At 60.4% G+C, this 55,334-nt stretch carries 44 protein-coding genes (1 of these 44 running past the window's edge); 20 read left to right on the top strand and 24 right to left on the bottom strand.

The window, feature by feature from the left end; translation table 11 throughout:
* Positions 1–118: 118 nt before the first annotated feature.
* Together LB535_RS10210 and LB535_RS10205 are read right to left on the bottom strand one after the other, a co-directional pair.
* Positions 119–433 carry a hypothetical protein gene (locus tag LB535_RS10210; RefSeq protein ID WP_224629180.1) on the bottom strand — a complete coding sequence of 105 codons (315 nt, stop codon included), beginning with the start codon at positions 431–433 and terminating at the stop codon, positions 119–121.
* 705 nt (positions 434–1,138) lie between these two features.
* The gene (locus LB535_RS10205; RefSeq protein ID WP_224632072.1) at positions 1,139–3,574 is read right to left on the bottom strand and encodes a putative bifunctional diguanylate cyclase/phosphodiesterase; all 2,436 of its coding nucleotides are present in this window, start codon (positions 3,572–3,574) and stop codon (positions 1,139–1,141) included.
* A gap of 492 nt (positions 3,575–4,066) precedes the next feature.
* Between LB535_RS10205 and LB535_RS10200 the strand changes: the two genes are divergently transcribed.
* Complete coding sequence (locus LB535_RS10200) at positions 4,067–4,369, top strand: hypothetical protein (protein WP_224632071.1); 303 nt, start codon at positions 4,067–4,069, stop codon at positions 4,367–4,369.
* A gap of 37 nt (positions 4,370–4,406) precedes the next feature.
* Entirely contained in the window at positions 4,407–4,661 is a 255-nt protein-coding gene (locus LB535_RS10195) for a hypothetical protein (RefSeq protein WP_224632070.1), read from the top strand.
* 346 nt (positions 4,662–5,007) lie between these two features.
* Here LB535_RS10195 and LB535_RS10190 read toward each other — a convergent pair whose 3' ends face one another.
* From LB535_RS10190 to LB535_RS10160, 7 genes are all read right to left on the bottom strand, one after another.
* Positions 5,008–5,979, bottom strand: a complete 972-nt coding sequence (locus LB535_RS10190) for an ABC transporter ATP-binding protein (protein ID WP_224632069.1) — start codon at positions 5,977–5,979, stop codon at positions 5,008–5,010.
* Complete coding sequence (locus LB535_RS10185; protein ID WP_224632090.1) at positions 5,976–6,986, bottom strand: ABC transporter ATP-binding protein; 1,011 nt, start codon at positions 6,984–6,986, stop codon at positions 5,976–5,978. Before LB535_RS10185 ends, LB535_RS10190 begins: the two co-directional genes overlap by 4 nt.
* The gene (locus tag LB535_RS10180) at positions 6,986–7,903 is read right to left on the bottom strand and encodes a dihydrodipicolinate synthase family protein (protein ID WP_224632068.1); all 918 of its coding nucleotides are present in this window, start codon (positions 7,901–7,903) and stop codon (positions 6,986–6,988) included. Before LB535_RS10180 ends, LB535_RS10185 begins: the two co-directional genes overlap by 1 nt.
* A gap of 10 nt (positions 7,904–7,913) precedes the next feature.
* Complete coding sequence (locus tag LB535_RS10175) at positions 7,914–8,774, bottom strand: ABC transporter permease (RefSeq protein ID WP_411969555.1); 861 nt, start codon at positions 8,772–8,774, stop codon at positions 7,914–7,916.
* 26 nt (positions 8,775–8,800) lie between these two features.
* Positions 8,801–9,760 (bottom strand): ABC transporter permease, encoded by a 960-nt coding sequence (locus LB535_RS10170; RefSeq protein WP_224632066.1) that lies wholly within the window; start codon positions 9,758–9,760, stop codon positions 8,801–8,803.
* A gap of 78 nt (positions 9,761–9,838) precedes the next feature.
* Positions 9,839–11,413 carry an ABC transporter substrate-binding protein gene (locus tag LB535_RS10165; protein ID WP_224632065.1) on the bottom strand — a complete coding sequence of 525 codons (1,575 nt, stop codon included), beginning with the start codon at positions 11,411–11,413 and terminating at the stop codon, positions 9,839–9,841.
* A 21-nt stretch (positions 11,414–11,434) separates the two neighbouring features.
* Positions 11,435–12,148: a FadR/GntR family transcriptional regulator gene (locus tag LB535_RS10160; protein WP_140542389.1), complete on the bottom strand. Its 714-nt coding sequence runs from the start codon at positions 12,146–12,148 to the stop codon at positions 11,435–11,437.
* Here LB535_RS10160 and LB535_RS10155 point away from each other — a divergent pair.
* From LB535_RS10155 to LB535_RS10140, 4 genes are read left to right on the top strand one after another with little or no spacing between them, the layout of a single operon-like run.
* Entirely contained in the window at positions 12,098–13,237 is a 1,140-nt protein-coding gene (locus tag LB535_RS10155; RefSeq protein ID WP_224632064.1) for a Gfo/Idh/MocA family protein, read from the top strand. The two genes, LB535_RS10160 and LB535_RS10155, sit on opposite strands and share 51 nt — an antisense overlap.
* Positions 13,234–14,229, top strand: coding sequence for a Gfo/Idh/MocA family protein (locus LB535_RS10150; RefSeq protein ID WP_224632063.1), 996 nt, complete (start codon positions 13,234–13,236; stop codon positions 14,227–14,229). Before LB535_RS10155 ends, LB535_RS10150 begins: the two co-directional genes overlap by 4 nt.
* On the top strand, positions 14,219–14,968 hold the full coding sequence (locus LB535_RS10145) for a hypothetical protein (RefSeq protein WP_224632062.1): 750 nt from the start codon (positions 14,219–14,221) through the stop codon (positions 14,966–14,968). Before LB535_RS10150 ends, LB535_RS10145 begins: the two co-directional genes overlap by 11 nt.
* A gap of 7 nt (positions 14,969–14,975) precedes the next feature.
* On the top strand, positions 14,976–15,914 hold the full coding sequence (locus tag LB535_RS10140; protein WP_224632061.1) for a dihydrodipicolinate synthase family protein: 939 nt from the start codon (positions 14,976–14,978) through the stop codon (positions 15,912–15,914).
* Positions 15,915–15,951: 37 nt separating this feature from the next.
* Here the strand turns inward: LB535_RS10140 and LB535_RS28815 are convergent, their stop codons facing one another.
* A complete protein-coding gene (locus tag LB535_RS28815; RefSeq protein WP_263490638.1) occupies positions 15,952–16,080 on the bottom strand; it encodes a hypothetical protein in 129 nt (42 codons plus the stop codon).
* A gap of 247 nt (positions 16,081–16,327) precedes the next feature.
* Between LB535_RS28815 and LB535_RS10135 the strand changes: the two genes are divergently transcribed.
* Positions 16,328–17,023: a hypothetical protein gene (locus tag LB535_RS10135; protein ID WP_224632060.1), complete on the top strand. Its 696-nt coding sequence runs from the start codon at positions 16,328–16,330 to the stop codon at positions 17,021–17,023.
* Positions 17,024–17,367: 344 nt separating this feature from the next.
* Complete coding sequence (locus LB535_RS10130) at positions 17,368–17,598, top strand: hypothetical protein (protein WP_140691936.1); 231 nt, start codon at positions 17,368–17,370, stop codon at positions 17,596–17,598.
* Positions 17,599–17,655: 57 nt separating this feature from the next.
* Here the strand turns inward: LB535_RS10130 and LB535_RS10125 are convergent, their stop codons facing one another.
* Positions 17,656–17,988 carry a hypothetical protein gene (locus LB535_RS10125; RefSeq protein WP_224632059.1) on the bottom strand — a complete coding sequence of 111 codons (333 nt, stop codon included), beginning with the start codon at positions 17,986–17,988 and terminating at the stop codon, positions 17,656–17,658.
* Positions 17,989–18,435: 447 nt separating this feature from the next.
* Positions 18,436–18,723 carry a DUF6894 family protein gene (locus LB535_RS10120; protein WP_224632058.1) on the bottom strand — a complete coding sequence of 96 codons (288 nt, stop codon included), beginning with the start codon at positions 18,721–18,723 and terminating at the stop codon, positions 18,436–18,438.
* Positions 18,724–19,381: 658 nt separating this feature from the next.
* On the opposite strand from LB535_RS10120, the gene LB535_RS10115 reads away from it, so the two are divergent.
* Positions 19,382–19,528 carry a hypothetical protein gene (locus tag LB535_RS10115; protein ID WP_224632057.1) on the top strand — a complete coding sequence of 49 codons (147 nt, stop codon included), beginning with the start codon at positions 19,382–19,384 and terminating at the stop codon, positions 19,526–19,528.
* A gap of 840 nt (positions 19,529–20,368) precedes the next feature.
* Here LB535_RS10115 and LB535_RS10110 read toward each other — a convergent pair.
* The 6 genes from LB535_RS10110 to LB535_RS10085 form a co-directional block, all read right to left on the bottom strand.
* A complete protein-coding gene (locus LB535_RS10110) occupies positions 20,369–21,574 on the bottom strand; it encodes a TadE/TadG family type IV pilus assembly protein (protein ID WP_224632056.1) in 1,206 nt (401 codons plus the stop codon).
* A 96-nt stretch (positions 21,575–21,670) separates the two neighbouring features.
* Complete coding sequence (locus tag LB535_RS10105; protein WP_224632055.1) at positions 21,671–22,543, bottom strand: hypothetical protein; 873 nt, start codon at positions 22,541–22,543, stop codon at positions 21,671–21,673.
* A gap of 480 nt (positions 22,544–23,023) precedes the next feature.
* Entirely contained in the window at positions 23,024–23,992 is a 969-nt protein-coding gene (locus LB535_RS29055) for a cyanophycinase (RefSeq protein ID WP_224632054.1), read from the bottom strand.
* 133 nt (positions 23,993–24,125) lie between these two features.
* Positions 24,126–26,990, bottom strand: a complete 2,865-nt coding sequence (locus LB535_RS10095) for a CapA family protein (protein ID WP_224632053.1) — start codon at positions 26,988–26,990, stop codon at positions 24,126–24,128.
* Positions 26,991–27,365: 375 nt separating this feature from the next.
* Complete coding sequence (locus LB535_RS10090; protein WP_224632052.1) at positions 27,366–27,818, bottom strand: hypothetical protein; 453 nt, start codon at positions 27,816–27,818, stop codon at positions 27,366–27,368.
* Positions 27,819–27,859: 41 nt separating this feature from the next.
* A complete protein-coding gene (locus tag LB535_RS10085) occupies positions 27,860–30,034 on the bottom strand; it encodes an acetate--CoA ligase family protein (RefSeq protein ID WP_224632051.1) in 2,175 nt (724 codons plus the stop codon).
* Between the two features lie 229 nt (positions 30,035–30,263).
* On the opposite strand from LB535_RS10085, the gene LB535_RS10080 reads away from it, so the two are divergent.
* The 6 genes from LB535_RS10080 to LB535_RS10055 all read left to right on the top strand — a co-directional run bounded on the left by LB535_RS10080 (position 30,264) and on the right by LB535_RS10055 (position 43,722).
* The gene (locus LB535_RS10080; RefSeq protein WP_224632050.1) at positions 30,264–31,985 is read left to right on the top strand and encodes a hypothetical protein; all 1,722 of its coding nucleotides are present in this window, start codon (positions 30,264–30,266) and stop codon (positions 31,983–31,985) included.
* Positions 31,986–32,064: 79 nt separating this feature from the next.
* The gene (locus LB535_RS10075) at positions 32,065–33,684 is read left to right on the top strand and encodes an ATP-binding cassette domain-containing protein (RefSeq protein WP_224632049.1); all 1,620 of its coding nucleotides are present in this window, start codon (positions 32,065–32,067) and stop codon (positions 33,682–33,684) included.
* Positions 33,681–35,012: an HlyD family type I secretion periplasmic adaptor subunit gene (locus LB535_RS10070; RefSeq protein ID WP_224632048.1), complete on the top strand. Its 1,332-nt coding sequence runs from the start codon at positions 33,681–33,683 to the stop codon at positions 35,010–35,012. Before LB535_RS10075 ends, LB535_RS10070 begins: the two co-directional genes overlap by 4 nt.
* A gap of 1,699 nt (positions 35,013–36,711) precedes the next feature.
* Positions 36,712–40,332: a DUF5801 repeats-in-toxin domain-containing protein gene (locus LB535_RS10065; protein WP_224632047.1), complete on the top strand. Its 3,621-nt coding sequence runs from the start codon at positions 36,712–36,714 to the stop codon at positions 40,330–40,332.
* 111 nt (positions 40,333–40,443) lie between these two features.
* Positions 40,444–42,189 (top strand): type I secretion system permease/ATPase, encoded by a 1,746-nt coding sequence (locus LB535_RS10060; RefSeq protein ID WP_224632046.1) that lies wholly within the window; start codon positions 40,444–40,446, stop codon positions 42,187–42,189.
* 3 nt (positions 42,190–42,192) lie between these two features.
* A complete protein-coding gene (locus LB535_RS10055) occupies positions 42,193–43,722 on the top strand; it encodes an HlyD family type I secretion periplasmic adaptor subunit (RefSeq protein WP_224632045.1) in 1,530 nt (509 codons plus the stop codon).
* A gap of 83 nt (positions 43,723–43,805) precedes the next feature.
* Here LB535_RS10055 and LB535_RS10050 read toward each other — a convergent pair whose 3' ends face one another.
* Positions 43,806–44,108, bottom strand: coding sequence for a DUF982 domain-containing protein (locus LB535_RS10050; RefSeq protein WP_095765383.1), 303 nt, complete (start codon positions 44,106–44,108; stop codon positions 43,806–43,808).
* A gap of 304 nt (positions 44,109–44,412) precedes the next feature.
* On the opposite strand from LB535_RS10050, the gene LB535_RS10045 reads away from it, so the two are divergent.
* Positions 44,413–45,870 (top strand): NCS1 family nucleobase:cation symporter-1, encoded by a 1,458-nt coding sequence (locus tag LB535_RS10045; protein ID WP_095765382.1) that lies wholly within the window; start codon positions 44,413–44,415, stop codon positions 45,868–45,870.
* A gap of 108 nt (positions 45,871–45,978) precedes the next feature.
* Here LB535_RS10045 and LB535_RS10040 read toward each other — a convergent pair whose 3' ends face one another.
* The 5 genes from LB535_RS10040 to tpiA form a co-directional block, all read right to left on the bottom strand.
* Complete coding sequence (locus tag LB535_RS10040) at positions 45,979–46,524, bottom strand: DUF1697 domain-containing protein (RefSeq protein ID WP_224528668.1); 546 nt, start codon at positions 46,522–46,524, stop codon at positions 45,979–45,981.
* A gap of 18 nt (positions 46,525–46,542) precedes the next feature.
* Positions 46,543–48,180 carry a CTP synthase gene (locus tag LB535_RS10035; protein ID WP_140542386.1) on the bottom strand — a complete coding sequence of 546 codons (1,638 nt, stop codon included), beginning with the start codon at positions 48,178–48,180 and terminating at the stop codon, positions 46,543–46,545.
* 148 nt (positions 48,181–48,328) lie between these two features.
* Entirely contained in the window at positions 48,329–49,456 is a 1,128-nt protein-coding gene (locus LB535_RS10030) for a L,D-transpeptidase (protein WP_224629272.1), read from the bottom strand.
* A gap of 210 nt (positions 49,457–49,666) precedes the next feature.
* Positions 49,667–50,179, bottom strand: a complete 513-nt coding sequence (gene secG, locus LB535_RS10025; RefSeq protein WP_224632044.1) for a preprotein translocase subunit SecG — start codon at positions 50,177–50,179, stop codon at positions 49,667–49,669.
* A gap of 300 nt (positions 50,180–50,479) precedes the next feature.
* Positions 50,480–51,247 (bottom strand): triose-phosphate isomerase, encoded by a 768-nt coding sequence (gene tpiA / locus LB535_RS10020; RefSeq protein WP_224632043.1) that lies wholly within the window; start codon positions 51,245–51,247, stop codon positions 50,480–50,482.
* Between the two features lie 143 nt (positions 51,248–51,390).
* On the opposite strand from tpiA, the gene LB535_RS10015 reads away from it, so the two are divergent.
* The 4 genes in view from LB535_RS10015 to moaC are tightly spaced (at most 4 nt apart) and all read left to right on the top strand, a layout consistent with a single transcriptional unit that may run on beyond the window.
* Entirely contained in the window at positions 51,391–53,286 is a 1,896-nt protein-coding gene (locus tag LB535_RS10015; RefSeq protein WP_224632042.1) for a peptidylprolyl isomerase, read from the top strand.
* On the top strand, positions 53,283–54,293 hold the full coding sequence (gene trpD, locus LB535_RS10010; protein ID WP_224632041.1) for an anthranilate phosphoribosyltransferase: 1,011 nt from the start codon (positions 53,283–53,285) through the stop codon (positions 54,291–54,293). Before LB535_RS10015 ends, trpD begins: the two co-directional genes overlap by 4 nt.
* 4 nt (positions 54,294–54,297) lie before the next feature.
* Entirely contained in the window at positions 54,298–55,110 is an 813-nt protein-coding gene (trpC, locus tag LB535_RS10005) for an indole-3-glycerol phosphate synthase TrpC (protein ID WP_224528685.1), read from the top strand.
* Between the two features lie 2 nt (positions 55,111–55,112).
* Positions 55,113–55,334, top strand: the start of a protein-coding gene (gene moaC, locus LB535_RS10000) for a cyclic pyranopterin monophosphate synthase MoaC (RefSeq protein ID WP_140696054.1). The gene runs 258 nt beyond the window's last position; 222 of the gene's 480 nt are visible here — the first part of the coding sequence; the start codon lies at positions 55,113–55,115; the stop codon falls past the right edge of the window.

The following is a 55,334-nucleotide window of genomic DNA, read 5'->3' as shown; positions in this document are numbered from 1 at the left end:
CCTTACAAGGACCTGAAGGATTACCCATTGCTCCGACGGCTGGTCGAAGCATCGCAGTAGCTCGTTGCGCGGGATGGCCCAAGGCACACAGACAGCAGAGATTGAAGCAGGCACACTGTCAAATTTTCTCGCCAGTGGAACTTCCCGAAGGAGCCATCGCTGTGCGCATCGAGGCCGCGCTCGAACACTGATCCACCCCTACGGGCAGGTGAATACCCGTTGAATGATACGTCACGGGCCTGTCGACCCAGGGCAGAGCATCATGACGACCTACTATTTCCACGTCGACTACGGCTAATTCATCCCCGACGAAGATGGTGTCGATCTCCCGCGGCAAGGAAGGAGCCGTGCAGACTGCCGGCGAGATGATAAACGAGAGCAAGCGCTTTTTCTGGAAGTATATGAAGCCATGTTGACGGACGATGAAGATCATCTCCTGTTCACGCTTCAGTTCGCGGCGAAAGTCACATCAGGGAATGCGCTCCACATACCGCAAACGGAGGCTGTGCACGGCTAGGCCGCCGTCCGACAAAAAGCCGCCGGCCAGAGCCAGCGGGCAGTACTGGAGTTGCCTGGGGGCGCGAAGTGGCAACGTGCGCGGCAGGCTACTCGGGAACAGCGCTAATCCCCGAGTTGTTCCCCCGACACCTGTGTCTTGCCCGTCAGTCGTAACACGCGTCGGCCAGACGTCTTATCGGCAAACTCATAAGTCCCGACGACGCAACATATTCCGCAGATCTTCATTTGGGAGTGCTGGCGAGCATAGTCCCTTCATCGCCAGTTCATGGATGCCCACCATTACCTGCGATGATGGTGGCATCCATCAGCCTAAAGGTGCCGGATTGCCGATTCCTCAAGAGCTTGACGACGAATATCTCACCTTTGAGTGCCCACGGTGCGAACGCCCCATCGTTCGAAAAGGCACATGGTTTAAAACCATATCCTCATTCAAATGCCCGTCCTGCAACGCGGCGCTGAGGCTCGGATACCCCGAAAAGCTGCACCTGTTCGAGAAGCACAAGCGTCTGTCCGGGGGACCTCACGAACCGGCGAACCCGCCTGCCTGAACCAAGCCATGGCTAGCCGTCCGACCTGCATGGATCGCATCGCACCCCAATCTTGCTCAATTGATCGATTATCAAGCTCGCAAATGGGCTGCTTCTTCGAATAGGGCAAAGACCTTAGACTGAGGTAGGGGGCGACCGAACAGCCAGCCCTGTACGTCGGTACAGCCATTCTCCCTGATCAACTGATACTGTTCCTCAGTTTCGACGCCCTCGGCTGTCGTGGTCATGCCGAGAGTGGCCCCAAGTTCGGCGACGGCCTTGACGATCGCCCGGCTTTCGCTGCTTTCGCATATCAGGCTGACAAAGCTACGATCGATCTTGATGCGATCGAAAGGGAAAGAGCGCAGATAGCTGAGCGATGAATAGCCGGTTCCGAAATCGTCCATCGCGATGCTGATTCCGAGGTCGCGTAGGCTGTGCAATGTCTGGAGCGTATTGTCATTGTGCGCCAATAGCACCGACTCGGTGATTTCAAGCTCGAGCCGTGATGCCAACAAGCCTGACGAGCCCAATGCCGAGGCTACTTGAAGCGCCAGCCCCGGCTGCTTGAACTGCGCAGGCGAGAGGTTTATGGCAACCTTGACGTGGGAAGGCCATCTCGACGCGTCGCTACAGGCCTGTTTTAGGATCCATTCCCCCAGACCGTCGATAACCCCTGACTCCTCGGCGAGGTGGATGAACTCTGCAGGCGGCAGAAGTCCACGCACTGGGTGGTTCCATCTAACCAGCGCCTCGAAACCGGTGAGCTTCGAGGTCCTCGTATCATGCAGAGGCTGGTAGTGGAGCACGAACTGGTCTTTCGACACTGCCTGCGCCAACTCGGCTTCGAACTGGCGCTGCTCCTGCAGCCGTGCATCCATTCCAGGTTCAAACGACCTGCATGTGCCACGACCCTCGGTTTTGGCCTTGTATAGGGCGAGGTCGGCGTTGCGGATCAACGTTTCCGGGCTTTGTCCGTCGTTCGGGAAAACAGCAATGCCGACACTGCAACCGATGTTGATGTTGTGGCCCTGGATGGAGAATGAAGCGGACAAGGCATGAATGACCCGGCCGGCAAGCGCCCCGGCCTGATCATTGCCATTAAGCAGAAGCTGAACGAGAACGAACTCGTCGCCGCCCACCCTGGCGGCCATGGCGGTCTCGCCTACATGATGCCTCAGCCGGTCCGCGACAGCTCTCAGCAACTCGTCGCCGATGGGGTGACCTAAGGTGTCGTTGACCGGTTTGAAGCGATCAAGATCGATGCAGTGGACGGCAAGCTTCTCGCCTTGCCTGAGGCTGCGTAGGGCTTCGTCCATCGTGTCGGCCAGTAGACCGCGGTTGGGAAGTCCGGTCAGAATGTCGTGTGTTGCCAGATGCTGGATCTGGGCGGTGCGTTCTTCTACCCTCTGTTCAAGAGTCTCAGCCGCCTGCGCTTGCATCATCATGGTGCGACCGATGGAGTACCAACAAATCAGCGCCAGCAATGTGACAATCCCGACGGCCACATACCCAGCCAGTTCGAATTCCCGCACCGATCGAACATCGACATTGCTCGTGAATTGCGTGTCGGGAAAGCCAGCCCAAAGGCGCCAGGCGCTTCTTGGATCGTTGAGCGACAGCGGGATGACCTCGGAATAGATCAGCCTGGGATCAGGTTCCGTGAAAGATCTAGTATTGGTCACCAGCGATTCTGACATCCGGCGCTGGTCGGACTCGAAGCCATATCCGGCATTGACGATCACATAGCCACTGCCAGGCAGCAGCTTTCGCAGCGCCGAGGTGAGCATGATCGCCGAAACGGAGCCGCGCAGGGTTCCGTCCTGTCCAAAGACCGGAACCGAAAGAATGAAGCCAGACCGGTCGGCATCATCGCCGGTGCGAATGAAATTCGTGTTGTCACAGGTGATCACCTCTTTGGTCCCGATGATCGGCACGTTTAGCCCGTCAAGGGTGCTTGAGTTAGGGTAGTTTGCCTTAAGCCAGGCAAGCTGTTTTGCCAGCTCGTGGTATTCATAGGTCTCGACCTCCTCAGGCGGGCGAGTCAGCGCATTCTCGTCCAGCTTCCTGGATTTGGGCGCTGCCGCAGCTTCGGATCTCGCCTTGGCATTGACGATTAGCTGGTCGAACTGAAGAATTGGCTCCTCCAGCTTGCCGGTCACGGCGTCGAACCGATCGGGATCGAAATCCAGAGGCAGGAAGTAGACCTCCGAGATCGAGACGTTGTCGGCGAGGTTGTTGTAAATCTGCTGGATCGTTGCTCGCCCTTCGTCGCCGAGGTTGGTGCCGTGTCGGTCAAGGGCCCGGACGCTCGGCAGGAACGTCAGGGTTCGGACATTCTGATAGATCGCGTTCAGAGCGTCTTCGACGGTCTTTGCAGTCGCCCTCGAAGTTGCCCGTGAATTTTCCAGATATCGTTCCTTGGCAAGCGCAAATTCCCTGCTCGCGTCAATATGCAACCCCGCCAGGGTGACAACGCTAATCAACAGGATTAGGCCGAAGCCTATTGTTCGCCTGAAGGCATTCATCCGGGGCTCCCCTACCAATCGGCAGAGGTTAGTGTTGTCCGGTTTAGGAACCGCTAATGATCCACCCAGATTATGGGTTCTAATCTAGCAAAATAGGACCCTTACTCGCCGCAGCCACTGAGTGCGAACGGCCGGTAACGGCTGCAAATAGAAGCGCTTATCTTTAAAGGCGGGCTAACTCCCTCCGCCCGCTCGCCGCACTGTCCGAGGCTATCGAACGAAACAGACCGCCGGCTCCAACTCTATTGATTTCCTGCCCGACAGCTCGATTGCCACCACCGCAGGCGTGAATGAGCCGTGTCATGCCACCACCAAGTTTTGACGTCGCGCATGCTCCTCCGGCATTTGCGGCAGCGAACCTTCCGCACGAGGGCAGACACAATCCAGAAACATTCAGGAAAAACTGCAGAAATCATTCAAGCGTATCATGCTCTGGAGGGATCAGTTCATCGGCTGCAGCATTGCTGCACTTGCTCGGGTTTGCGACAAGCGATGCACAGAATCTCGATCAACTTGATGGGTGCGTTGCTCAGCTTGTCGCTCGCTACGGCAGCGACCGGAGCCTCCACCTCAAAGGCGGCGCCGCTCACCCGGACCGAGCGTTGCACCATTGTCAGCCGTCAAGTCGACGAAGCCCTCAAAACGCATGCCGCGGCAACGCAGGTCACCGCGGCGAAGGCTCTTCAGAGAAAGGGAAACCGGTACTGCGCCAAGAAGAAGGAGGCGCAGGGAATCCGGATGCTCGCGAAAGCTTTGAAGCTGCTTGGAGTGACACCCATCGATCCTGATGGGTGACGCTCAACCCCCGACTTGCCAAACAAGGAATAGACACATGAAAAAGTCTCTTCTGTCAGCCGTCGGTCTTGCATTCGCGCTCGCCGTCTCGATGCCAGTTCTCAGCCCTAACGACGCCGCCGCGGCTACGAAGCCAGCGCCAGCAGCGACGGCCGCAACTAGCTCTGCACCCGCTTCGGATGCTATGACCATGAAGAAGGCTAAGAAGCACGTAACGAGGGCCTGCAAGGCGACCAAGAAGCACAAGTGCCCGGTGAAGCACAGGAGGAGCGCCGCGAAGAAGGCCTATTAAGGTGTGAAGTATTGCAAAGAAGGCCGTCCACCTCCGCATATACCGGGATGGCCTTTTTTGCTCCCGCCTGCGACTGAGTGGGCGCAACGACCGGCTCTTCGTGCCGGCCCGCTCTTTTCGTCATGGACAGCAGCAGGCTCGTTACGCGCCCTTTGCTGCGTCCTCGATCAACCTGACCACGAAGTTGCGGCATCTCTGGCCCGGACTTATCCCCTATATTTCCAACCTCCTCCGCCCCCATTGCGGGTACAGAAACGGACACCTCCCCGCTCAACTGCCAACTGCGCGCTGACTGTGAATGTCCCAAAAACGTATCAGAACTACTCCAATTTTTAGGCTGCGATATTCAGCCTATGTCGTCGCGAATGCATGCCTTCATACGTCCAGGAGCTATCTCCCGTAGCCGTGGCACGGCGCCGGCACAGGCAGCGATCGCTGCGGGACAGCGCGTTCTGAAAACACATCCCGACGGCGGATTGGCGGGACTTGGGATGTCGCCTTTCAGTATCTGCCGTTGCTTCCTGGCGAACGCATCTGGCGATGGGACGGCCGACAGCAATGCCCGTGTGTAGGGATGCCTCGGCCGGACATAGAGATCGGTCGCGGGCGCGACTTCCATGATGCGTCCGAGATAGAGAACGATGACCGTGTCGCAGATATACTCGACAACGGCGAGGTCATGCGAAATGAACAGCATGGTCAGGCCAAGCCGGACCTGGAGATCGCGAAGAAGATTGATCACCTGGGCTTGAATCGACACGTCGAGTGCCGAAACCGGTTCGTCTGCAACGATAAACTCGGGCTCCAGCATGAGGGCTCGCGCGATGCCGATGCGCTGGCGCTGGCCGCCCGAGAATTCATGCGCGTATCGGTCATAGGCATCGACCGGCAGTTCGACGGCGGCGAGCGCCTTTTCGGCGCGGGCGCGGCGCTCGGGCCGACTACCGATGCCCTGGATATCCAGGCCCTCGGTGAGGATCTGGCCGATAGTCATGCGCGGCGACAGACTGGCGAAGGGATCCTGGAAGATATACTGCATGTTGCGACGTTGACGTCGAAGCTCCCTTGCCCCGAGCTTGACGATGTCCTTGCCGTCGAAGCGTATCTCGCCTGAGGTTGGCTCGATCAGCCGCAACACGGAACGGCCAATTGTCGTCTTGCCGGAACCGGATTCGCCGACCAGCCCGACCACCTGACCACGTGGAATGTCGAATGAAATATCCTGCAGCGCCTTGACCACAGGTCCGCGCGAGAACGCTGTCGGCGCGAAATGCTTGGTCAGGTTGCGAACGGACAGATAAGGAGCCGGCGCGCTCATAGCTCCTCCCAGCGGATGCAGCGGCTCGTCTGTGTCGGCGATACCTGCAACAGCGGCGGCACGGCGGCGCGGCAGGAGTCGATCGCCATCGGGCACCTTGGAGCAAAAGAACAGCCTCCGGGCAGCATGGCCAGCGAGGGGACATTGCCGGCAATCGTCGGCAGCGGTGTGCCGGCCGCCTTCAGCACCGTTGCTTGGCCAAGTCGCGGTGCCGATCGCATCAGGCCTGTCGTGTAAGGATGGCGCGGACGGGCAAAGACTTCGCCAACCGGGCCGGTCTCGACGATGCGGCCGGCATACATGACGGCCACGCGGTCGGCGATTTCCGCAACAACGCCAAGATTGTGGGTGACGAAGAGGATGCCCATGCCGCGTTCGGCCTGGAGAGTGGCAAGCAGATCGAGGATCTGCGCCTGGATCGTCACGTCAAGCGCCGTGGTCGGTTCGTCGGCAATCAGCAATGTCGGGTTGCATGCGAGCGCCATGGCAATGGTGGCCCGCTGACGCATGCCGCCCGAGAGTTCGTGCGGGTATTGTTTCGCGCGCCGCGCAGGGTCCGGGATGCCGACCTGCATCAGCAAGCGCACCGCTTCGGCTGCCGCCTCGCGATGCGATTTGCCAAGATGGATGCGCATCGGCTCGGCGATCTGCTCGCCGATAGTGTAAACCGGGTTCAGGCTGGTCATCGGCTCCTGAAACACCATGCCGATGTCGTTGCCGCGCACGCGGCGCAGTTGCTCCGCGTCCAGCCCGGTCAGCTCGGTGACGGAACCGTCGCGTCGTCTGATCGTGATATGGCCATGAGCGATATGGCCGATCTTCGGCGCCAGGAGCCCCATGATGGAGAGGCTGGTGACTGACTTGCCCGAACCGGACTCGCCGACCAGCGCCACGGTCTCGCCGGAGCCGATCTCGAGATCAACGTCCTGTACGGCCGCAATGTCGCGCCCCGCAATGCGAAACACCGCACGCAATCCGGCAATCTGGAGGATCGGCGCTTCCATGATCAGCCAAGCAGGCCGACGTCGCGCAGGATCGCGTCGACCTTGGCGGCTTCCTCGGCATTGAGATCGCGCTGCGGGCGGGCCATCCTGTTGGTGGCGATGATGCCGAGGCTGCGCATGGCGGTCTTGAAGGAGCCGACGCCGGCTGAACCGGCGCTGGTGCGCCCGAGCGCGATCCAGACGATCTCGAACAGCTTCAGCAGGCGTTCCTGCTCGACGCGGGCCTCGGCATGCTTGCCGGCCTGCATCAGGTTCCACATCTTGACGTAGCCGTGCGGGTCGACATTGGCGATGCCCGGCACAACACCATGCGCGCCCATGGCGAGAGCAGTATCGACCATGATCTCGGAGCCGGTCATGCCGAAGAAGCCGGCATCGCCGGCCATGTCTTTCAGTACATAACGCAGATTGCCATCGTCGCCGCTGGAATCTTTCAGGCCGGCCACGGTGCCTTCCTTGGCAAGCGTCACCGTCGTCTTGCGATCGAGCTTGATATGGACGCAGACCGGGATGTCATAGGCAATGATCGGGATGTCGATCGCATCCTTGATATAGCGGAAATGATCGATGATCTCCGGCTGGCTGGTGCGCGTGTAAAAGGGCGCGGTGACGACGATTGCGTCGGCCCCGGCCGATCTGGCGATCTTCGAATGGTTGATGACACGGTCGGTGGTCGGATCGATGACGCCGGCGAAGATCGGAACGCGGCCGTTGTTGACCTTCACCGCGTGCTCGATGATCGCCTTGCGCCCGGCTTGGTCGTGGAAAACCACCTCGCTGGTCGAGCCAAGCACGAACAGTCCGTGGACGCCGCCGTCGAGCAGGTTCTCCAGCGTCCGGGTGAACGACAGAAAGTCGATGCTGTAGTCGTTGTTGAGGGGGGTAACGACTGGCGGCACGACGCCGGTAAAAAGTGGCATTTTGAAACCTTCAGTTGAGATTGGATCGGGGATCGAAAGCGTCACGCAGGCCATCGCCAATGAAATTGATGGCGAGGACCGTGAGTACGAGGGCGGCACCGGGGAACATCCACTGCCAGGGGTATTGTTCGAGGACGACGGTGGAGCGGGCAAGATTGAGCATATTGCCCCAGCTCGCTTCGGGTGGTGCGATGCCGAGGCCGAGGAAAGACAGGCCAGCTTCCAACAGGATCGCGTTGGCGATCTGCAAAGTTGCGTAGACGACGAGGATATCCATGCAATTGGGCAGGCCGTGGCGAAACAGGAGATGCGGCAGCCCTGCCCCCATGCCGCGCGCGGCAACGACGAAATCGCGTTCGCGCAGTTCGAGGAGGCGGGCCCTGACCATGCGCGACAGAACTGGCCACGATAGCAGCGAGATGACGAGGATTGTCGGCGCGATGCCGGTGCCGGCGATCGAGGCAAGAACCAGCAAGAAGATGACTGGCGGCAAAGTCATGGCGAGATCGACGAAGCGCATCGCGGTTGCATCGACGACGCGGCCGCCGAAGCTCGCGATAGCACCGATGAGGAAGCCAATGACGGTGGAGATCGCGACCGAGCAGACGGCAACCAGCAGCGAGATGCGACCACCCTGCAGAAGCCGCGCGAAAACGTCGCGGCCGACACCGTCGCTGCCGAGCCAATGGGTGGCGGACGGTCCCTTGTTCATGGCCTTCAGGTCGATGGCGTTAGGAGCGTATGGCCACCACCAGTGGTAGGTCATGACCGCTATCAGCACGGGGATCACGATGACCAGACCGGCCCGCGCGGCGCGGTTCTCGATGAAGCGGCCGAGTGCGCGGCGCAATGGACCCTTGGTGCGCTGCATGGGTGGTTCGATCTCGGCAATCGTCATCACCCCACCTGGATGCGCGGGTCGACAAAGGCGTAGACAACATCGGTGAGAATGTTGACCAGAATGACGCAGACACCGATCACCAGCGTGGCACCCATGATGACGGGATAGTCACGCGTGCCGACGGCGTTGACCAGCAGCAAGCCCATGCCTGGCCAGTTGAAGACGCTCTCCAGGAAGATCGCGCCGCCGATCGCGATGCCAACGGTCGATCCGATCAGCGTGATGACCGGCAAGAGCGCGTTGCGGGTGGCGTGCTTGATGATCACCCAGAACTCTCGCACGCCCTTGGCCCGGGCGGTTCGGACATAATCCTGGTTGAGCACTTCGAGCAGCGAAGCACGCATATAACGCATGATCAGCGCCGCGTGGCCGATCGACAGCAGGCATGCCGGCAGAATTAGATGGGCAAGCACATCGGAGATCGAGAATGGCGCGCCCGCGGTCTGCATGCCGCCTGACGGCGCCCAGCGCAGCAGAACCGAGAAAAAATAGAGGCCAAGCAGTGCGGTCAGGAAGGCCGGACTCGATATGCCGATGAACGACAGCACGGACATCGCAATGTCGGGCCAGGCGTTGCGGCGCACGGCGCTGTAGATACCGGTCGTAATTCCGACGACAATGGCGATCGCCAGCCCCGCGCCCATCAGGAGAGCCGTGGGTCCGATGCGCTCCATCACCAGCGGCAACACCCGCACGCCGTTGCGCTGGATCGAATAGCCGAAATCCCCCGACAGAGCCGCACGCACCCAGCCGAAATACTGAAGCGGCAGCGGCCGATCGAGACCGAGGCGGTCGCGCAGGGTCTCGAGATCGGAAGCCGACATCGGCACGGAAGGATTGATATATGCGTCGATCGGATCGCCCGGCGACAGGCGCAACAAGATGAAGATGAGGAGGCTCAAGGCAACCAGCATCAACAGTCCTGTGGCGCAGCGGCGGGCTATGAAGCTCAGCATTGGCTTTCCGCAAGTGGATGGTGTGGGCCGAATCCCAGAGGAAACCGGCTCTTGTGGCGGGCCGGGAGACCCGCCTGCTCACTGAATGTCCCAGGCCTCGGGATGAGCGGCGTAAGGACCGCCGGCGGGTGCAGGCGTCCAGACGAAATCCTTCAGCTTATTGGAGGCAACGCCGTAGCGATTGGCCACCCACAGCGTTGCCCACGGAAGATCCTTGTTCATCACCTTGCAAACATCCTGCCAAGCGGCATCGAGCTTCGATGCATCGGTTTCACCGAGCGCCTTGTCTAAAGCCGCGCTCAGGTCGTCGAACTTGATGCGCATGGTGTTGAAGCCGGCGGGCGGAATCTGCGACTTGTTAAGGCCCGGATTGATGCCAGCCGGGTTCGGGCCATTCTGCAGGCCGGCATAGACCATGGGAAATGCGTTCCAGTCCGGCGTGCCTGCCTTGTAGACGATGCCATTGTAGGTCGGCGTGTCGACGACACGCGGCACGACGTTAATGCCGACCTGTGAAAGCATAGATTGGATGGCTGCCATGACATTGGCAGCCTGCGGAGAGCCGTAATAGGTCAGCAACGTGATGGGCTTGTCGCCGTTGATCTTGTCCCAGCCCACCTCTGCTAGCAGCGACTTGGCCTTGGCCGGATCGTAGGCGTAGGTTTCCAGCCCTTCGGGGACCAGTTGCGGCGCCACAAAGCCGCAGTTGGCTGGTTTGGCTGCGCCGCCATAGAGGCTCTCTATGATCGCGTTACGGTCGATGGCGTACATGATCGCCTGACGAACCTTGAGATCCTTGAACAGGTCGACCTGCTGGTTGAGACCGATATAGTTGACCACGTAGGAGCCGCCTTCGATCACCTTGAAGTTGGAATCGGTCTTGAACGACGCCGCGTCGTCAGGCTCGACATAGGTGAATTGGATCTCACCAGCACGCAGCGCCGCGACCGCCGCGGCCGGGCTCTCGAAATAGCGGTTAATCAGCACGTCGACTTTCGGCTTGCCGCCACGATAATCGTCATCCGCGGCCAGTTCGACATATTGGTCGGTGACGTATTTCTTGAACTTGAACGGACCTGTGCCGACCGGATTGGTCGACCACCAGGTGCTGGTTGCCAGCGACTCCGGTGGCATTCCGGCAAGAGCATGCTCCGGCAGGATCAGCACCTGCGAAAGAATGGACAGGAAGGAGGCGTTCGGCTTCGACAGCTTGATGATTACGATGCTGTCGTCGGGCGCCTCGACCGAAGCGATATCGCCGAGGCGTGCCGCGAACAGGCTGCCGGAAGCTTTGTTCTTGGCAAGGTCGATGGTGAATTTCACGTCCTTCGACGTGAACGGCTTGCCGTCGTGCCAGCTCTCGTTGACCAGGTTGAATGTATAGGTGAGTTGGTCGGCGCTCACCGTGTAGTTCTTGGCCAGGTCGCCTTCGAGTTGGGTCAGCCCCGCATTCCAGATAACCAGCGGTTCAAAATAGGTGCTGAGCCAGGTGAAGCCGCCAGTCGCGACTAGCGGGTTGAAGTTCTTGGGAAAACCGCCGGGGCCGACGTCAAAACCACCCGCAATGGTCTTTGGACTTTGCGCCTGCACAATGGTCGGCAGGCCGGTGCCGAACAGCAGCGCGGCAGCGATGGCTATCGTCTTGATGCGCATGGTTTCCTCCCTTGGCATTTTTCAGGTTGTGCGGTTTTTGGCGATAACTTGCTGGATGCCTCTGTAGTGATCGTCGAGCCGGCTACGTGCCCGGTCAACATCCTTGGCGGCGACCGCCTCGACGATTTCATGATGATCGCGCCAGGTGGCGAGCGGCGTCGGATTGTCGAGATTGGTGAAATCCGAGGCCTTGTTGAACGCCACCCAAAAGATATCGATCAATGCGCTGAGCATGTGGTTGTTTTGGCAGCGGAACAGCATCTGATGGAATTGCTGGTCCTCTTCGGCAAAGCTCTCGCTGCGCTCCGCGCGCTGGCGCATGCTTTCGGTCAACCGGCGAAGCTCGTCGATGTCTTCGGCGCTGATCATCTCGATGGTCTTGGAGATCAGCCCCGTCTCGAGCACACGCCGAATCTCGCGCAGTTCCTCGACATCGCGCAGCGAGTCCTGCAGGCCATAAGCCAGATTGTCGAGTAGTGGCTTGAAGGAGAATTCCTTGACGAACACGCCGATGCCACGACGCGTCTCCAGGATGCCGATCGATTCCAGCGCCTTGATCGCTTCGCGGACCGAATTGCGGCCAACGCCGAGCCGCTGCGCCAGGAAGGTCTCCGGGGGCAACGGGTCGCCTGCCTTGAGCCTGTTCGCCTCGATATAATTCCTCAGGCTCTCCTGGACGGTCACATGCAAAAGCGGTGGTCGGCTAAGCGGTTCGATCGACTTCAATACCGGCATCTTGTTTCCTGTTTCCACTGCTGTCCGACGCCGATAACCACTTCGCTCGAGAGGCTGACGACTTGTCCTATAACGACTTGTAGGATATCCTGCAAGTGCAGGAGGAAATATCAGGAGATGAAAGTCGTTTTAGCCGGCATTAGCCATTGGCACGCCGACTTGCATCTCGATGCGGCGCGCGATGCCGGCGCTGAAATCATCGGCGTGTGGGATGAGGACGAGGCGCATGCAAGGGGCTTTGCAGCGCGCAACTCGCTGAGCGCGATTGCTGCATTCGAGGACGTCCTTGCAGCACCTGCGGATCTGATCTTGCTGATGGGACATCCTTCGAGCGTGCCGGCCAGGGCGCGCAGGATAATCGAAGCCGGCGTCCCGCTTATCCTTGAGAAGCCGGCAGCGACCGGCACGGCGCCGCTGATGCAACTGAGAGACCTAGCCCATCGACGAAAAGCCTTCGTCGGCGTGCCTTTGCCCAATCGCTTTGGCCCGGCGGTGATCGCCTTTGAGAGACTGCGAAGGGAAGGCCGCGCCGGCCAAGTCGCGCACGGCCATTTCCGCGTCGTCAACGGGCCGCCCGAGCGTTATGCCGCCGATGGTGTGGGCTGGGTGGTCGATCCCGCGATTGGCGGAGGCGGCGCATTGCGCAATCTGGGCATCCACGGTGTCGATGCAGCGCTGAGCCTGGCCAGTGGAGAGATCCATCTCAAAGCTGTATCGATGGGCAACCGCATCCACAGGGCTCCGGTTGAGGACCACGCATTGCTGGTGCTCGAGGACAATGCCGGCGCGGTGTTCACCATTGAGGCGGGCTATACCTTCGCTTCAATGCTCCCTGGCGGGGATTTCGAATGGCGCATCGTCTCCGCCAACGCCACGCTCATCGACCGTGGCGACAAGGCGATCTGCGCAACTCTCGACGACGCTGCGGTTGTGGACCTGCCGGTCGAACTGCCGGCTACTCGCTACCGCCTCAGCATGCGCGACACATTCGAACGGTTGCGGCGAAACGCTGCGCCGGCAATCTCCATAGACGACTATGTTGCGGCGATGTCGCTGATCGACGCCGCATATCAGAAGGCAGGACGATGATTGCACTAGGCATTATCGGCGCGGGCGATTTTGGCGCCGCGCATGCACGCGCAATCAAGGAGGTCGACGGCATCCGCCTCGTCGCAGCCTGCCGTGGAAACGCGACGGCGCTGGCGGCTTTCACGGCCGAATATGGCGGCAAAGGCTACACCGACTGGCGCGAACTTCTCGAAGACAGCGGCGTCGATGCCGTCGTTATCGCTGCCCCGCACGCGGTGCATGCCGAAATGGCAATCGGCGCGGCCAAGGCCGGCAAGCACATTCTGCTCGAAAAGCCGATGGCGCGAACTGTAGCCGAATGCGATGCAATCAATGCGGCTGTGGCGCAGAGCGGCGTCAAGCTGATGGTCGCCCACCTCCTGCATTTCTCGAAACCTTGCATGGCAGCCAAGAAGGTCATCGAGGCAGGCGAGATCGGACGGCCGCTGATCGCGTCGAGCTGGATGATCAAGCTCTGGATGGAGCACAACCGGCGCGACTGGCACCTGCGCAACGCTACCGGTGGTGGCATGCTGATGACGGCCGGCATTCACGCGCTCGACCGTCTCGTCTGGCTGATGGATGACGAAGTCATCTCTGTGAGCGCCATGCTCGGCGCAAAATTCCATCAACAGGAAGCGGATGACACGTCGATGCTGGCGCTGCGTTTCAAACGTGGCGGCCTGGGCCAGGTACAGAGTATTGGCTATCGCAACGGTGCGGTCGGCTTTGCGATGGATCTCGTCTGCGAGCGCGGCACGCTACGCATCGACATGGATCGCGGCACGATGATTGGTCGCGATACCGTGTGGACCGACCTGCCGGATTCGTTCGAGCCCGCCTGGATGCACAATGCGGTGAAACGCGAATGGGCAGCGTTGCGCGACGCTGTCGTCGACAACAAGCCGGTACCGGTGACGGGCGCCTATGGGCGCAACCTCATCGGCATCATCGAGGCAGCCCACGCCTCGGACAAATCCCGCCGCGAGGAAACAATCGCTGATGCCGGCTGACATAGATACAATTTCCGAGGCCATCGCCGAGGCTCACTGGAACCCGCGTCGACGGGTACCGGGGTCGCGTTTGGTCGACCTGACGCGCGGCGATGCGATGGCCGTTCAAGGCGCGGTGTTGAAGCAGCTCCGAGAGCGTGTGCCCGTCGCCAAGGTGGCCATGCCGCCCGATGGTATCGCGACGGGTGCGCCAATCCCCGCCGGAATGGTTGTCGACGATGGCGGGACGATCGAACTTGGCGAACGCGACCTCGCCGGGCTCGAGATCGAAGTGGCTGTCAGGCTCGGCGCCGACTTGACGCCTGAGATCGCCAAAGCTGGGCGCTCGGCCGTGTTGCAGACCATCCAGCATTTCATTCTCGGCATCGAGCTCATCGGCTCTCGCATCGACGACCGGACCAAAGCCGGCCCTTTCGGGCCGCTGGCCGACAATATGGTCACAGGCGGTTACGTCATCGGCAGGCAGACACTGGCGCGAGCGCCGGAGGTCGACGGTATGGCGATCACGCTTTCCAGCGACGGAGCGATCAGCCAGCGCGAGACCGCCAAATACCCGTTTGGCGACGCCCTTTCTCCCGTCATCGCTTTCGCCGGAATGGCCGACGATCATTTCGGCAGCTTCAAAAAAGGCATGGTGATCACCACCGGATCGTTGTCGCCGCTGCTGATCCTTCCAAGGAGGGGTCGCATAGAGGTCAATCTTGGAGACTTCATGCCGCTCTCCTTCACGCTGCGCTAGTCGGACCATGAGTGATCATCTCTCCGCCCTCCCCGAACACGCGCCGCGCGGCATCTGGGGCGCCGTGATGCTGGCGGTGGACCTGAATGGCAATATCGACTGGAGCGCCACGCAAGAAACCGTCGCGCGGCTCTGCGCATCCGGCGTTCACGGCGTCTATTCCAACGGCACTGCATGTGAATTCCATTGCCAGACCGAAGCAGAATTCGACCGGCTGAGCGAGATGGTGGCGGCAGTCGCCGGTGCCGCGAGAATCCCATTCCAGATCGGCATCAGCCAGTCCAATCCGCGAGTTGCATGCGAGCGATTGAAGCGGGTTGCGGGATTGGGACTCTCGGGAGTGCAATTCACCTTGCCGGACTGGTGGCCACCAAGCGACGAAGAAGTGCTGCGTTTCGTCTCGGGCTTGGCCGAGGCAGCGCCGAGCACTCCTCTGGTGCTCTATAACCCGCCCCATGCCAAGCGGCTGCTCACTCTAGAAAGTATTGCCGCATTGGGCACCGCGGTACCCTCGCTTGTCGGGGCAAAACTCCCCGGCGGTGACGCCAGCTGGTACGCCGGCATGCGGCGCGAACTGTCGGGCCTTTCGGTGTTCGTGCCAGGCCACACGCTGGCAACTGGTTACGCGAATGGTGCGCATGGCAGCTATTCGAACATCGCCTGCCTTAGCCCGAAAGGCGCACTGCAGTGGTGGGCGCAGATACGAGCCGGGGAACAAGCGGCCTTCGAGATGCAAGCACGCGTACAGGCCTTTCTCGCGGACCACGTCCTACCATTTCGGGCACGCTACGCCGTCAGCGACGCCGCCCTCGACAAGGCAATGGCGGCAGCCGGCAGTTGGAGTTCGATCAGGGCCCAGCTGTTGTGGCCCTATTCTTCGGTCCCCGACGAGGACATCCCACCGCTGGCGACGGCGGCACGCGTTGCCTTTCCTGGATGGTTCTAGCATGGCGCGCTTGCCGAATGGTACTGACGGGGAGACTTTAGCGATATGGGGCAGCTGCGGCTGCTTTTCGTACTCGGGCGCTATTCGCGCGGTCAGAAGTCGGCGTGACGATCTCGCGGGTGAATTCGTTCGTATTGGTCTTCTTGACGGTGCCGATGGTCGCCATTTTTCAGTCTCCGTTCTCGTTTGCGAGCCCGCACCATGCGGCCTCGATGGCGATCGTGAGGCCACAGGCGACCGCTGCCGTATCGCTTGCGACCGCAGCAAAGCGTAGGATGGCGCAGGCGCGCGTTTCTTGGTTCGGCGAGGAATGGGCTTCGCCCAGGGGATGAAACTCGCGACGCGCCATTGCGGCATAGGCGGTCGAGGCTTCAGCCGTCCTTCGGTTTCGAGAGGTTGGTGGGCTCTAGGAAATGGCCGACGGAGGCACTGGCGCCATCGGTGGCTCAGAAACAGAGCGGATTGGTTCGCCAAGTGAGCTACAATGGCTTGCCTACATCAAAGCCTTCGCCTACCCCGCGACAAACGCCCATGAGGACGATCATGAATGTCTTATTTCGGGCCGGAAGCGGTCGGTCAGCTTTCGATGCGAGATCATCAGACATCGGCTGCTGCCCATCCAACTTGAGCTCTTGCAAGCTTCACGAACTTCTTGCGTTGCACCTTTGCCGAATCTTCTGAGCCTATGTCGCCGCGCCCAACTCTCGCAGTGTGGCCTTGGCCGCGAGGTATCAGTCGAAGCTCCGCGGGCAGTCGCTGGCCGCGATCCGGTAAAGGCGCAAAGCTTCTTCCCCGCGTTGCTGCAGTCGATTGAATTCGGCGGTATAGAAATTGGTCTCACAAACCTGTCCGGTTTTCGTCGTCCGGATCATCGGCTGCCCTCAATGTGTTGGCGGGTGTGTCCTTGTCGAGCAACGTTCGAATCACTGGCGCCGGCCACTTTGTCATATCGAGCTTGCCAGTCGCGTCCTGCAACCCACCTGAAGAGCCTTCTCACTCACGACATCGACGGACTGCTTCAATTCAACCGGGTTGGACGCGAGGTGAGCTCCGCGGCGATCAACAAGCTGCCCAACGACCGTTCCGGCCTGTTCGTCTCGGCGATCTGAAGCCGGAATACCGCAAGCGGGGCATTGCGCTGGTGCGTGACATTCATCCCGCTTTTGTGATCCCCGGCCGCGGCGTGATCCGGAAGATGCAGGAGTATCTGAGCAGCCCATATCCTGGCTACGGTTTAGAGACGAGCCGATACTCGGAGCTACTGAAACGTTCGGCAGCATGATTGGGCGCCTTTCCTACCGTTCCGATGATTAGGGCGAGGCATAGTCTCTCGTATTCCGGCGCCGCTGAAGAGGGTACGGTCCGGTCGCGGTGAACTAAGGCGAGAGAGCCGCTTGCGTTGCACCCTCCAGTTGCGCAATTCTGCTCATGCGAGTCTTTTCGGGGATAGACAATGTTTCACGACATTTGCCTGGAAGCCTATCGTCTGGGCGGGGTGGACGCAGTCAACTCACTGCTCAAGCAGCAATTTCCGGCCGATGCCGATCGGATCCGCGCTATGGAAGATCTTGAAGACACTGGTTATTGGTCGATCTCGTGGCACGAGAAAAAGCATCCCGACGGCGGGATGTACCGCGACTTCGGAAATGTGAGGGAATACCTAGCCGACGAGGGAGAGCATTGATGGTCCGTTTGTTGCACGAAGCGTTCCAAATGAGGGCTTGCAATTATGCCCGCCAGCTTATGGGCAAGGCGTCCAGTCCTTACGCATCTCCGGAGTCATCGCATGATTCGTGAACTGCAGATTTCGGTCGTCGCGGCCGGCGGCACGGCATTCGTGGCAGTAGACGACTTTGATCAGACCCCAATGCATGGCGGAATGATCCGGCCCGAGCCGCTTCACCATCTCGGCCATGTCGAGCACGGCCATGCGTTTGCACGTTAGGCAGCTCACCGACAGGCCTGTTCCGGCCTTCAGCTTCTTGCCCAGCGTATCTTCAACGAAGGGGTATTCTTTGCCGCGATCTCCAGAGAGGTCGCCCCATCCGAGTGAGATATGGCGATCGGAAATCATCGTTGGCAAGAAGCCGGAGCAAAGATCATTCCTCCCTTTGAAGGGTGATGTCGGCCGCGCTTCACGCTGGGCGACGGGCTGTTGAGGGAATGGCCAGCCTTGAGGGGCTACGCGCACGTATTAACAGCCTCTAAAATGCAAAGCCCGCTGCCGGGGGTCCAACAGCGGGCTCCAGCAATTGGCTACACCCCTGAAGGATCGACCATTTACCTTATATTAATCATCGCTTATTGAAGCCGCCGCCGTCAAGCCTCCCAAGCTTCCGCGATCACACCATGTCGATCGCAGATGCTTTAGCTACTTTGCATATGCGGCGGATCACGGTTCGCCAGGCCGGCGCACGCTTAGGCAATCTCCAAGACAGAGGCGCCGGCCACCCTTAGTCCGCCGCTAGGTGTGGGGGCACACCAGCGGCGGGCTATCGGGGTTAGTCGCCAGGGGGTAGTTTCAGCCGCCAGCGAGGAATGGCAAGGCCTTCGATAGCGCGTCGTCCTGCAACGAGGACTGAGGTCCGAATGCCTCCCGGCCCGAAATCCCCGATTTGATGCTAACGTTTGCAACCGAGCGCCCGAATGCGTCGCGGATCGTGCAGGTTAGATCGCGATCACCGGCCGGGAACCTTCGTAGGAGGTCGAGTGCCGTTGCCTTGGCTTGCGCAAAGCCTTTGAAGGTGTCTCCACGGGCATCGTGGTAGACATCACCGCCATGAGACAGGTCGAAGAAGAAGCGAGGCATGAGGGCCGATTTTAGCAAGGCCCCGTAAAAGGTTCATTATCCGTTTGAGGGACAAGGGTTCATCCGCTGATTTGGGGGTGGACCATAAGGAAGCCCGACCTGTCGGGAACCGTGGCTGCGGTGACGCGCTTCGTTCGTTGCCGGAAAGACAAGTTCGTCGCGGCTAATGAGGGCAAGCGACCGGCTTTGTTCCTCAGCCGGCTGGATCCCTGAAGGAGAATCGACCAATGACGCATCCGACGTGTCACCGCAGCCACGGTTCCCGACAAGTTGGAACATTAGAACAAGCTTGACTAACCGGTAAGCCGCGCCAGAGTCGGTCCCATGGCTAAAGCAAGCCTAGCTGTTCAGTCCCAGGGAGTCGTAACGCTATCCTGAAGCCGTAATTCGCAGGGGGCGTTATGGCAGACATCTTCACACCAACGCCCGCACAACGCCGCGAGTTCGAGCCGAGTTCCAACGTCGCAAGAATCGACCGGCGTCCTGGGCCGGCAATACGGCCTGAGCCGCACGACGGTCGCGAAGTGGCGGCACGGCGACGGAACGCACCGTTGAAGACAATGAAGGGACGGCCGCCCTGCCCTGTTGACCTTCCGAGCAACTTAAGTTCGCGCCTCGGAAAAGACGTTGAACTCCTTGCAATGATTGGAGAACCATCATGCGAATGCTTACCCTCTCTGCAGCATTTTCGCTGGTGGCCGGCCCGGCCACATCGGCGGGTGGCTTGATGACCTCGAGCCAACCCTTCCTGAACGGCACAAACAACAGCGCGCCGATAGCCGATGCTGTGCCGGGCCAGGGGTAGTCCGCTGTCGGGTGCCGAGCATAGCGACACGCAGACGGGTGCCTCACTCAGGACCATGCCGCCGGCACTCAGGGTAAGACGGCGCCATCTGCCAACTCTCGCTGACGGCCTTCCGAATACCTAGGCGGCACTCGTAGGAACGTCAGCGAGCGCCGCTTGGAATCTTTGTTAGGACTGCACCCGCCGGGCCGCAGCGCGCGCTGCAACTTGGACTACTTAGCGGCGCGGGCTTCTTCGCCTGGACCCCCAATACGCTGTCGGCGTGCGGCGGGGGTCTGCTGCTGATCCCGGCGAGTGACGTTCCTTACCGGCAGTACCGCCGTCGCTCCCGTGATCACGCTTACCGAGCTCATGGCAAATCCGGTGCGGATCCTGGCGTTTCGTCGCAACATCGACTGGAGCATCGTGTGCTGGTACTTGCCGGGAGCTATCGGCGGCGCGGCAGCGGGCGCTGGCTGTTCGCCAGCGCGCGCCCCGAGTGGCTGCAAATCCTCATCGGACTCTATGTGGTAGGCGCGGTTTGGGAGTTCGCGGAGGCGCGCGCAAGTGCAGCTATCGAGCGCGGCGCTGGCGCTGGTGGCTCCTGCCCGACGGGCTCGCCGTATCCCGAATCCTCAAATTAGAGGAAGCTTGTATTTAATTTAATTCAAGATCAAGATCATAATGCCGGGAGGATCCACCGGCATGGCCCGGCTGCGTTCCTAAATACCCCTTAGCCCAATGCAGCCGGGCCGCCCGGTCGGGATTCCGGCGGTGGGCATTAGCGGAGGCGAGAACAGCTAGCTGCGATCACAGAAGAGCACAGAATTAACCCGTCCAATTCATCCTTTCCGGCTTTCGCTATCGGAGCAAAACCACCTCTGAGTTGCGTAGCCCTTTCCTGACAGAGGTTTCGGAAGCGTCGACGCTCACGCTGGAATCGCCACTGAAGAGCAATTGCCACGCGATAAGCCAACCTGTTTTGGCCACCAGCTTCAGGTCATGCGTTCCCTTCATTCGAAAGCGGTGGTGTGACAGGTAAATAACTCCGTCAACCAAGTAATTCTTGTTTCCTGAAAATGACACAGCCGGTGTCCGGTCCGACTCTTGGCGAGATCCGAATATCGAAAGTCCAGAATAGACTCCGTCCTTGGGAGCCGAAAGCCGTACAGAACCATTCCCTGGGGACTGGATGATACTGGACCCCGAGTCGAGAAAGATCGTAACTTCGTTACCTTTCAAATCCACATCGCTGCCGATGGCTACTACCGCGTTGTGGAAGTAGTGAATTCCTGGAGCGAGGGTCACATCTCCGTCGAAGCCGATGCTCCCACAGAACACCCGGCCGGCCGGGATGGTGATATCGGATAGCACCTGATTGTTGTAGTCACAACCGTTCGGCGGAATAGGTTCTGGCAACGTGATAAGTGGGTCCGTGAGCAGAGGTTCGTTCGTTTTTGGCGTGACACTGTAGCCGCCGCCTTGATAGCTGCCCACTACCGAGATTTTCCTGGCGATGATCTTTCCGCTTCCAACATGCCTAAGCGCACTGCCACCGGAGGAGTTCACCTGAATGCCGCAGTTTGGAACCGATATTCCTCCCGAGCCGGTCACTGTCAGCGCTCCGTTGGAGTCCGGATCGAGGGCATAGATGCAGTAATCAGGCGCGGATTTCCGAGCTGTTGCCGTCACTTGGATGTCTATCTTCTGAAATCCTGCAAGAGTCATAAAAGCGGTTGGTAATCCGGCTGAGATTTTGACTACCGCTTCTTGCAACGTGGAAGAAGGTGTGGTGACGTCCGCATCAACGATGATGTCGGCTGCAAACGAGCTGTTGCCAAGCGCCCAGTCCTTCGCTGCCTGTGCGGCCACCTCGTTTGTTTCGTCGCTTTCAACGGCGGCGAGAGCCGCTGAATCGGCAATCTCTTGCAATCTGGATTTCCAGACGACGGCATTGGTAAAATCGACGCCAAGGCCCAGGGCCACGCCTAAAGGCACAACCATCAAGGCGGCTGCCACGGCAATGTTACCCCGCCGGTCGAGCAGCAGATCTTTCAACTTCGGCATCGAGATGCCCTCTTCCGGAGAACACTCTAGATCGACAGTAATTTAGACAATGCTAAATTGCCGGCCAACTCGGAAGTCGCCCGAACCGCCGCTCTCTCATTTGAACCCAAAGGCTTGATCGGCCTGATCGGACTTCAACAAGTCACTTGCCGAATGTCCGACACCAGGCAATATCACGAGACGCCAGTTCAAGGGCCATCCATTGGCGGTCGCGACGGCTTGCGCCAGCTCAAATGTGAACTCGCCGCGCTCCAGGCGTGTCGATCCTTGACGCATCGCGGCTGCGCTCTCGCCCAGCTCGGCATCGCCTGTGTCGTCCTCTCCGAGATAAATGGTTAGCGGCAAAGCCAGATAGGCCTTCAATTCCTGGTTGGCTTGATCCGGGCTATAGACGCAACCGGAGGAAACGCATCCCAGGCCATAGGCGACCGCCTCTGACAGGGATGGCAAAACGTAAGAAGAGGGGTTGGCAACAACTGATCTCTTTGCGTCCGGCAAGGCGAATGCTGCAACGCGGGAAGCGAATTGGCCTCCGGCCGAGTGCCCAAAGAGATAATATTGCGCGTTCGGCAATCCCTCTTTCGCCCTGGCCCAGCTTACCAGGCCCTTGACGTACCAGACAGTCCACCGGTCCCGAGGCTGGATCGTACCGTTGTTGACGATGCCTCCCCGCTGATAGCTCCAACTTGGAAATCGTTCCAGATCAAAGAGGGGAGCCAACACGATCAGACAATTTCGATCGGCCAGAGGCTCCGCGTAATCTCTGTAGGATGAAGCCGTGCGGCTGAGGCCGTGAAACACGAACAAGAGCGATGGGTTGCTGCAGTATTTTGGATGATAAGTATATACGGTGAGCTTGGTCCCATTGATGGTCGCGGTGGTCGTGCCACCGCCAACTTTCCAGGCAAGCGCCGGGCCCGAGAACGTTAAGCCCAAGGTCACGGCCAACAGACGGATCAGAAATCGCACCTGTCACTCCCATCGAAACGAGATGTTATTGGGATAGTATATTCGCTCTTGCTAAACAACCCGGAGCTGCCTTCGCGGTAAACGTTTCGTTTTCCGGCCCTTTTCGCGCCCTTCGGGCCAGATCGATGTGTAGGCGCGCCACGAATTGAGGGCTGCAACCAACATCTCAGCACAAAAGGAATGGACAGCCGGAGGCGTTCGTCTTCGGCGGCTACCACACCGCTGACCAGGTTAGGCGACATAGCGAGCAGACGGTCATCGTGGCACAACCGGCTGTACCTTCCAGTGCGTGGTGGATGCGCTGCCGGCCCGAACAGCGGCGCGTCGATGGCCGGCTTCCATATGAGCACCCCGTTCAAATCAGATGGCCAGCAAGGAACATGAGGGGTTTTGTTGGGCCTGCATAATCGGGTGCTTTTGATCGCGCTGTCGGCCGTTACCCCTGATCGGTAGTCGCCGTCCAAGGCTAGGTGGGGTCATTCAGCCACGTTGAAGGGCACAGATGCTTGAGTTTGATACCTGCGTTGGCGGTCGTGAAGCGTCAGTTGGCCTTGGTATGTCGGCGGCTAGGCTCATCCCCCGAACCAGTACGTGCGTCAATATTCCCATTGCGCCAATCGGCAGGCCCTCATCACTGGGTTTAAGCCGGGCGTTGCGAGCGTCAAATACCATTACCGAGCTTTCGCCCAAGACCTCAACTTGGTCACCCAAGGTAACTAGCGCCGTACTTTCATCGATCCCTATGCCCACGTGATCTGGCCTATCCAGAACTGCAGTGAGCAGACGATTGTTTCGTCGTCGCTTGAGGAAGTGCTGATCGATTATCACTCCGGGCCACAAGCCTAAACCCCTACTGGTCGGGGCCGAACCGGCGATGACTGACTTCAGGGATTGGCTCCCGCCCGTCATCATCCAATCCGCCATAACCGCTGCTCCCGCGCTCGAACCGCCCACAGCAATTCCGCGACGATGCCGCTCCCGGATCAACTGACTGAATCCAGATGCGTCAAGCGCCGCCATCAGGGCCGTTTGAGAACCGCCAGAAAGCCAGATCAGATTGGCCTGATTGATTGCGTCCGCGACGCCCGCGACGCTTGCCGAGGAAGTGGCCTTCTCGTTGGCTTGACCCTGGTTCTCAAAACGCCAACTTCGGATGTTCCTGGCACCGACAGCTCGGAACGCGTCAACGAGAGAGTCGCTGTGCTTATCGGCACGAGACGCTTGGGGCAGAACGACGATACGAGCGTCTGGGCCGCCAGCAAGCTCCATGGCGCAAGCCAAGATCTCCCTTGGAATGGGTCCACCGCCAACTATAACGAGTGCGCCACCCGCCTGCGCCGGAGGTGCCACTTCTGCCTCGGGAGTTGTCGATATGAGAATTGCGGTTGCAGCGATGCCAGCCAGCACCAGTCCGCTGATCCTGTGCACGAGTTTCGACGGCCGAACCATATTCGCCCCTACGTTGTGTTAGTGAGGAGCAGTTGTTGAGCCACATCACGGCCCAGTCACTGCAATTCCGGCAGCGGCAAGTTCCGCTGGTGCTGCGCCAGTCAGTTGTTCGGCGCCATGTCGCGAAGACTTCTCATGCTCCTGATGTGGCCTCAAGGTTGAGTTCGACAAAACTTCCCAGGTCATCGACACCAGTTAGTAGGTCACGACCGCCATCGTAGCGCTTTGTCAGAACGGCGAAAGCCTGCGGAAACTCTTCCTCACTGACCGGTCGATTCTGAAAATGCGTTATGTCGTTGTCCGTCAACAGAGGATACATGCGAACAGACAACGACAGCCCGTCATTCGCACGGCTTTCAAAACGAAGGGCAACGGCCAGCCCGTAAGGAGCTGCCCGAGTTTTTGAAAATCGGCCGGGGGTGTTCCAAACGAAATTGCCCAATCCGAACAAAACCGGCCGCCCGGACACAATCTCCATGCCTTGAATGGTGTGCGCACCGTGACCGACTATCAGATCAACCCCTGCGGCCGCGAGATGCCGCGCGTACTCACGTTGATAAGGTTCCGTGCTCGTGTAGTCCGTTCCCCAATGGGGATAGGCGATAAAGAAGGGAGACGGCAACGTTCGACGGAGGTCCGCGATCTGCGTCGCAATCGCCTCCGGCGTGATGCAGTTAATCCCTGGTTTCGTATTGCCAGCGTACCATCTGAATTGCTTGTCGTATTTCTCGCGAAACTCGAAGCAGGCCCAAATCACGATCGTCCGCTCGACGCCGCCGACCGTGATCGTCTTGACCAAGGGTCGAGCCGCCTCTGCCAAATCCACTCCGGCACCGAACGGGGTGATACCTGCGGCCCTCAGTCGTCGAATTGTCTCACGTAGGCCCGATTCCCCACAGTCGAGGCTGTGATTGTTTGCCAGCGACACCGCGTTGAATCCTGCTTCCACTAGCGCTGCTGCGGTCTCGTCAGGATCTGATGAGCCTAGATAGTTTTTGCGGCCCTTCAAGGAGGGATCAGGCGTCGCGGCGAGCGGCACCTCAAGGTTTCCGATCGTCAGATCGCCACTGGCAAGTACATCCGAGACTCGGGCTAGCGAGTATCGGTGTCCCTTGATTGCTAAGCTCTCGCGCAGCGACGCCATGCGCGGATATTCGAGATACGATTCTCCAAAGCCCACATCGCCGACTAGGAGCACTGTGAAGTTGGCGCTTTCTCCGGTCGAAAACCTGCCGGCCCGTCGGCATGGTCTCGCTGCTGGGGCTGCTGCTACGCGCGGTTGCTTGGTCGACTCACCGCGTTGACGATTGTCAGCTGGTCGGCCAATAATTTGGAGCGTCTTGTCGACGACTGCGGGATCCTTCGCGGCAATCACCCGCCCATCCGCAATTCGTGTTAATATCTCGCGTGCCTGTTTTGCCGGTGCCGAACTGTTTCCCGACGGCAAGATCGCGATATCAATTCGATCCAGGCCCACGCCTTTGTTAAGCACCTCTTCCGGCGAAACCACTACAATCCCCGCATCGAGCGTTGCATCAGCCACGATAGCCTCAATCCCATCGAGGTGATCTCCGAAACGCATGCGGCACGTTTGCTTCCCAATCAGTGTGCCTTCGATAGATGCCAAGCCGACTCGTTGACCAGACGCATCGGCCGAGGCGCGGATCGCATTCGCCAACGGATCACCGTCGGCCACCGTCAAGACTACGACCAGCGGTATCCGGCTGGGCGAACTCTTGGGGTAAAGCATCTCGACCACTGCATCCGCCGCATCACGCCGCGTGCCTTCGACCACCGCCAAGTGAAGCCCCAACATCGGCCGAGTGTTCACTTCGCAGATTGCGCCCCCTGTTTCCCAGAATGGTCGGTCTATTGCGGTGGTAATGAAATCAACTCCGCAAACGTCGATACCAAGCAATGCCGCCGCTCGCTCGGCAACTTCGCGGATAGACGGATGAACCGCCTCGGTCATATCAACTGCTGTGCCGCCCTGCGAAACGTTTGAAACCCGCCGCAGAAGAACGATCTGATCCTTTTCCGGAACTGCGTCGAGCGACAGGCGCTGCTCCGCCAGGCATGACCGAGCCATCTTATCCACCGGGAGCGGCTTCAAACTCGAGTGCATGCCCGCGTGTCGCTCGGGGTTGAGGTTCTCTCGGTCGACGAGCTGTTGCACCGTGCTTGTGCCATCGCCCCTGACGTGCGCTGGGCGGCGACAGGAGGCGGCAAAGAATTTTCCACCGACCACAAGCAACCGGTATTCTTCGCCCTTGAGAATCGCCTCAACAACGATGCGAGCCGAAACGCGGCTAGCATGCTCGTATGCCTCAAGCAGCTGAACCTCGTTCTGCACCCCGACTGTAACGCTTCTCCCCATATTGCCAGACGCCGGCTTTACGACCACCGGAAATCCGATCCAGCGGGCAGCGTCCCGCGCCTCTTCGACACTGCGCGCCAGTCGCTGCACTGCTACCGGCAGTCCGCCGGCGACGAGTATGGCGTTTGTAGCTGCCTTGTTCTTGGCAAGCATCCTGCCCATCGAGGACGTATTTGTTGATTCCGATCCCAGCAGAATGTTGGAGTGCCGCCCGTATCCGAGCTTGATGTAGTTGGTACCTGGAACCGTCGACCAGGGAATTTCGCGATGCTGGGCACGCTTCGCGATCGCAAGGGTGTCAACCGTTGGCGTTACGTCCAAGGTGCTCTCGCGGTAGGCGTCGAAAGCTTGGTCGAATATATTTCGCAAACGGTCCAGATCCTCTCTGCATAACGCGTTTAGAAGCTCGACCGCGACTTCACCTGCACGCAGCCCTGCTCGGGCTTGTCGTGTTTCAAAAACAGCAACGAACTCGCGTGCGTTCGCGCCCTGTTCGGACCCGGCGAACTGGACCGGCCAGTTAACCCAACGCTGGATCAGCAAGGCAAGCGTCTCTACGACGCGGGTAGCTGAAATCTCCGTCCCGGTGAGCAACGACTGCCACGCAGGAAAGTCAACCATGTCGGAACGAAATCGGCTGACAGGCGGTATTAAGTCCGGGATCAAATATGCATTCGAGATCACAGGATCACACCCGCCGGCGCCATCGGCGGACAGCTGTAGCCGGACAACTGCGGAGCGGGACCACATGTTTCCCGCCGCAAGAATCCTTGCGCCAGATATCCTCATAACCATGCCTTGGACAGTTGCGGAGTTCGGCGTCACTTTCGCATATGATCCTTTGCCAATATAACCTACCAACGTGGAGTCCTGTTGGGGGCAGCCCGGGCTTTTGAAATTCCAAAGCCAAGTAGTATCAAATTTCTCTGTGTCTCCGTATTCGTTGAGAGCAATTGGCGCCGATAAGTTCCTTCCCGGTGAAACCGCCACGCGCGCCTATCGAACCACTTTCTTTTTTCCTTCTGCTCGGTTCGACGCATCGGAGGCATTAGATGGACCGCCGACGTCGATTGATCCACCAAGCTCGCGCCTTGCATCATCCAGCGCTTTCGCCTCGGATTCCCCGCCGATCTGCTCGAGTTCCTTCGCAATGACATTCGATTTTGTCAGAGGCCACTTGGTCAGGGAGGCAGAACGCACGAAACCGTAAGCGGACGGCATCCGGACCATCAGCCATCCAAGGTTACTCAGTTCCTCGGTGAATTCTTTCGCGGAGTTCGCGCCGCCGATGCGCCGCCCGGTCAGGCGCTTGAACGTCTTGGATGACATCCTTGCCCGGATCCGCGGTTGTCCCGCCTTGTTCGTGGTGCGCTTCAGGGCCAAGGCAACGAGCGTCGCCGCATCGCGTAGTGAAACATTCGGCCGGTCAGCTGTCGAAACCGTTTTCATCCCCCCCTACTCCCTTTTACTTAGCGAAACCGACAAGATTTTCATCGCTGTCGAGCTTCATCCATGTCGCGCCGGTCTACGGGCGGCGCAGACCGCACTGCCACCTGATCGAACCAGCCATCTCTTTTTCCCAAGTACGAAACAGCCATTGCATCCATGTTGGCCCGGATCAGCGGTGGGCGCGACAGAGACGCGGACGGAATGGGTTCAATCGCAAGTTCACCTGTGCCGGAAGCGAGAACCATCTTCGCTCCAGACCCATCGGAACTCCATCTCACAACAACCGCGAGACCACCGTTCTGCAGGTGTCTGAGCAAATCCGGATCGAGATCGGTTCCAGCACTGACCAATACCTGCTTTGCAGAGGACAACGTGGACAGCGCCCGGCGAGACATCACATCTTCCCTGTCAACGATGAAATACCCGTGGTTGATGCGTCGTAGTACTCTTGCAAATAGGCCATCAAGAATCTCACTGCTTTCGGGGTTCTGCGGCATTATCGATACGGCATGACAAGCGCTCACCCCCAAGCCTTTCGTCCAGATTTTGTCCGGAGAAGCGGCCAAGATCAGGGCCTCCAAAGATGGGTCCCTGGTTAGCGCCAGCGGAGTCATGCGCTGGCCGACGTCTTGAGGGACGCTATTGATGTAGGCGCCCCGCTTCGAAAGGAGACCAACCCGACGCCCTTCAGCCTGGAGCCGGCGATCGATTTCTTTCGCAACCATGCTCGTGTGTCTATCGCCGACGACGAGTAATGTAGTAACCGCCGCTGAATCTGGAGTCTCGTATAGATTCGTCAGAATAAGTTCGCTCACATCTGTTGAGGCGCCCCCGCGTGGAGAGAGATGTGATTGAATACCCGGCCGAGCGTTTACCTCGACTACGCAGCATCCAGCTTCCTTATGCGAAATCGCAATGTCCGGCATGATAAGGTCGATCCCAGCAATGCTCAGGCCAAAGACTCTAGCAATGCGTTCACACAGCTGCTGATTTTCCGGGTGAACCTCGCCTGTAACATCCACCGGTATACCTCCACCGGCGAGGTGGCCTGTCGGACGCAAGGTGACAAGCTTGCCGATTACGGGAACCGAATCCAATGAAAGCCGGCGCTGTGTGATGTGCCTCAGCAGCTCATCGTCAATTCCTACGCGGCATAGATATCGGCCGTCCCGATCCGGCTCATTGTTCAAATCATCGATTAGATCTCGCACTGTCTTTTGACCATCGCCGACCACTTGGGGCGGGCGGCAGATGACCGCCGCGACGAGGCGATAATCCACGACGGTGGCTCGATACTCAGATCCTGCAACATATTGCTCTACCAACACCCCATTATGTGTCGAGTGCTGCCTGCCGCGTAGCGCGTATGCTCTCTCAAACGCCTCTTCGACTGCATGGCGTCCCCGCAGCTTGACCGAGACGCCCCGCCCTTGATTTGCCTGGGCCGGCTTCACTACGACGCTCCTGCCCAGTTGCCTAGCCGCTGAAACCGCCTCGGCCTTTGTGCGAACAGTAATCTGACGGGGAACGGTCATGCCGGCTTGCGCCAGTAGTCTGTTGCCCAGCCTCTTGTCCAACGCGGTCTTCGCGGATGCGAACGACGTCGAACCGGAGATCGTCGAGAATAATTGCTTCTGGTGCTTGCCCTGGCCAAGCCGAAGATGGTTGCGGGCAACGAACTCGAACGGAATGCACTTCCTTTTGGCTGCAGCCACCAACACACCGGTCGAATTTGAAAGCCGCCGCTTCTTAGCCTTTTCCATATTTAGCTTGCGTGCCTGAGTGTATTTCGTAGTTGGATCCTCGCCTCGTGCCGCCTCATCGATCGCGTCAACAACAGCCGAAGCAGCCGCGCGCGACATCTGTGGGTCATCCGACTCCCAAATGACAGCGAAAGTGTCCTGGGCTCGGTCGCTCACAAAGGCGGGAGTCGTTAACGACGAATAAAAATTCATCTCCCGGCAAAGCTCGAGATCGGCGAGCCGGATCGCATCTGCAATGTACTGCGCCACCAGAGCGTCCTGCGAACAGCTAGGAAATAATCCGGAAAGCGCCAAGCGCACTTCAGGAGCAAAATCAGAAACGTGCCTTGTCGCGAGAGACCCGAGTTTCAGCGTCAGCTTAACCACTGTATTTGCGCTGTAGATGTTTGTTCCCGACAGCGTCCGAAGCCCGACAACCGCGACGGGGCTCAATTCTTCTAACTGAGATACCATAACGCTATTGCCCCCAACGCCGTTGCCCCAATTTGGATCAGCCCGTCATCGTCGCTCTACTCTTCCGAATTCCCTCATCAACCCAATAGGAACCCGCTCTCCATTTTATTAGATGTCGCTAATTCGAAAGACAAAACATGGGACTAAGGTCCGTAGCTAAAGTCCCTGTAAGGCCCATTGCTTACAACTACCCCTTACATTATGGTTATCTAATGGTAAAAAGCACAAAATGAAAGGCAAGTCAAAGGGTCTAAAAGCAAACGAAATTCAAGTAAAAACCCTTGAACACAGCGTAACTAAGAGTTTAGTTGGGGGAGTTGTCATGCCGATTTCCAGAATACAACGCGGGCGCATGAAGAGGGCCAAACGCGCATTCGCGACGCGCCGCGTTGCAGCCTCTCACATGCGAACCCTTATCACCGGGCCGATACAGCCCGCCGCAGGCGATCTTGTCCTGGCGCGCGTTGATGAACTCGGCAATCACAGCCGATTGGAGCTCATCGGCGGAAGAAAAGCCATTATGTTTCCCGGCGACGAGATCATTGTCTGCTACGGCAACAGGTATGCCCCCGACCAGTTCGAAGCGGTGATTGGTCCGGATTTGGGCCCGTGCGATCTGGTAGCCGGAGGAGGAATCGCGGCGCAGGAGCTTTCGAGGCATGACAGAATGGCGGCGCCGACAAAGATTACCCCGCTGGGGCTGGTTGGGGATAAATTCGGCCGCCGGCTGAATGTCTGGGATTACAAAGTAAGCTCAGACGATCTTCCTCCTTCGCTGCCGATTGTTCTGTCGCTCGGCACATCGATGAACGCCGGCAAAACCCTGACGGCGACGTCATTGGTCAGAGGATTCAAGAAATTGGGACTAAAGGTCGCTGCGTTGAAGATTACCGGAACGGGATCCGGCGGCGACATGTGGATTGTCCGTGACGCCGGGGCGGACTTGGTTCTGGATTTCACCGATGCGGGTTTCGCAACGACCTACTTGGCTTCAGTGGAGTTGATCGAGAAAGGCGCTTTGCGCCTGTTGAACCACGCTGCCGAAAACGGATGTGATGTTGCAGTCATCGAGATTGCCGACGGATTGCAGCAAAGGGAGACATCGGAGCTCATCTGGGCCGAGTCGTTGCGGAGCATCGCCCTTGGCACAATCTTCGCCTCGTATGATGCCATGGGAGCCAAATATGGCGTCGACAGCCTTCGCGCCGCGGGTCACAACGTGCTTGCTATAAGCGGACGAATTGGTCGATCTCCGCTCGCTGTGAGAGAAGCGGAGGAAGCCACCGGGCTGCACGTCTACTCCCCATGGGAGTTGCAGGAAGGAGCACTGAACCCTGTCATGAGGGCTCGCGCTTCTGCGAAACTCGCCAATGGCCAGAGCAGTAATCCCTATTTCCGGCGCATCGCAGAATCTGCGGATGGAATCACTTCGGACGGTTACAGTCCACAGGCCTCGCAATTGCGCGTTGAATTTTTAGAAATGGTTGCGCAAGGGCTCGTCGCGGCGGAGTTCGGTAAGCTCAACCAGACCTCAGCCGACGGCACCAGGTTCGCGTCATGGCTAACTCCCTATGGGAACATCACCGTCACGCTACCTAAGCTGTCATCACGGTTCGACATTCCCGCCTTTATCTCGGCTCGCGCTCCTGCGGAGATCATAGAAGCCGCAGTTCTGGCCAAAACTCAGGCCGCATTGAAGTTGTCTTTGTCCAACCTTATCGAGGCGCTTGGCTGCTCTGCTCTGGCCGACGACCAAATGCAGGGGCTTCTGAACGACATTTGGTCGATGCTTGAGATGGATCGCAAGAGCGGAATTGAATGCCAGACCTTGCTTAACGCTATGAGACAACCGATCTCGGCCTCCGCGCCGGATGAGCCGGACGCCACAATTATGAACTTCTCAGGAGCTTTCAGCGACACTGAACACCGCAGCGTAATCGGGCGAGCATGACCAGCGGTGATCAATGAGCATACGAGATAAGAGGTTCAGTCCTCCTCTGAGCGAAATGTGGCGACGGTCCAGGCCCGGCTTGGCTGCTGTCGTGACATTCGGAATCTTTATCAATCTTCTCCGCTTCTCGGGTCCCCTCTATCTCATACAGATCTTCGATCGGGTCATTTCGAGCCGCAGCATCGAAACCCTTGTTGCCCTCACTGCAGCGGCTTTGATCGCGCTTGTTGCGGGGGCTGCGCTTGAAACGGTCCGCCGGCGAATGCTTTCGCGATGGAGTGTATGGATCGAGCATCAGTTGACCACTCAATCCGTGAGAGCCGGATTGACCGCCGGTGTTGCTAACCCACCGGTTCTGGCCAACATCGAGAAGGTATCCAGTTTTGTGGAGCGCGGCCTAGCGCCATGGATGGATGTGGTCTGGGCCCCCATTTTCCTGCTGTGTGTATACTTCATCCATCCGGTTCTCTGCATGATCGCTTCGGCCGGCATTGCCTTGCTGATCGGTCTGAGCCTGCTTAAGGACAAGCTCACGCGAGAACCCCGCCAGGCGGAACGCGACGCCGCCAAGCAGGCCAGGGAAGTTTTGGTCTCGGCAGACAGGCACAAGGACGTGGTGGGCGCCTTTGCGATGGCTGACGCAATCGCCGGCCGCTGGGGTAAGAGCAAGATAGACGGCTTTCTGCAGCGGGATCGGCTGAACGCGAGAGGGGTGAGTATCGACTCTGCCATCCGGGTCTTGGGCCGCGCCTTTTATATCGTGCTCCTAGCATCCGGCATCTGGTTGTTTTTAAACAATCATGCCACGCTCGGGGGGTTATTCGCAGGCCGCCTTGTTGCCAACTTCGCCTACAAGATCGTCGACAAGGCGGTTCGGGAGCTCAGAAGTCTACGAGAGGCGCGCGAGGGGTACTCGAAGATCAAGGCGGAGCTTGCCAGACCGGCGCGTGACGAACCGGTCTTGTTGCCCGGGACACCGAATGGTGCTTTGAATCTCGATGAAGTCTCGTTCAAGCACGGCGGAGCGCGGGGAGACTTGTTCCGGAAACTTTCACTCTCCCTGGCGCCAGGAGAGTTGCTGATGGTCATGGGGCGGGCCGCAACCGGAAAGACGACGCTTTCCCGCCTTTTGATTGGGCTGCTTAAGCCGCGCACCGGACAAGTCCGGTTGGGCGACATGAACGTCACACGACTTCCCGATTACATCAGGGCTGAGGTCATCGGCTATCTCCCGCAGCATATCGAGCTTTTCGAAGGAACCGTTGCGCAGAACATCGCACGATTTCAGCAGACCAGCATGGACGACGTGGTTTCCGCAGCCAAGATAGCGGGAATTCACGAATCTATTCTCCGGTTAAGCCAGGGTTATGACACCCTTCTTGATGAGTCCGTCGGCCTGTCCGGCAGCGAACGGAAGCGAATAGCCGTTGCAAGAGCCTTCTTTCGTTCGCCGAAACTGATCGTCCTTGATGAGCCTTTCGCAAATTTGGACATTTCTTCGAGGAGGACACTCGAAACGGCCGTCAAATTTATGAAGGACTCCGGATGCTCGATAGTCGTCACCATGTCGGGGCGATCCAAGCGATTTATCGGAATGATCGACAAATCGCTCATCCTGGGCGGCCAGAAACCGGAGTTCACTGATCACATCGTAAGTCCCGTGCGTCCGAGCAAGCCGGAATTGCGGAGAGTCAAGTGAAAGCCTCGCTGGCCCTCCGCAACAAAAGCTCGGGCGGTGTGCAAGCAGAAGACCCCGCGCCGTTCGGCAAAAGCTTGGTGACTTCGGGTTTCGCGATAATGGCAGCTTTCTCCGCCGCCGCGGGCTTATGGCTGGCTGAAGCGCCAATCCAAGGCGCAGTCTTGGCACCCGGCGTGGTGGATGTGGCGTCGAACGTGAAGACCATCCAGCACCTTGAAGGAGGGATCATATCCGAAATCCTGGTTAAAGAGGGAGACCACGTGTCGCCAGGCCAGGCTTTGATACGATTGCAGGGCACTGCTTCGACGGCCGCAGCAAACGAAATCAGCGCGCAGTGGTACGAGGCAAAAGCAACCGAGGCGCGGCTCGTCGCGGAAAGAGATGGAAAAGATATCATCGAAATTCCGCCGGAATTGAAGCAAGCCGGCAAACAGGCGATGGATGCCATTGCTGGGCAAGAAAGTATTTTTCGCTCGCGGCAGGCTCTTTTGCACGAGGGTCTCTCCGTGCTGCAGCAGATGATCGCCAGTCTGCAGAAGGAAATCGAGGGGTATGAAGGGCAAGTTGCCGCGTCGACCCGAAAGCTCAAAGTCATCGAAGACCAACTTAGCGACGTCCGCGCATTGTATGAAAAGAAGCTGATTGTACGGACGCGCCTTTCCGATTTGGAGACAGAACAGGCGGATGTAAGCGGAGCCCTGAGCGGTTACGTTGCGTCGATCGGCGTCGCCAGGGAGAAGATGGAGGAGACAAAATTTAAGATTGCAGAACTTAAAGCGTCTACAGCAACCGACATCGTCGAACAACTCGGATTGACGCGCGCCAAGATATACGAGGCGGGGCAAAAAATGGCTGCCGCCAATGACGTGCTGGCCCGTACCGAGATTCAAGCACCCATTGGTGGGACCGTGGTGGAACTGAAGGTGCATACTATCGGTGGGGTGATAGCGGCAGGAGATCCACTGATGACAATCGTCCCCCTCGACGACAACTTTGTTGTGCTGGCAAATGTCGACCCGTTGGATGTCGACCAAGTGAGGGCGGGATTGCACGCGACAATTTGGCTTAGCGCCGTAAGCAAGCGCTACCAGCAGCCTATGAGCGGCGATATCCAAACCCTGTCAGCGGACCGGCTTATAGATTCGCGGACAGGGCAAGCTTACTATTCGGCTCGAATTGTCCTGACCCCAGAGTCGTTGAAGGCAATGCCGGTGGCATTGCAAGCCGGCATGAACACGCAGGTGATGATCGAAACCGGCACAAGATCAGCCTGGGAATATCTCAGCGCTCCTGTGTATGCCGCTATGGGACGCGCGCTCCGCGAGTGATGAGAGATGTTCCGTCTCAGGCGCACTCGGCTCAACAAGCAAACGCCTGCTGTTGCTCCGGGCAGCCTCCTCAACTTCCGGAGAATGTGTTCTACGGTCAACTTCGGCTACCTCGCCTTGTGACCTGAAATTCCGCCCTCACCTTTCCAGCACAAGAAGGTGCCCATCGATAGCGGCTCCAAACGCCACATTTGGAGGATAAGTCGGCGAGGACCTCCTGGGCGCGTTTCGAATCTTGAGCAAGCCGGAATGATCCGCAACCCTTACGGTCCCAGCCCTCGTCTTCTGCCGAAGGTCCATCCGATAGCGCCATCGTCACGGGCGAGCCTCCTATGTGCTTGCCGATGCGTTTTTTCGGGTCGAGGCTGACAGGGGACGAGCTGGAAGCCGGTTCCGTCGCGTCGATCATAGCAAATTGGCCGGAGGCGAGGTTGGTGGCGCCGGCAAGCCGGCCGCTGATGTATTCGCCAGGCTTCGTTTCGATGAAGCTGAACCCGCGCTCAGCCGCCATGCTACGACCGGTGCGTCGACTTCGGCCTGTTCGAGTCGCTGGAGGAGATCGCGCGGGGCTCGGGCCCCGGCCAGCAGACGCTGCAGCTTGCCGTTCTCCCTATTCAAGGCACACACCATATTTGCGACACAGTGCTGTCGCCGAAAGCCCAGCCTGGGCTTCTTCAAATGCCGATGATTTGTTCATCAGAAAATCTCGATCGCTTCATTGCCGGTCTCCTCATCGGAGGAACAGGCTAACCTCAAACCCGGTGAAGCGCGCCAGTCCCTCATGCGCCTGCTGCGATAGTGGCTGAGCTTGCACGCGGAGACGTGCCTGCGAGCTCGTCGTCGGCCAAGTGATAAACGCCAGGCGTTCACTGAATTGAACTCGAACGACTGCCGAAATTATCTCTTGCAGGATCTCTCGACGGTGCTCCAGCGGCATACCACACAGATTGCACCCGTTGAGATGGCTCTAGGCCGGTATTGACTGAGCCGGCGAATACTGAAACCGTTTGAGTAAGGCGTAGAGCAGCCTATCGGGAAAAAGAGTACGGAAGAGGAGTAGGACTCTTTGCACAAAGATTGCACACGACACTATATTAACACAGCGAAATCACTAAATAATCAGTCCAATCCATCATTGGTGCTATGGCGAGCGTCGTCTGCATAAGCCTATTCAATGCTGTTTGCCCCTGTCATAATCAAATCTGTCAGCGCAATATACCGCATTCTCTTTTATTTTCAGATACTTCGATGGCAGGGACATAAGTCCCATTTCGAGAGGGACCATTTTCCCCATTCATATAGTTATTAAAAAATCAATAGTCCAGTTTTAATTTTCCACAAATAAGAGTAAACATTAGCTGCTCATAATATGAGCAGTGGAGGCGTGCAGGCAGTCATGCCTGTTGGGGAGGGGCGGTCAGTATGCCCTCATCATTGATCTTCGGCGCCCGCCGTGGGCGGATTGCCGATGCGCACAGGACGCATCCCCCCAGCAATGTCTGACGGGGCAAGGAGCGGAGGATCAGCGGCGGCTCCTCCGAACCCCCTCTACCCCTCCTGAGAGTCAATTCACCACTCCAGTTTTCTTTAACGATGGCGCGTAGCGCTGGCCTGGCCAGCGGATGCGCGTCCGTGCGGCCGGTTGCCAGCGTTGGGGCTGAAATCGCACCTGCCGCATTTGAACCAGGGAGAATTTCCAATGGCACTCGACATCACAGCTCAAGACATCATCCTCGACGAGACCACCGGCCTGCAGGATGACGACATCAACCCGGCCCTTCCGCCGCACAGCACCAACGACACGCTTACCTATCTCTTGGGCCTCGACGGTCCGGGAGGGCTGGCCTCACCCGAGGTCGCCTTCCAGAGCGACTTCGTGATCGCCACGGCAAATGCGGGCGAGACCATCACCTCGGTTATTCTCACGCAGAATGCCTCCGGAACTCCGTTTTCGACCACCGTCGGCGTGAACAGCGGCATCCGGACGGTCGATGGCAATTATGTCTGGCTGTTCCAGGATCAAACTCACCCAAACGTTGTGATCGGCGTCATTGGGACTTCCGACGCGAACGCTTCGCCTGCCGCAAGCGGACCGCTCGCCTTCTCATTCGCGTTGATGAGCACCGCCACCACCGGTCATTTCGACCTGTACACGGTCCAATATGTGCCGTTGTTCAATCCGATTGCGTCCGATCCCGACGACCGCATCGATCTGACCGACAAAGTGTTCGCGTCGGTCGCGGGGACCGGCGTAGTCGGTTTCTCGGGCCAGAATGCCGCTCCCGGCAACCACGATTTCTACGTGATCAATTCGCCGGATGACGCTTCCAAGCAGATTCTGGTGACAGGGTTCTTGGGGACCACCAACGCCACCGCCAACGTGAGTACACAGGGCTTCGGCGTCAACAACCAGAGCATAAACCCGTCTGAAACGCTGCAGGTCGATTTCGTGACCGGCGGCAACCTCGCCGCGGGCACTGCTTCCCAAATCCAGTACGGCAGCCATCTCGAAAATATCACACAGGCGGGATTCACCATCAACCAGATCACGCCATCCAATCCGAATTTGCGGGTGGACATCAAGATCAGCGCTTTCAACGTTGATAACAATGAGCAGGGCTTGAACTTCTATGACGGCAGCCCGACCCACGCCGCGCCCATCACCAGCCTCTCATTGACCGGACAATCAGGGTACGCCTCCGCCATCACGGCCAATGGCACTTACCCCACGGGTAGCGGCAACGTTACCGTTAGCGGGATGGGCACTGGGGTCGTCACCATCACCGGGCTCGACAACATCACCACCGTCAACATCACCACCAGCAGCCCGATGGATCGTCTGACGGTTTCGGGGGTCGATGCGAATGAAGGATGCGACATCACCGAGTTCCATTTCAAGACGACGACAACCAACGCCTACACCGAACAGGTTGGCTCGTTCATCAACTTCGACGACGATGGGCCGGCGCTTTCGATCACCGCCGCGCCGGTGGTTGGCGCCGCCGAGGTGGTCGAGGCGAGCGGGGTTGCCGGTCAGAGCCAGGCGGCGATCACGCCGCCGACCTTTAACGCGAGCGCGGTCGATGGTTATACCACGAATGTGACCTACGCGCTGGCCCTGGCGGGCGGAACGGCGACCGGGCTGCTGACCACGGTCGGCAACCATGCGATCACGCTGGTGGCCGACTCGGCCACCCAGATCTCGGGCATGTACGACAGCAACGGCGACACCACGCTCGATGCGACGGCGTTTACGGTGACGCTGTCCGGCACGACGGTGACGCTGACCTCGCTGGTTGCCCTTGAGCACTCGAACGCGCCGCAAGGCGTGGGCGAGGACAACACCCTCGACCTCAACGGCCTGATCAACGTGACGGCGACAGTGACAGTGACCGACGGCGACCAGGACGTGGTCTCGCAGCAAAGCTCGAGCTCGGGCCTATCGCTGACCTTCGACGACACCGATCCGGCGCTTTCGATCACGGCCGCGCCAGTGATTGCCGCCGCGGCGGTAGGCGAGGCGAGCGGGGCCGGCGGACAGACCCAGGCGACAATCACACCTCCGACCTTCAACGCGAGCGCCGTCGACGGCTACACCACGGCTGTGACCTACGTCCTGGCCTTGGCCGGCGGACCGGCAACCGGGCTGCTGACGACGGAAGGCAACCATCCGATCACCTTGGTGGCAGACTCGGGCACCCAGATCTCGGGCATGTATGACAGTGACGGCAACAGCACGCTGGATGCAACAGCATTCACCGTGACGCTGTCCGGCACGACGGTGACGCTGACGTCACTGGTTGCCCTCGAGCACTCGAACGCGCCGCAGGGTGTGGGCGAAGACAACACCCTTGACCTCAACGGTCTGATCAACGTTGTTGCGACTGTCACGGTGACGGACGGCGACAACGATACCGTGACTCAGCAAAGCTCGACCTCGGGCGGCCTGTCACTGACCTTCAACGACACCGATCCGATTATAACGGCACCTTTCGACGCCGATCCTGTCGCCGGCGGTATCCAGACTCCGGAGCAGCTCGGCAACACCGTTGGAGCAACCGCCAGCGGGACCTTTGGATACGACATGACGGACAAGCACACGGCCGCGGAGTATACGGCGGGTGCTAGCGACTTCGCCGACCAGGACAGCGTGCTTCCCGGCATCCAGCTCAGCCTTGGTGGCAACCTCACAGGTCTTGTCCCCAACACGCAGACGCCGTTCATCAGCTCGTCCGCGACGCTCCAGTCGGAAGACGTCACCCAGGCAACGTTCAGCTGGCAAATCTCGTACGACAGCGACCCGAATACGGCTGGCGACCAAACGGCCACGGCGGGCGGTACCCTAGTCTTCAACAAGACTGCTGACACCTACACCATCACCTTGAACGACGCGGTGGAGGGCTTCACCAAAGACATCCTGCACACCAGTGAGCTTCTATCCAAGGAGCCCACGAGCAATGTCGGCCACCCGAACATTGTGGTGGAGAAGCTCTTCGAGGCGGACAGCACTCCCGAAATGACCGACCGGGACTTCTTCGTGCAGTTCACGGCGAACTCGGTCACTAACACCATTAAGTTCGGTCTTAACTCCACCGGCGACAGCGACAACGCGACACCCACCGACACCGCGTGGAACCCTGGCGATCTGGTCACCAACAACCACGAGGACTGGGTGTCTGCCACCCAGAGCACGAACGGGGTCGCTGGCGACACCATCCAGAAAGGCGAATTGCTGACGCTGCGGTTCTTCGACACCAGCCCTGGCATCGGCACCGAGATCGTCACCCCCAGCCAGACGGCGGCCGACATGGCCATCAAGTTCGACGGGATCGGCACCAGTGAGGACCTGATGGTCATCCTTCAGCTCGTCAGCAGCACGGACAGTAGCGTGCATACCACGAAGGCGATCTACATCGAGAACGCCGACATCTACAAAATGGGGCAGGTGCCTACCGCATACGCAGCCGACTTCCCACTCGATAATAACGACGGCCTCATCATCATCGAGAGGAACGACTACAATGGTGTCGGCGAGAACTGGGTGATCCAGGGTGCCCAGATCATGCAGTCCGGCAACGGAATCACCGGCGACGGCACGGCGATCGACCTGAACCGAGCCACTGGCTCAGGTGGCGGCAGCTCTCAAACCACATTGGTGAACTGGGACCCGACCGACAACGACGTCTTGAAGATCGTGGACCTCGGCTTCACCTCGACGCAGACCACGACACCGGACGCGCACCTCGACTTTGGCGTCCAGATCGCGGACGCGGATGGCGACACGACAGCGGTGCAGCACATTCTGGTCGACATCGCCTGACGCCCGCCTTACGGGGGCAGCCGATGCTGCCCCCGTAACGACATCGGTCCAGACGCCAATTCAACGCCGGGGCCGGGCACTGACAAAAGGCATCGAAGCGGGGGGTCCGTGATGCAGCCAAGACCGCAATTCCAGGAAGTGATGCATCTGGCCCGCCATCAGGTGCCCGCCCTCCTTCTCTTCAGCCTGCTTACCAATCTCCTCCTGCTCGCCAGCACCGTCTACATGCTGCAGATCTATGACAGGGTGCTGTCGAGCGGGTCGATCGACACGCTGCTATGGCTCACCCTTGCCGTCATCGCCGCCATCGCCGTCTATGGCCTGCTGGAACACGCCCGCCGGATGATGCTCGGGCATATCAGCCAGTGGCTGGACGACCAGCTCAGCGTTCCGGTGATCGAACGCGCCATGGAGGCGCGCCTGGCCGGCAGCAACCTCGAAACCGGCCTGAAGGACGTGGGCGATCTGCGCGGCTTCATTGCCGGCGATGGCATACTGACTTTCCTCGACGCGCCATGGACGCCGGTCTTCCTGGCATTCATGTGGTTTCTGCATCCGGCATTGGGTGTAGTCGGCCTTGCCGGCGCCGTGCTCCTGTTCTGCGCCGCGCTCGCCAACGATTTCCTCACCCGCCGCAAAGGCCAGAATGCGGCAGCGGGGCTTCGCCGCAGCCAGGCCGCCGTCGGTCAATTTGTCGACGGCGCCGAGACATTGCGCTCGCTCGGCATGTCCGAGCCGGCGCTGCGGCGGTGGGAGCAAAACCAGCAATCGCTGATCGACATCCAGACCCGGATTTTACAGCGCACCACCATCATCGGCAGCCTGTCGCGTTCGCTGCGTCTCGCCCTTCAGGTGGCCGTGCTGGGGCTCGGCGCCTATCTCGTCCTGCGTCGCGAGCTGACACCCGGCTCGATGATCGCGGCTTCCATCCTGCTCAGCCGCGCGCTGGCGCCGATAGAGCGCTCGATAGGCGCCTGGCGCAGTCTGGTCAGCGCGCGGACCGCGCGCCGCAACCTGATGAAGCTTTTCGCCGAGACCAGGTCGATGCAAACAGCCGGCGTCAGCCTGCCCCGCCCGCAAGGCCGGCTGAAGCTCGAAAACCTGCATTATTGTGCGCCAGGGACGTCGCAGGCGCTGCTGAACGCGATAGGCTTCGGCGTCGAACCCGGCCAGACCTGCGGCGTGATTGGCCCGTCCGGCTCGGGCAAGACCACGCTCTGCCGTCTCATTGTCGGCACGCTGCGGCCCTCGCTCGGCCACGTCCGGCTGGATGGCGCGGAGGTCTGGAACTGGCCTGCGGAGGAACTCGGTCAGCATATCGGCTATCTGCCGCAGCAGGTCGAGCTGTTCCCTGGAACGATCGCCGAGAACATCGCCCGCCTGCGTGACGTCGACAGCGAAGCGGTCATAGCCGCGGCTCAACTCGCCGGCATCCACGAAATGATCCTGCGGCTGCCGAGCGGCTATCGCACCGAAGTCGGACCGCATGGGGCCCGGATATCGCGCGGCCAGCGCCAGCGCATCGCGCTGGCCCGGGCGCTATTCGGTGACCCGCCGCTGATCGTCCTCGATGAGCCGAACACCGGCCTCGACGGCGAAGGCGAAGTGGCGCTGTTCAACGTGCTCCAGCAGCTCAAGGAGCGGGGCCGCACGGTGGTCGTCATCAGCCATCAGACCAATCTTCTGCGCACTGCCGACCATATCGCCCTCATCCGCGACGGATCCCTTTCGATGTTCGGCACGCGCGACGAGGTGCTCGGCGCGCTGGCAGGCCAGCCCAGGCACATCCCGGTGCCGGCGGCCATACGGGACAAGATCGCCGCCAATGCGCCAGCAAACCTGAAGGCAGGGGAGTGAGCCATGGGCGGTGATCGAATTGGCGACTTCTCGACGATACTGGACAGGCTGATGGATAGCCTGGGCGCGTTGGCGGACAGGCTGTCCATTTCCGCAGGCGATCTGGTCGCCGCGGCATCGATTTGGTTCCGCGGCCTGAACCAGCCGACGCGCATCACAATGATTGCGGCCGCCGGCGTGCTCGTCCTGCTGCTGGTTTCAGGCTTGGTCCGGCGGCGGTCACCTGCCCTCCGCGCCAGCGGCCGCGACCTGAACCAACGGACGCGGCCAGCGCGCATGCTGGGCTATGTGTCGGTGATCGTCTTCGTGGGCGGCACCGCCGCGTGGTCAAGCGTCGCCCTTCTGGCAAGCGCCGTCGTCGCCAACGGCGTTGTCAGCCCCGAGGGCTATCGCAAGACCGTCCAGCATCTGGAGGGCGGCATCATCGGCGCGATCCACGTAAAGGAAGGCGACAAGGTGAGCGCCGGCCAGGTGTTGATCAGCCTGAAGACCATCGACGCCCAGGGTCGCTACGACGAGTTGCAAGGCCATTATATCCGACTGCTGGCGACCGAAGCGCGCCTGGTCGCGGAGCTTGCCGGGCAGGACCGGATCACCTTCCCCAAGGAGCTGACATCGATCGATAGCGAGACGGCGCGAAAGGTGGTCGCCGAGGAACAGGCGCTGCTCGACAGCCGCCTGGCGACCCGTGCGGGGCGCACGCAAATCCTCAACAAGCGCATCGCGCAAATCCAGGAGCAAAGTACAGGATCGAGGGAGGTGATTGCCGCCGAGGCCGAGCAGCTCAGGCTGATCGACCAGGAAATCGCCTCAGCGCAGGAAATGTACAAACAGGGACTGGAACGGCTGCCGCGGATACTGGCGCTGCAGCGGTCCCAGGCCGAGATCCGCGCCAATCAGGCGTCGAACCGCGCGCAAGTCGCACACAACGACCAGCAGATCGGCGAGACCGAGTTCCAACTCCTCAACCTGCGCCAACAGGACAGCGAGAGCGCCAATGAGGATCTCGCAAAAGTGCGAGGGGACCTGGCTGAACTGCGCAGCCAATTACCTTCGCGCCAGGATGTGCTGGCCAGGACCGACATTGTCGCGCCAATCGCCGGAACGGTGATGAACCTGCGCATAACGACCGAATCGGGCGTGATCGCAAGCGGCCAGGCGCTGCTTGATATCGTTCCCAACGAGCCCAATCTGGTCATCGATTCACGCATCAAACCGGCGGATATCGACGTGGTACATCCTGACATGCCGGCTCGCGTGGTGTTGTCGGCCTATCCGAGCCGGCATCTGCCGCAAATCCATGGCCTGCTCACATCGGTGTCGGCCGACCGGCTGACGGACGAAAAGACCGGCGAGCCTTATTTCCTCGCCAAGGTCAAGGTCGACACCGCCGATCTCGCAGAGCTGCATGACGTGCACTTGTCTCCCGGCATGCCGGCGGAGGTCATGATCCTGACGGGAGAGCACACTTTGCTCGACTATATGCTGGCCCCGGTGCAGGCTTCGCTCACACGCTCTTTCAAGGAAAACTGAGCCGACGACAGCACAGCGACGTCGACCATAAGCCGACGCCTCATCGTCGCATCTGTCAGCGCAGCCGCGGGGGCGTGACGGCGCTAGCGCCTCAGGGCGTGGACATTGTCCATCGATGCGCCGCCCAGCGGCAGCGCCATGTCGTCGTCGAGCAGCCGGGTGATGCGGGCAAAGCCGACAAAGGCTTTGCGCGCTTCCTCGGCCGACATCTTGCCCGACAGTGCCGCCGCACAGCAATTCAGGGCGCATTGATAAACCGGGCCGCGCCGTCCCGTTGGCCACTTCCGCAGGAACACCATCGCCTCGGAGACGCTATCGACTTCCTCCACAGGGTATCCCTGCCCACGCGCAATTCGCACTGGGGTAAAGAAATGCAAGCGATCCATAATTATCCTCCCGGTCGACCGCAGCGCAGTCGAACCGCAATAAACGCACGTCCCGCGAATCGGTTCCAAACAAATTTGGTTGCCGATGGAAAAAGTTCGAAACGCGGGCCCGCGCCTGACATGCGCGAAAATCAGTTGGCGACTCAGCCAATGCAGGCCTGGAGCCGTCGGATAACGGCGATTCTCATTGAATATCTTTAAGGCGAAAGCCGGCAAATGGGTTGCTTGCCGGTTACCCTGCGTCAGGCTTAACCTTCGCGGTCACCGCGTGAGGGCGCGTTTTGCAAAAAGGGGAACACTTGCAATGACCATCCAAGGCGCATCGCCTGACCTCTACAATGAGGATCTGGCTCCCGCAACGGTCAGGAACTGGGGACCGTTTTCGATCTTCAACGTCTGGACCTCTGACGTCCATAGCCTCTGGGGCTACTACCTGGCGGCAAGCCTGTTTCTGTTCTGCGGCGGCTTCGTCAACTTCATCATCGCCATCGGCATCGGCTCGCTGATCATCTATGCGCTGATGAATATGGTCGGCTATGCCGGCGTGAAGACCGGCGTGCCCTACCCCGTGCTTGCCCGCGCCTCCTTCGGCATCTGGGGCGCCAACGTCCCGGCGCTGGTGCGGGCGATCGTCGCCTGCTTCTGGTACGGCGCCCAGACGGCCGCGGCGTCGGGCGCGATCGTGGCGCTGCTGACGCGCCTGCAATGGTTCGACGAGTTCAACAAGAGCTCGCACCTTCTGGGACACTCGACGCTGGAGGTGATCTGCTTCGTCATCATCTGGGCGCTGCAGTTGCTGATCATCCAGAAGGGCATGGAAACCGTCCGTCGCTTCCAGGATTGGGCCGGCCCGGCCGTGTGGATCATGATGCTGATCCTGGCCATCTATCTTTGCGTGAAGTCCGGCACTTTCGCCTTCACCAGCGACATCCCGATGGATGTGCTGCTGGACAAGACCAAGGACGCCGGCGTTCCGGGCGAGCCGGGATCCTGGACCGCGCTGTTCGCGGTGGCGGCGATCTGGGTGACCTATTTCTCGGCTCTCTACCTCAACTTCTGCGATTTCGCCCGCTACGCGCCGGACAATGCGGCCCTGCGCAAGGGCAACATCTGGGGCCTGCCGGTCAACCTCATCCTGTTCTCGCTGGTCGCCGGCGTCACCACGATCGCCGCCTATGACGTCTACCATGAGGTGCTGCTCCATCCCGACCAGATCTCGGCCAAGTTCGACAGCTGGTTCCTGGCGGCGCTTGCCGCGCTGACCTTCGCGGTGGCGACGCTGGGCATCAACGTCGTGGCGAACTTCGTCTCGCCGGCGTTCGATTTCTCCAACGTCTTCCCGCGCCAGATCGACTTCAAGAAGGGCGGCTACATCGCGGCCCTGATCGCGCTGGTGCTCTATCCCTTCGCGCCATGGGAAGGCAGTGCGGCTTCCTTCGTCAACGTCATCGGCGCGACGATGGGACCGATCTTCGGCGTGATGATGGTCGACTACTACCTGATCCGCAAAAGCGAAGTCGACGTCGAAGCACTCTATCGCGAAGACGGCGAGTTCCGTTTCCAGAGCGGGTGGCATGTCAACGCCTTCATCGCTGCCGGCATCGGCGCCATCTTCTCCTCGATCCTGCCCAACTTCACCAACTGGCTGCCGTCCTGGTGGGGCGTCTATGGTTGGTTCTTTGGCGTGGCGATCGCCGGCGCCGTCTACTACGTGCTGCGCACCATGGCGCTTGGCGCCGGGGCAAGGACCGCCAAGGCCTGAAACAAGGCAGTAGGCAGTAGGGCTTAGGCAATAGAGAATGCCACTCTACTGCCTACTGCCTACTGCCTACTGCCTACTGCCTACTGCCTACTGCCTACTGCCTACTGCCTACTGCCTACTGCCTACCAACTCCGCCAGACGGCGCACCGTGTTCCAGTTGCGCGACGTGCCGATGCCGAGGCGCTTGTGATTGGCGGCGGCAAGCAGCCGCGAGCTCGGCCGCTCGCGCGAGAAGACAAGCCAGATATCGCCGTCGACCAGGAATACTTTTTCGTCGGCGGCGGCATAGGCCTGGAGTGCCTCGACGGTGTCCGCCGGCAGCGGCTCGCGCATCACACGCACCGCAACCTGATCGGCCGTGTCCGCTGATTCGCCCGGAAACGGATTGGCGGCGGCAAGCTTCAGCCAGTCCTCGGCACGGCGCACGATGATGTCGACATGCCGGCCGAAGCTTTTCTCGAACGCCTTTTCCAGCCGGCCCTCGAGCTTTGAAAGCTCGCCTGTGCGCGCCTCGAACACCAGATTGCCTGTCGCAACCAGCGTGCGGACGTTTTTCAGCCCGAGGCTTTCCGCCATGGCCTTCAGGTCGGACATGACCACCCGCCGCCCCTCGCCCAGGATGATGCTGTAGAGCAGCGCGACGTAGGTCTGCACGGCCTGTTCGCTGTCGGTTCAGACGAGCCGCGACTGATCCACCGCTGCCGAGATAAAGCTCGCGAACAGCGGATGCGGGTCGAGCGGGCGGCTCTTCAGTTCGGGGTGATACTGCACGCCGATGAACCATGGGTGGTCAGGATATTCGACCGTCTCCGGCAGCACGCCGTCGGGCGACATGCCGGCAAACACCAGGCCGCAATCCTCGAGCCGCTGCTTGTAGTCGATGTTGACTTCGTAGCGATGTCGGTGGCGCTCGGAAATTTGCGTGTCGCCGTAGATATCCGCTATCTTCGAGCCCTTGGCGAGCTCGGCCTGATAGGCGCCAAGCCGCATCGTGCCGCCGAGATCGCCTGCGGCCCTGCGCTTCTCAAGCATATTGCCCTTCAGCCACTCGGTCATCAGACCGACGACGGGCTCGTCGGTGGGGCCGAACTCGGTCGACGACGCATGGTCGACACCCGCCAGAGAGCGGGCCGCCTCGATGCAGGCCATCTGCATGCCAAAGCAGATGCCGAAGTAAGGCACCTTGCGCTCGCGGGCGAACTTTGCCGCCAGGATCTTGCCTTCCGAACCGCGCTCGCCGAAGCCGCCGGGAACGAGGATGCCATGCACCTTCTCCAGCCACGGCGCCGGGTCTTCCTTCTCGAAGATCTCGCTTTCGATCCAGTCGAGCTTGACCTTGACGCGATTGGCGAGGCCGCCATGCGACAGCGCCTCAATCAGCGATTTATAGGCATCCTTGAGGCCGGTGTATTTGCCGACGATGGCGATCGTCACCTCGCCTTCCGGATTGTGGATGTGGTTGGAAAGCTTCTGCCACGGCTCCATGCGGGGCTTCGGCGCCGGGTCGATACCGAAGGCCGCCAGCACTTCCGAATCGAGGCCCTCCTGGTGATAGGCCAAAGGCACGTCATAGATATGCGGCACGTCCAGCGCCTGGATGACGGCGCTTTCGCGCACGTTGCAGAACAGCGAAAGTTTCCGGCGCTCCTCCTTCGGGATCGGCCGGTCGGCGCGCACCAAAAGGATGTCAGGCGCGATGCCGATGCCGCGCAGTTCCTTGACCGAATGCTGCGTCGGCTTGGTCTTCAGTTCGCCGGCCGTCGGGATGTAAGGCATCAGGGTCAGATGCACATAGACGGCGTTGTTGCGCGGCAGGTCGTTGCCGAGCTGTCGGATCGCTTCCAGGAACGGCATCGCCTCGATGTCGCCAACCGTGCCGCCGATCTCGCAAAGCACGAAGTCATAGTCGTCATTGCCGTCCAGCACGAAGTGCTTGATCTCGTCGGTGACGTGCGGGATCACCTGCACGGTCGCGCCGAGATAATCGCCGCGCCGCTCGCGCTCGATGATGTTCTTGTAGATGCGGCCGGTGGTGATGTTGTCCTGCTGGTTCGCCGAGCGCCCGGTGAATCGCTCGTAATGGCCGAGATCGAGGTCGGTCTCGGCGCCGTCATCGGTCACGAACACTTCGCCGTGTTGATACGGCGACATCGTCCCGGGATCGACATTGAGATAAGGATCGAGCTTTTTGATCCGCGCGCGATAGCCTCGCGCTTGCAGAAGAGCCCCAAGAGCTGCTGCGGCGATGCCTTTTCCGAGTGAGGAAACCACGCCGCCTGTGATGAATACATATCGCGCCATGGGAGTCATCGCTTAACGCGGCCTGATTGATTCCGCCAGAGAAAAAACCGCCGCGAAGGCTTTTTCCCAAAATGGCACCTAGGCCCGCACGGGCTTGGATTCAGTCAAAACAAAAGGGCCGGCGATGCCGGCCCTTTCGGCAGTTTGACGGAAAGCCTTAGATAATAACAACCTTCGTGCCGATCTTGACGCGGCTGTAGAGGTCCATGACGTGCTCGTTGATCATGCGGAAGCAGCCATTGGAGGCGCTGGTTCCGATCGACTGCGGCGCGATTGTGCCGTGGATGCGCAGATGCGTGTCCTTCTTGCCGTCATAGAGATAGATGGCGCGCGCGCCGAGCGGGTTCTCGCCGCCGCCGGGCATGCCGTCCTTGTATTGGCCGTAATGCTTCGGCTCGCGCTTCTGCATGTCGAGCGTCGGTATCCAGCGCGGCCATTCCTGCTTGTCGCCGACGGCTACCGTGCCCTTGAACTGCAGGCCTTCGCGGCCGACCGCGATGGCATAGCGGCGTGCCGTGGAAAACGACTCGACGAGGTAGAGGCGGCGCGCGCTGGTGTCGATGACGATGGTGCCCGGCTCATAACCGGTGAACGTGACGTCCTGCGGCACGAATTCCGGCTTCACCTTGAACGGCCGCTTGGCGGCCTTCTTGGCCAGCGCCGAATCAAGCGCACGGGTCTCGGGCAGGTAACTGATCGAGCTCACCGACGAGCCGCCGAAGAGGCCGGCAAACAGCCCGCCGCTGCTCGTCTGCTTCTGGCCGGGCTGCTCACTGCGCAACTCGCCATTGTTGCCGGTAGCGGTGATGTTCATGACCTCAGCCGGGATAGGCTCCTCGGCTTTGACCGGCATGATCTGCGCCACCGGGTCCAGCGGCGCGATGATCTTGGTGGTCTTCTTGGCCGGTTTGGCGTCGGCGACCTCAGCCGTCGCGGCAGTGCCCTTCTTGGCGAGCCATTCCTGGCGCGCCGCGTCAGCCTTGGCCTTGGCGGCCTCGCGCATGGCCATCTTGCGAGCTTCGAGCGCCTTATCGTTTGCCGCTTGCTTGTCGGCAGCGATCTTGGCCTCGAGCTTGCCGATCTGCGCGAGATCGTCCGAGGTCGGATTTTTCTTCTTCTTGAGAAGCCTCAGCTGCGATGCGTCGCTCTTGGCGGCGGCAACGGGAATGGCATCGGTTTTCTCTACCGACGGGGAGGAGACCATAGTTGCCGGTCCGGCAAGGGCCGCGGAACCCATGCCGAGGACGGCACAGACTCCCAAAATGATGAAGCTGCGAAGCTGCATGGCGAAGATCCGATCGTTCAATGCGTGTTGCCCACGGCGTCGCCCGGCGCCCCCCAAGGACGCCAAAAGTGCCGCGCGCAATCTATAATCGATTAGCTGTCATCGCCTCAAGCTGAGGCAGGCGCCACGCCCGGTTGAATCTTCGTGATCGGGCGCGCATTTGCCGCGACTGTGTTCAAAGAACAACAGATCGCGGCAGTGCTTGTCCGGCTACTGGTTCGGAACCTGAGGGGTGACCGGCAAGGTGACGCCGTTGGTCGCCGGCGCGGTGGCCGGATTCGCGGGCGCCGGAGCAGGCGTTGTGGCCGGAGCCGGCGCTGTGGCGCCGTTGGCAAGCGGCGTGGTGCTCGTCGCACCGCCAGCCGGAGCCGCGGGAGCAGAGCCGCCGGCCGGGGCTGCTGGCTGCGAGCTGCCCACCGGTCCGTTCGATCCCGGCAGCTGGTTGAGCACGCCGTTGCCCTGGCTGGACGTTGCCGGGCGGTCGAGGATGTCGATCGGCTTTTCGCCATAGCGGGCAAGGATCGACAGCGCCAGCGACGTCACGAAGAAGGCTGCCGCCAGGATCGCGGTGGCGCGCGTCAACGCGTTGGCGGCGCCACGAGCGGTCATGAAACCGGAACCGCCGCCGATGCCCAGGCCGCCGCCTTCGGAGCGCTGCAGCAGCACCACGCCGACGAGGGCGAGCACGACCATGAGGTGGACGACGATCAGTACGGTTTCCATAATTTATCCTGGCGAGGCCTTGCGCGAGCGCGCATACGACCGATGATTTGGAGGCGGCTCCTTACAATGCTTTGGCGGCATTTCCAAGCCCGTGGCCGGGAATATGGGAACCAATGCGGCCATTACAACGATTTAGCCGCGTGAGCCTGGGAGACGGCTAGGGTGTGTTGAGATTCAGGTCAGGCCGAGCCGAGAACGGCGGTTTCCGAGAACCAGAGCGGAGCGTACTAAAGTACGTGAGCACCGGAAGCGCAGGAAACCATCGTTCGCAGGCCGGCATCACCTGAAAATCAACGCAGGCTAAGCCATGTTCATATAAGCTTCCGCTATGGCCAGGAAGTCGGCTGCCTTCAGGCTGGCGCCGCCGACCAGCGCGCCGTCGACATTGTCGACGCCGAGCAGTTCCACCGCGTTGGAGGGCTTGACCGAGCCGCCGTAAAGAATGCGGGTCCTGGCCGCGGCATCGCCGAGCAGCGCAGTCAGCTTGCCCCGGATATGCGCATGCGCCTCGGCGACATCGGCGGCGGTCGGCGTCAGGCCGGTGCCGATCGCCCAGACCGGCTCGTAGGCGATGATGGTGTTGGCGGCGGTGGCGCTCGCCGGCACGGAACCGTCAAGCTGGCGCGACAGGACATCAAGCGTGGCGCCCGCCTCCCGCTCGGCGCGCGTCTCGCCGATGCAGATGATGGCCACCAGCCCTGCCCGCCAGGCCGCCGACGCCTTGGCATGGACTATTGCATCGTCGTCGCCGAACAGCTCGCGGCGCTCGGAATGACCGACAATGACGTGGCTTGCGCCGGCATCCTTGAGCATCTCGGCCGAAATCTCGCCCGTGAAGGCGCCGCTCTCCTTGGGATGGCAATCCTCTCCACCGGCACGCACCGGCGTGCGCGACAGGATCTCGGCGGCGCGCTGCAGCAAGGTCGCCGGCACGCACACCAGCGCTTCGGTCTCCGCGTCGAGCCCGCTCATGAACCCGTTGCCTATCGACCGCAGCTCGTTGAGCGAGGCGCTGGTGCCGTTCATTTTCCAGTTGCCGGCGACAAGCGGGCGGATTCCAGGGGTCATGGGGCGCGTTCTCCGAGCGACATTAAGCAGCGCCCTCACTACCAAAAACAGGTCACAAAGCAATCGACAGTGGACCGGAAGGGCGCTATTGCGCTTGTTTCAGACTCGGCGCACGCGAAAATGCGCAAAAATCGGAAGTATGCATGCTTGGTATATTGAGAAGCGCGGCAGGCACCTGGGTCGCGAAGGCGTTGCTGTCCTTGCTGGTGGTGAGTTTCCTCGCCTGGGGCGCGACCACGCGCATGGTGGGTGGCGTGCTGGGCGGCCATCACGCGGTGATCACGGCCGGCGGCACGGAGGTCTCGATCAACGAGTACCGCCTCGCTTACGACCGTCAGCTCAGCCTTCTGTCGCAGCAATATGGCCAGCGCGTCACCCATGAACAGGCCAAGCTGCTCGGTGTCGACAATCAGGTGCTGGCGCAGCTCGTTTCGGGCGCAGTGCTCGACGAACAGGCGCGCAAGCTGGGGCTCGGCCTCTCCAAGGATCGGCTGGCCGAACTGACGCGCGAGGATCCGGCCTTCAAAGGCCCCGGCGGCCAGTTCGATCGCCGCACCTTCGAGTATCTGCTGCGCCAGCTCGGCATGCGGCCCGAGGACTATCTCAGAAACCGCTCGCAGGTGGCCGTGCGCCAGCAGATCGTCGAGGCGATCTCCGACGGCCTCAAGGTTCCGCAGACTTTCCTGAAGGCGGTTTCGCTCTATCGCGGCGAGGATCGCACGATCGACTATGTCGTGCTGCCCAAGACGCTGGTGCAGCCGATCGAGGCGCCGTCCGACAGCGCCCTCAAAACCTATTTCGACGCCAACAAGAAGAACTATGCCGCGCCGGAATACCGCAAGTTCTCCTATGTCCGGCTGGAGCCGCAGGACATCATGGATCCGTCCGCGGTGACAGACCAGCAGATCAGCGAGGACTACAACAAGAACATCGCGCGCTACACGACGCCCGAGATGCGCACCATCGAGCAGCTGGTGTTCAAGACTCCGGATGCGGCCAAGGCCGCGTTGGATTCGCTGAAGGCTGGCGCTACCTTCGACAAGCTCGTCACCGCCGAAGGCAAGACGCAGGCCGACACGCTGCTCGGCACGCTGGCCAAGGACAAGATCGCCGACAAGGCGGTGGCCGATGCCGCCTTCTCGCTCAATGCCAACGAGGTGAGCCAGGTCGTCCAGGGCGCCTTCGGTCCCGTGCTGTTGCGCGTCACCGAGATCAAGCCGCAGGTGGTGAAGCCGCTTTCGGAAGTGTCCGGCCAGATCCGCAAGGACCTGGCGCTCGGCGAAGCAAGCCGCATCCTGCTCGATGTGCACGACAGCTACGAGGACACCCGCGCCTCGGGCGCCTCGCTGGCGCAGGCCGCCGAGAAGCTGAAGCTCAAGGTCGTCACCATCGATGCCATCGACCGTACCGGCCAGCGGCCGGACGGCACGATCGTCAACGACCTGCCGGAATCGGCCGAGCTGATCAAGTCGGTGTTCGCGGCGGAGCCCAATACCGAGAACGAAGGCCTGACGACTGCCGGCAACGGTTTCGTCTTCTACGAAGTGCAGTCGGTCACGCCGGCGCGCGACCGCACGCTGGATGAAGTCCGCAAGAAGGTCGTCGCCGACTGGACGGAGGCCGAGACCGACAAGCGGCTCGACGCCAAGGCTCAGGAGCTGGAGAAGCGCCTCAAGGCAGGCACCGCGCTCGACGTCATCGCCGGCGAGCTCAAGCTCGAGAAGCAGACCAAGCGCGGCCTGAAGCGCGAAGCCGACGATGCCGATTTCGGCAAGGAAGGCGCCGCGGCCATGTTCGGCGTCGGTGAAGGCGGTACCGGTTTGATCCCCTCGCCCACCGGCGACGGCCAGATCCTGTTCAAGGTCGCCGAGGTCTTCGAGCCGGCAGGCGCCGATGGCAGCGCGGTACCGGACGATGCGCAGAAATCCTTCGGCGCCGGCATGTCCGACGATCTGCTCGACCAGCTGGTGGCGCAGTTGCAGTCGCAATATGACGTTCGCATCGATCCGAACGCGGTTTCGCAAGCACAGACACGATGAGCGCGCTGAAGACACACATAGCCAAGGTTGCCACCGGCACCGCGCTTTCCTTCGAGGAAGCCCGCGAGGCATTCGACATCATCATGTCGGGAGATGCGACGCCCGGCCAGATCGGCGGCTTCCTGATGGCGCTGCGCGTGCGCGGCGAGACCGTGAGCGAGATTTCCGGCGCGGTCGCCACGATGCGCGCCAAGATGCTGCGCGTCGAGGCGCCGCAAGGCGCCATCGACATCGTCGGCACCGGCGGCGACAATTCGCATTCGGTCAACATCTCGACCGCTTCGGCCTTCGTCATTGCCGCGGCCGGCGTGCCGGTCGCCAAGCATGGCAATCGCGGCCTGTCCTCGCTGACCGGCTCCGCCGATGTGCTGACGGCGCTGGGCGTTAGAATAGATATCCCGCCGGAGACGATCGGACGCTGCATCCATGAGGCCGGCGTCGGCTTCATGTTCGCGCCGGCGCATCATCCGGCGATGAAGCATGTCGGGCCGACCCGCGTCGAGCTCGGCACGCGCACCATCTTCAACCTGCTCGGACCGCTGTCGAACCCTGCCGGCGTCAGCCGCCAGATGGTCGGCGTCTTCCTGCCGGAGTGGATCATGCCCGTGGCCGAGACGCTCAAGGCGCTGGGCGCCGATCACGCCTGGGTCGTCCATGGCGACGGCTATGACGAGATCACCACGACGGGCGAGACCCAGGTGGCTGAGCTTGCCGGCGGCGAAATCCGCAGCTTCACCCTGACGCCGGAAGCCGTTGGCCTGAAGCGGCACACAAAAGAAGAGCTGCGCGGCGGCGACGCGGCCTACAACGCCAAGGAATTGCGCGATATGCTTGGCGGAGCCGCCGGCGCCTATCGCGATACGGTGCTGATGAATGCCGGCGCAGGGCTGGTTGTGGCCGGCAAGGTGACGATGCTGGCCGACGGCATCGCGGCGGCGGCGCAAGCGATCGACAGCGGCCGCGCGCTTGCGGTGCTCGACAAGCTCATCGAGATTTCGAACGGATAGACCTTTGTCCGATATCCTGCGCAAGATCGAAGCCTACAAGCGTGAAGAGATCGCCGCGGCGAAGCTCGCCGTGTCGTTCGCCGAGATCAAGACGAAGGCCGGGGACGCCGAGCCGCCGCGCGGCTTCCTTGCCGCGCTGGAAGCCAAGCGCCGAGACGGCGGTTTTGCGCTGATCGCCGAGATCAAGAAGGCCAGCCCTTCCAGGGGCCTGATCCGCGCCGATTTCGATCCGCCGTCATTGGCACAGGCCTACCAGCAAGGTGGCGCCGCCTGCCTTTCGGTGCTTACGGACGCCCCGTCTTTCCAGGGCGCTCCCGAATTCCTGACAGCCGCTCGGGCAGCGGTGCGCCTGCCGGCTCTGCGCAAGGATTTCCTGTTCGATCCCTACCAGGTCTACGAAGCACGCGCCTGGGGCGCCGACGCGATCCTGATCATCATGGCGAGCGTCGACGACGCGCTTGCCAGGGACCTTGAAGCGACCGCCTTCGAGCTCGGCATGGACGCTCTGGTCGAGGTGCACGACGAAAACGAAATGCAACGCGCGCTTCGCCTTTCGTCGCGGCTGATCGGCATCAACAACCGCGATCTCAGAACCTTTGAAACCAGCCTCGACGTCTCGGAGCGGCTGGCGGCCATGGTGCCGGCGGATCGGCTGCTGGTCAGTGAAAGCGGCATCTTCACGCATCAGGATTGCCGCCGGCTGGAGAAGAGCAAGATCGGCACCTTCCTGGTCGGCGAGAGCCTGATGCGGCAGGCCGACGTGGCCGCCGCCACGCAACTGCTGCTCACCGGCAAGGCGCGTGCCGAGGCCGTTTGAGGATGGCCTCCCTTACTCATCTTGGCGCTAAAGGCGAAGCCAATATGGTCGACGTCGGCGACAAGGCCGAGACGACGCGCACGGCAGTCGCTGAAGGGTTTGTCTCCATGCAGCCGGAAACGCTGGAGATGATCCTGGCCGGCGACGCCAAGAAAGGCGACGTATTGGGGACTGCCCGTATCGCCGGCATCATGGCCGCAAAGAAGACGCACGAACTGATCCCG

Source organism: Mesorhizobium sp. CA10 (genome assembly GCF_020165285.1).
In the GTDB taxonomy this organism is placed as follows: Bacteria; Pseudomonadota; Alphaproteobacteria; order Rhizobiales; family Rhizobiaceae; genus Mesorhizobium.
This window is presented reverse-complemented; position numbering and strand designations above follow the sequence as displayed.

Coding starts and splice junctions, on each gene's coding strand:
- LB535_RS10210 (WP_224629180.1), bottom strand. CDS start 433: ATGATCTTCATCGTCCGTCAACATGGCTTCATATACTTCCAGAAAAAG.
- LB535_RS10205 (WP_224632072.1), bottom strand. CDS start 3,574: ATGAATGCCTTCAGGCGAACAATAGGCTTCGGCCTAATCCTGTTGATT.
- LB535_RS10200 (WP_224632071.1), top strand. CDS start 4,067: ATGCACAGAATCTCGATCAACTTGATGGGTGCGTTGCTCAGCTTGTCG.
- LB535_RS10195 (WP_224632070.1), top strand. CDS start 4,407: ATGAAAAAGTCTCTTCTGTCAGCCGTCGGTCTTGCATTCGCGCTCGCC.
- LB535_RS10190 (WP_224632069.1), bottom strand. CDS start 5,979: ATGAGCGCGCCGGCTCCTTATCTGTCCGTTCGCAACCTGACCAAGCAT.
- LB535_RS10180 (WP_224632068.1), bottom strand. CDS start 7,903: ATGCCACTTTTTACCGGCGTCGTGCCGCCAGTCGTTACCCCCCTCAAC.
- LB535_RS10175 (WP_411969555.1), bottom strand. CDS start 8,774: ATGCAGCGCACCAAGGGTCCATTGCGCCGCGCACTCGGCCGCTTCATC.
- LB535_RS10170 (WP_224632066.1), bottom strand. CDS start 9,760: ATGCTGAGCTTCATAGCCCGCCGCTGCGCCACAGGACTGTTGATGCTG.
- LB535_RS10165 (WP_224632065.1), bottom strand. CDS start 11,413: ATGCGCATCAAGACGATAGCCATCGCTGCCGCGCTGCTGTTCGGCACC.
- LB535_RS10155 (WP_224632064.1), top strand. CDS start 12,098: ATGCAAAAGCGGTGGTCGGCTAAGCGGTTCGATCGACTTCAATACCGG.
- LB535_RS10160 (WP_140542389.1), bottom strand. CDS start 12,148: ATGCCGGTATTGAAGTCGATCGAACCGCTTAGCCGACCACCGCTTTTG.
- LB535_RS10150 (WP_224632063.1), top strand. CDS start 13,234: ATGATTGCACTAGGCATTATCGGCGCGGGCGATTTTGGCGCCGCGCAT.
- LB535_RS10145 (WP_224632062.1), top strand. CDS start 14,219: ATGCCGGCTGACATAGATACAATTTCCGAGGCCATCGCCGAGGCTCAC.
- LB535_RS10140 (WP_224632061.1), top strand. CDS start 14,976: ATGAGTGATCATCTCTCCGCCCTCCCCGAACACGCGCCGCGCGGCATC.
- LB535_RS28815 (WP_263490638.1), bottom strand. CDS start 16,080: ATGGCGACCATCGGCACCGTCAAGAAGACCAATACGAACGAATTCACC.
- LB535_RS10135 (WP_224632060.1), top strand. CDS start 16,328: ATGGCCGACGGAGGCACTGGCGCCATCGGTGGCTCAGAAACAGAGCGG.
- LB535_RS10130 (WP_140691936.1), top strand. CDS start 17,368: ATGTTTCACGACATTTGCCTGGAAGCCTATCGTCTGGGCGGGGTGGAC.
- LB535_RS10125 (WP_224632059.1), bottom strand. CDS start 17,988: ATGATTTCCGATCGCCATATCTCACTCGGATGGGGCGACCTCTCTGGA.
- LB535_RS10120 (WP_224632058.1), bottom strand. CDS start 18,723: ATGCCTCGCTTCTTCTTCGACCTGTCTCATGGCGGTGATGTCTACCAC.
- LB535_RS10115 (WP_224632057.1), top strand. CDS start 19,382: ATGCGAATGCTTACCCTCTCTGCAGCATTTTCGCTGGTGGCCGGCCCG.
- LB535_RS10110 (WP_224632056.1), bottom strand. CDS start 21,574: ATGCCGAAGTTGAAAGATCTGCTGCTCGACCGGCGGGGTAACATTGCC.
- LB535_RS29055 (WP_224632054.1), bottom strand. CDS start 23,992: ATGGTTCGGCCGTCGAAACTCGTGCACAGGATCAGCGGACTGGTGCTG.
- LB535_RS10095 (WP_224632053.1), bottom strand. CDS start 26,990: ATGGTTGACTTTCCTGCGTGGCAGTCGTTGCTCACCGGGACGGAGATT.
- LB535_RS10090 (WP_224632052.1), bottom strand. CDS start 27,818: ATGAAAACGGTTTCGACAGCTGACCGGCCGAATGTTTCACTACGCGAT.
- LB535_RS10085 (WP_224632051.1), bottom strand. CDS start 30,034: ATGGTATCTCAGTTAGAAGAATTGAGCCCCGTCGCGGTTGTCGGGCTT.
- LB535_RS10080 (WP_224632050.1), top strand. CDS start 30,264: ATGAAAGGCAAGTCAAAGGGTCTAAAAGCAAACGAAATTCAAGTAAAA.
- LB535_RS10065 (WP_224632047.1), top strand. CDS start 36,712: ATGGCACTCGACATCACAGCTCAAGACATCATCCTCGACGAGACCACC.
- LB535_RS10060 (WP_224632046.1), top strand. CDS start 40,444: ATGCAGCCAAGACCGCAATTCCAGGAAGTGATGCATCTGGCCCGCCAT.
- LB535_RS10055 (WP_224632045.1), top strand. CDS start 42,193: ATGGGCGGTGATCGAATTGGCGACTTCTCGACGATACTGGACAGGCTG.
- LB535_RS10050 (WP_095765383.1), bottom strand. CDS start 44,108: ATGGATCGCTTGCATTTCTTTACCCCAGTGCGAATTGCGCGTGGGCAG.
- LB535_RS10045 (WP_095765382.1), top strand. CDS start 44,413: ATGACCATCCAAGGCGCATCGCCTGACCTCTACAATGAGGATCTGGCT.
- LB535_RS10035 (WP_140542386.1), bottom strand. CDS start 48,180: ATGACTCCCATGGCGCGATATGTATTCATCACAGGCGGCGTGGTTTCC.
- LB535_RS10030 (WP_224629272.1), bottom strand. CDS start 49,456: ATGCAGCTTCGCAGCTTCATCATTTTGGGAGTCTGTGCCGTCCTCGGC.
- secG (WP_224632044.1), bottom strand. CDS start 50,179: ATGGAAACCGTACTGATCGTCGTCCACCTCATGGTCGTGCTCGCCCTC.
- tpiA (WP_224632043.1), bottom strand. CDS start 51,247: ATGACCCCTGGAATCCGCCCGCTTGTCGCCGGCAACTGGAAAATGAAC.
- LB535_RS10015 (WP_224632042.1), top strand. CDS start 51,391: ATGCTTGGTATATTGAGAAGCGCGGCAGGCACCTGGGTCGCGAAGGCG.
- trpD (WP_224632041.1), top strand. CDS start 53,283: ATGAGCGCGCTGAAGACACACATAGCCAAGGTTGCCACCGGCACCGCG.